Origin of the sequence: Devosia sp., assembly GCF_965229025.1 — a bacterium.
In the GTDB taxonomy this organism is placed as follows: Bacteria; Pseudomonadota; Alphaproteobacteria; order Rhizobiales; family Devosiaceae; genus Devosia_A.
The window spans coordinates 3,680,346-3,737,570 of the sequence record NZ_OZ245853.1 but is presented as its reverse complement, the minus strand read 5'-3'; the positions used below and the strand labels follow the sequence as shown (position 1 = coordinate 3,737,570).

The 57,225-nt window shown below is 63.0% G+C and carries 54 protein-coding genes and 1 tRNA gene (1 of these 55 cut by a window edge); 22 read left to right on the top strand and 33 right to left on the bottom strand.

What is annotated here, in order from left to right; all coding sequences use genetic code 11:
* Positions 1–428 precede the first annotated feature (428 nt).
* From ACO06J_RS18155 to ACO06J_RS18140, 4 genes are all read right to left on the bottom strand, one after another.
* Positions 429–1,961 (bottom strand): winged helix-turn-helix domain-containing tetratricopeptide repeat protein, encoded by a 1,533-nt coding sequence (locus ACO06J_RS18155; protein ID WP_421762119.1) that lies wholly within the window; start codon positions 1,959–1,961, stop codon positions 429–431.
* Between the two features lie 66 nt (positions 1,962–2,027).
* The gene (locus tag ACO06J_RS18150; protein WP_421762118.1) at positions 2,028–2,840 is read right to left on the bottom strand and encodes a type II CAAX prenyl endopeptidase Rce1 family protein; all 813 of its coding nucleotides are present in this window, start codon (positions 2,838–2,840) and stop codon (positions 2,028–2,030) included.
* A 22-nt stretch (positions 2,841–2,862) separates the two neighbouring features.
* Positions 2,863–3,447 (bottom strand): GIN domain-containing protein, encoded by a 585-nt coding sequence (locus ACO06J_RS18145; RefSeq protein ID WP_421762117.1) that lies wholly within the window; start codon positions 3,445–3,447, stop codon positions 2,863–2,865.
* The gene (locus ACO06J_RS18140) at positions 3,444–3,584 is read right to left on the bottom strand and encodes a hypothetical protein (RefSeq protein ID WP_421762116.1); all 141 of its coding nucleotides are present in this window, start codon (positions 3,582–3,584) and stop codon (positions 3,444–3,446) included. The genes ACO06J_RS18145 and ACO06J_RS18140 overlap by 4 nt, the downstream gene beginning before the upstream one ends.
* A gap of 192 nt (positions 3,585–3,776) precedes the next feature.
* Between ACO06J_RS18140 and ACO06J_RS18135 the strand changes: the two genes are divergently transcribed.
* Positions 3,777–5,150 (top strand): MATE family efflux transporter, encoded by a 1,374-nt coding sequence (locus ACO06J_RS18135; protein WP_421762115.1) that lies wholly within the window; start codon positions 3,777–3,779, stop codon positions 5,148–5,150.
* A gap of 45 nt (positions 5,151–5,195) precedes the next feature.
* Positions 5,196–5,558 (top strand): GIY-YIG nuclease family protein, encoded by a 363-nt coding sequence (locus ACO06J_RS18130; RefSeq protein ID WP_421762114.1) that lies wholly within the window; start codon positions 5,196–5,198, stop codon positions 5,556–5,558.
* Between the two features lie 666 nt (positions 5,559–6,224).
* Here ACO06J_RS18130 and ACO06J_RS18125 read toward each other — a convergent pair.
* The 6 genes from ACO06J_RS18125 to ACO06J_RS18100 all read right to left on the bottom strand — a co-directional run bounded on the left by ACO06J_RS18125 (position 6,225) and on the right by ACO06J_RS18100 (position 12,052).
* Positions 6,225–7,556, bottom strand: a complete 1,332-nt coding sequence (locus ACO06J_RS18125; protein ID WP_421762113.1) for a cation diffusion facilitator family transporter — start codon at positions 7,554–7,556, stop codon at positions 6,225–6,227.
* Positions 7,557–7,564: 8 nt separating this feature from the next.
* Complete coding sequence (locus ACO06J_RS18120; RefSeq protein WP_421762112.1) at positions 7,565–7,831, bottom strand: metal-sensing transcriptional repressor; 267 nt, start codon at positions 7,829–7,831, stop codon at positions 7,565–7,567.
* Positions 7,832–7,967: 136 nt separating this feature from the next.
* Positions 7,968–9,380, bottom strand: a complete 1,413-nt coding sequence (locus ACO06J_RS18115; protein ID WP_421762111.1) for a multicopper oxidase family protein — start codon at positions 9,378–9,380, stop codon at positions 7,968–7,970.
* Between the two features lie 535 nt (positions 9,381–9,915).
* Positions 9,916–10,113 carry a hypothetical protein gene (locus ACO06J_RS18110; protein WP_421762110.1) on the bottom strand — a complete coding sequence of 66 codons (198 nt, stop codon included), beginning with the start codon at positions 10,111–10,113 and terminating at the stop codon, positions 9,916–9,918.
* Positions 10,114–10,182: 69 nt separating this feature from the next.
* Complete coding sequence (locus ACO06J_RS18105) at positions 10,183–11,340, bottom strand: sugar ABC transporter substrate-binding protein (RefSeq protein ID WP_421762109.1); 1,158 nt, start codon at positions 11,338–11,340, stop codon at positions 10,183–10,185.
* Positions 11,341–11,962: 622 nt separating this feature from the next.
* Positions 11,963–12,052 (bottom strand) — tRNA-Ser (locus tag ACO06J_RS18100).
* A gap of 96 nt (positions 12,053–12,148) precedes the next feature.
* On the opposite strand from ACO06J_RS18100, the gene ACO06J_RS18095 reads away from it, so the two are divergent.
* From ACO06J_RS18095 to ACO06J_RS18015, 17 genes are all read left to right on the top strand, one after another.
* Complete coding sequence (locus ACO06J_RS18095) at positions 12,149–12,613, top strand: gamma-glutamylcyclotransferase family protein (RefSeq protein WP_421762108.1); 465 nt, start codon at positions 12,149–12,151, stop codon at positions 12,611–12,613.
* 230 nt (positions 12,614–12,843) lie between these two features.
* On the top strand, positions 12,844–13,482 hold the full coding sequence (rplU, locus tag ACO06J_RS18090) for a 50S ribosomal protein L21 (protein ID WP_421762107.1): 639 nt from the start codon (positions 12,844–12,846) through the stop codon (positions 13,480–13,482).
* Positions 13,483–13,494: 12 nt separating this feature from the next.
* The gene (gene rpmA, locus ACO06J_RS18085; protein WP_421762106.1) at positions 13,495–13,764 is read left to right on the top strand and encodes a 50S ribosomal protein L27; all 270 of its coding nucleotides are present in this window, start codon (positions 13,495–13,497) and stop codon (positions 13,762–13,764) included.
* A 153-nt stretch (positions 13,765–13,917) separates the two neighbouring features.
* Complete coding sequence (locus tag ACO06J_RS18080) at positions 13,918–14,586, top strand: Type 1 glutamine amidotransferase-like domain-containing protein (protein WP_421762105.1); 669 nt, start codon at positions 13,918–13,920, stop codon at positions 14,584–14,586.
* A complete protein-coding gene (locus ACO06J_RS18075; RefSeq protein WP_421762104.1) occupies positions 14,586–15,227 on the top strand; it encodes a GNAT family N-acetyltransferase in 642 nt (213 codons plus the stop codon). Before ACO06J_RS18080 ends, ACO06J_RS18075 begins: the two co-directional genes overlap by 1 nt.
* Positions 15,218–15,751 carry a GNAT family N-acetyltransferase gene (locus tag ACO06J_RS18070; RefSeq protein WP_421762103.1) on the top strand — a complete coding sequence of 178 codons (534 nt, stop codon included), beginning with the start codon at positions 15,218–15,220 and terminating at the stop codon, positions 15,749–15,751. Before ACO06J_RS18075 ends, ACO06J_RS18070 begins: the two co-directional genes overlap by 10 nt.
* An 11-nt stretch (positions 15,752–15,762) precedes the next feature.
* Positions 15,763–16,806, top strand: coding sequence for a GTPase ObgE (gene obgE, locus ACO06J_RS18065; RefSeq protein ID WP_421762102.1), 1,044 nt, complete (start codon positions 15,763–15,765; stop codon positions 16,804–16,806).
* A 139-nt stretch (positions 16,807–16,945) separates the two neighbouring features.
* Positions 16,946–18,082 carry a glutamate 5-kinase gene (gene proB, locus ACO06J_RS18060; RefSeq protein WP_421762101.1) on the top strand — a complete coding sequence of 379 codons (1,137 nt, stop codon included), beginning with the start codon at positions 16,946–16,948 and terminating at the stop codon, positions 18,080–18,082.
* A complete protein-coding gene (locus ACO06J_RS18055) occupies positions 18,079–19,362 on the top strand; it encodes a glutamate-5-semialdehyde dehydrogenase (protein WP_421762100.1) in 1,284 nt (427 codons plus the stop codon). Before proB ends, ACO06J_RS18055 begins: the two co-directional genes overlap by 4 nt.
* An 88-nt stretch (positions 19,363–19,450) precedes the next feature.
* Positions 19,451–20,065, top strand: coding sequence for a nicotinate-nucleotide adenylyltransferase (locus ACO06J_RS18050; RefSeq protein WP_421762099.1), 615 nt, complete (start codon positions 19,451–19,453; stop codon positions 20,063–20,065).
* Between the two features lie 184 nt (positions 20,066–20,249).
* Positions 20,250–20,633: a ribosome silencing factor gene (gene rsfS / locus ACO06J_RS18045; protein ID WP_421762098.1), complete on the top strand. Its 384-nt coding sequence runs from the start codon at positions 20,250–20,252 to the stop codon at positions 20,631–20,633.
* A gap of 21 nt (positions 20,634–20,654) precedes the next feature.
* A complete protein-coding gene (gene rlmH, locus ACO06J_RS18040; protein WP_421762097.1) occupies positions 20,655–21,134 on the top strand; it encodes a 23S rRNA (pseudouridine(1915)-N(3))-methyltransferase RlmH in 480 nt (159 codons plus the stop codon).
* Between the two features lie 229 nt (positions 21,135–21,363).
* Entirely contained in the window at positions 21,364–22,755 is a 1,392-nt protein-coding gene (locus tag ACO06J_RS18035) for a murein hydrolase activator EnvC family protein (RefSeq protein WP_421762096.1), read from the top strand.
* Positions 22,756–22,761: 6 nt separating this feature from the next.
* Complete coding sequence (locus ACO06J_RS18030; RefSeq protein ID WP_421762095.1) at positions 22,762–24,189, top strand: S41 family peptidase; 1,428 nt, start codon at positions 22,762–22,764, stop codon at positions 24,187–24,189.
* Positions 24,190–24,295: 106 nt separating this feature from the next.
* Positions 24,296–25,441 carry a divergent polysaccharide deacetylase family protein gene (locus ACO06J_RS18025; protein WP_421762094.1) on the top strand — a complete coding sequence of 382 codons (1,146 nt, stop codon included), beginning with the start codon at positions 24,296–24,298 and terminating at the stop codon, positions 25,439–25,441.
* A 17-nt stretch (positions 25,442–25,458) separates the two neighbouring features.
* Positions 25,459–25,965, top strand: a complete 507-nt coding sequence (locus ACO06J_RS18020) for an RNA pyrophosphohydrolase (RefSeq protein ID WP_421762542.1) — start codon at positions 25,459–25,461, stop codon at positions 25,963–25,965.
* Between the two features lie 108 nt (positions 25,966–26,073).
* Entirely contained in the window at positions 26,074–26,760 is a 687-nt protein-coding gene (locus tag ACO06J_RS18015) for an aspartate/glutamate racemase family protein (protein ID WP_421762093.1), read from the top strand.
* Between the two features lie 7 nt (positions 26,761–26,767).
* Here the strand turns inward: ACO06J_RS18015 and ACO06J_RS18010 are convergent, their stop codons facing one another.
* From ACO06J_RS18010 to ACO06J_RS17930, 17 genes are all read right to left on the bottom strand, one after another.
* Positions 26,768–29,155: a methyl-accepting chemotaxis protein gene (locus ACO06J_RS18010; RefSeq protein WP_421762092.1), complete on the bottom strand. Its 2,388-nt coding sequence runs from the start codon at positions 29,153–29,155 to the stop codon at positions 26,768–26,770.
* A 137-nt stretch (positions 29,156–29,292) separates the two neighbouring features.
* Positions 29,293–30,987 carry a methyl-accepting chemotaxis protein gene (locus ACO06J_RS18005; protein ID WP_421762091.1) on the bottom strand — a complete coding sequence of 565 codons (1,695 nt, stop codon included), beginning with the start codon at positions 30,985–30,987 and terminating at the stop codon, positions 29,293–29,295.
* Entirely contained in the window at positions 30,987–31,340 is a 354-nt protein-coding gene (locus ACO06J_RS18000; protein ID WP_421762090.1) for a hypothetical protein, read from the bottom strand. The genes ACO06J_RS18005 and ACO06J_RS18000 overlap by 1 nt, the downstream gene beginning before the upstream one ends.
* 1 nt (position 31,341) lies before the next feature.
* Positions 31,342–33,375, bottom strand: coding sequence for a methyl-accepting chemotaxis protein (locus ACO06J_RS17995; protein WP_421762089.1), 2,034 nt, complete (start codon positions 33,373–33,375; stop codon positions 31,342–31,344).
* 130 nt (positions 33,376–33,505) lie between these two features.
* The gene (locus tag ACO06J_RS17990) at positions 33,506–35,488 is read right to left on the bottom strand and encodes a methyl-accepting chemotaxis protein (protein WP_421762088.1); all 1,983 of its coding nucleotides are present in this window, start codon (positions 35,486–35,488) and stop codon (positions 33,506–33,508) included.
* 124 nt (positions 35,489–35,612) lie between these two features.
* On the bottom strand, positions 35,613–36,197 hold the full coding sequence (locus ACO06J_RS17985; RefSeq protein WP_421762087.1) for a hypothetical protein: 585 nt from the start codon (positions 36,195–36,197) through the stop codon (positions 35,613–35,615).
* Positions 36,198–36,256: 59 nt separating this feature from the next.
* Positions 36,257–38,287 (bottom strand): methyl-accepting chemotaxis protein, encoded by a 2,031-nt coding sequence (locus ACO06J_RS17980; protein ID WP_421762086.1) that lies wholly within the window; start codon positions 38,285–38,287, stop codon positions 36,257–36,259.
* A 304-nt stretch (positions 38,288–38,591) separates the two neighbouring features.
* Complete coding sequence (locus ACO06J_RS17975) at positions 38,592–39,014, bottom strand: F0F1 ATP synthase subunit epsilon (RefSeq protein ID WP_421762085.1); 423 nt, start codon at positions 39,012–39,014, stop codon at positions 38,592–38,594.
* Between the two features lie 60 nt (positions 39,015–39,074).
* On the bottom strand, positions 39,075–40,613 hold the full coding sequence (gene atpD / locus ACO06J_RS17970; RefSeq protein WP_421762084.1) for a F0F1 ATP synthase subunit beta: 1,539 nt from the start codon (positions 40,611–40,613) through the stop codon (positions 39,075–39,077).
* A gap of 17 nt (positions 40,614–40,630) precedes the next feature.
* Positions 40,631–41,506 (bottom strand): F0F1 ATP synthase subunit gamma, encoded by an 876-nt coding sequence (locus tag ACO06J_RS17965; RefSeq protein WP_421762083.1) that lies wholly within the window; start codon positions 41,504–41,506, stop codon positions 40,631–40,633.
* 58 nt (positions 41,507–41,564) lie between these two features.
* Positions 41,565–43,097, bottom strand: a complete 1,533-nt coding sequence (gene atpA, locus ACO06J_RS17960; RefSeq protein ID WP_421762082.1) for a F0F1 ATP synthase subunit alpha — start codon at positions 43,095–43,097, stop codon at positions 41,565–41,567.
* Entirely contained in the window at positions 43,097–43,657 is a 561-nt protein-coding gene (locus ACO06J_RS17955) for a F0F1 ATP synthase subunit delta (protein ID WP_421762081.1), read from the bottom strand. Before ACO06J_RS17955 ends, atpA begins: the two co-directional genes overlap by 1 nt.
* Before the next feature lie 264 nt (positions 43,658–43,921).
* Positions 43,922–44,389: a hypothetical protein gene (locus tag ACO06J_RS17950; protein WP_421762080.1), complete on the bottom strand. Its 468-nt coding sequence runs from the start codon at positions 44,387–44,389 to the stop codon at positions 43,922–43,924.
* A 91-nt stretch (positions 44,390–44,480) separates the two neighbouring features.
* Positions 44,481–46,661: a primosomal protein N' gene (locus ACO06J_RS17945; protein WP_421762079.1), complete on the bottom strand. Its 2,181-nt coding sequence runs from the start codon at positions 46,659–46,661 to the stop codon at positions 44,481–44,483.
* Positions 46,662–46,856: 195 nt separating this feature from the next.
* Complete coding sequence (locus tag ACO06J_RS17940) at positions 46,857–47,519, bottom strand: L,D-transpeptidase (protein WP_421762078.1); 663 nt, start codon at positions 47,517–47,519, stop codon at positions 46,857–46,859.
* Positions 47,520–47,584: 65 nt separating this feature from the next.
* On the bottom strand, positions 47,585–47,908 hold the full coding sequence (locus tag ACO06J_RS17935) for a hypothetical protein (protein WP_421762077.1): 324 nt from the start codon (positions 47,906–47,908) through the stop codon (positions 47,585–47,587).
* A gap of 146 nt (positions 47,909–48,054) precedes the next feature.
* Positions 48,055–49,038 carry an omptin family outer membrane protease gene (locus ACO06J_RS17930; RefSeq protein ID WP_421762076.1) on the bottom strand — a complete coding sequence of 328 codons (984 nt, stop codon included), beginning with the start codon at positions 49,036–49,038 and terminating at the stop codon, positions 48,055–48,057.
* 239 nt (positions 49,039–49,277) lie between these two features.
* On the opposite strand from ACO06J_RS17930, the gene ACO06J_RS17925 reads away from it, so the two are divergent.
* Positions 49,278–50,201, top strand: coding sequence for a tyrosine recombinase XerC (locus ACO06J_RS17925; RefSeq protein WP_421762075.1), 924 nt, complete (start codon positions 49,278–49,280; stop codon positions 50,199–50,201).
* Between the two features lie 225 nt (positions 50,202–50,426).
* Positions 50,427–51,401, top strand: coding sequence for a DMT family transporter (locus ACO06J_RS17920; protein ID WP_421762074.1), 975 nt, complete (start codon positions 50,427–50,429; stop codon positions 51,399–51,401).
* A 260-nt stretch (positions 51,402–51,661) separates the two neighbouring features.
* Here ACO06J_RS17920 and lpdA read toward each other — a convergent pair whose 3' ends face one another.
* The 5 genes from lpdA to ACO06J_RS17895 form a co-directional block, all read right to left on the bottom strand.
* Complete coding sequence (gene lpdA, locus ACO06J_RS17915; RefSeq protein WP_421762073.1) at positions 51,662–53,068, bottom strand: dihydrolipoyl dehydrogenase; 1,407 nt, start codon at positions 53,066–53,068, stop codon at positions 51,662–51,664.
* A gap of 143 nt (positions 53,069–53,211) precedes the next feature.
* The gene (locus tag ACO06J_RS17910) at positions 53,212–54,009 is read right to left on the bottom strand and encodes a phosphodiesterase (protein ID WP_421762072.1); all 798 of its coding nucleotides are present in this window, start codon (positions 54,007–54,009) and stop codon (positions 53,212–53,214) included.
* Between the two features lie 18 nt (positions 54,010–54,027).
* Complete coding sequence (locus ACO06J_RS17905) at positions 54,028–54,417, bottom strand: MAPEG family protein (protein WP_421762071.1); 390 nt, start codon at positions 54,415–54,417, stop codon at positions 54,028–54,030.
* 54 nt (positions 54,418–54,471) lie between these two features.
* On the bottom strand, positions 54,472–54,957 hold the full coding sequence (locus tag ACO06J_RS17900; protein WP_421762070.1) for a hypothetical protein: 486 nt from the start codon (positions 54,955–54,957) through the stop codon (positions 54,472–54,474).
* A 65-nt stretch (positions 54,958–55,022) separates the two neighbouring features.
* Positions 55,023–55,781, bottom strand: coding sequence for an SDR family oxidoreductase (locus ACO06J_RS17895; protein ID WP_421762069.1), 759 nt, complete (start codon positions 55,779–55,781; stop codon positions 55,023–55,025).
* Between the two features lie 159 nt (positions 55,782–55,940).
* Here ACO06J_RS17895 and ACO06J_RS17890 point away from each other — a divergent pair, with 159 nt between their 5' ends.
* Positions 55,941–56,168 carry a hypothetical protein gene (locus tag ACO06J_RS17890; protein WP_421762068.1) on the top strand — a complete coding sequence of 76 codons (228 nt, stop codon included), beginning with the start codon at positions 55,941–55,943 and terminating at the stop codon, positions 56,166–56,168.
* A gap of 143 nt (positions 56,169–56,311) precedes the next feature.
* Here ACO06J_RS17890 and odhB read toward each other — a convergent pair whose 3' ends face one another.
* Positions 56,312–57,225, bottom strand: the 3' portion of a protein-coding gene (gene odhB / locus ACO06J_RS17885; RefSeq protein WP_421762067.1) for a 2-oxoglutarate dehydrogenase complex dihydrolipoyllysine-residue succinyltransferase. It continues 436 nt past the right edge of the window; only the last 914 of its 1,350 coding nucleotides appear in the window; its start codon lies beyond the right edge, outside the window; the stop codon is at positions 56,312–56,314.

The following is a 57,225-nucleotide window of genomic DNA, read 5'->3' as shown; positions in this document are numbered from 1 at the left end:
GCCCTAATGCCAAGTGCCAATTGGCCCATTAGAGAATTGCCCAAATGCATCGCGAACTCGGCCTCCGAATTGGCCGTCTCCAGTTGGGTTCGCGTTACAGCCACGGCGAATAGACGCGACCTTCCCGAGGGTTAGCTGCGGCACCCTCGAAAGACCAAAAAGACCTGTAATATCACTGAGTTAGTGGCGGAGAGAGATGGACTCGAACTGGCGATGGAGTTGAGCTTCCTAACCCTCGGAAATATCTAACGAATTTCCGGTCAGGTCAGTCTCTAACTTATTGATCTCGTTGGCTTATCGGTCTATGACGCGTCCACGGGGCGGCCCTACTCCACCACCAGTTTGCGACCGGTCCCTCCCTCTAGGCGGTCGGTTCTTGGGTCCGCTTCGCGCCAAAACCTGACATTGGCCTGTGTGGTCGTCGACGCTCAGTGTTCTCGTCCAAGCGGGCGGCCTGCCAATCCCAACGCCTTGGTGAACCCTTCAACCAGGTGGTCGATGTCTTCGGGTCTCTCGTAGGGCATTTGCTCTCTGGCAATCCACACGAGCGGGTAGTTTGGAAATGCCTCAAAGACCGCCTCGAGCTCGCGCGAGCAACGCTCATGGTCATTGAGCTGAGCGTAGCACGCCGCCAGTCGCGCGCGATGCCAGAGCTGCCGCCTCGGGGGCAATTGCAACGCCTCGGCCGCTGCCTGATACTCGCCCAGACCATAGAGTGCGAGCGCCCGGTCGAAATGATACCAGGGCGGAACAATCGGATTGAGGCGGGCGGCGCGATCGATCCAAGCAAGGGCATCCAGTGGCCGACCGCGCATCGCCATGAGGTAGCCCATTTGCTCGATGGAGTCCGCATCATAGCGGTTGAGCGACAAGGCCGACCTAAGGTCACCTTCAGCCGCTGCGTGGTTGCGTAGATAAAGCCGAACGACCGCCATCACCCTTGGTGGAACCGCTGAGCCCGGCGCGAGTGTAGCGGCACGGATGGCGATCAGCAGAATATCTTCGAGGGCCTTATGGTCGACCTCGTCGTAACGGCGCATCGAGAATTTGCAGTAGGCAAGATGGGCATAGGCGACACCGTAACTCGGGTCTCGGGCAATCGCCATTTCGAGCAGCGGCAGGGCCTTTTCGGGCTCAACATGCTCCTGGCCGCGCAGGATCGCCAGCGCCCGCGTCACCAGCTCGTAGGCCTCCAGACTTTGCGCGGGCCTCAAGGCGGCGCGCTGTAGCGTTGCCTCATCGAGGCGCGAGACCAGCCGGTTGACGATCTGCTCGCCGATTTCTCGCTGCACTGAAAACAGCTCGACGTCGTGAGCCTCGTATCGCTGTCCCCAGAGCTGCTGCAGTTTCCTACCATCGACGAGCGTGACACTAACGAGAGCATCTTCCCCCGACCAACGTACCGATCCCTCAACCAAAAAGTCTGCGCCGATGCGAGAGGCGGCGTCAGCCCATGCCGACGGCTCCTGCGAAGGAAACTGAAAGCTGGAATTTCTTGCGAGGACCGTAACCGATCCAGAATGGCCAAGCCCGGTGATGATGTCCTCAGCGAATCCGTCAACGATCGGTTCGCGCTGAGGGTCGCCACTCTCATTGCGGAATCTAAGTACAGCGACGATCGGCCGGCCATTGGGTTCCTCGGCCACGCGTGGCGAGCCGACGAGCATGTAGCCACGGCGTGAGACGGTCCGGATCTGCTCCTGGTCATCCAGTTCCTTGCGGATCTCGCGGATCGATTGGGTCAGGGAATCTTCTGTGACATAGACGCCGGGCCAGACCACGTCCATCAGCTCCGCCTTTGGCACGATCCGGCCCATGTTGCGGGCCAGATAAACCAGGAGTGCATGGGCCTTGGGACGCAGAAAAACCGGGGTCGAGCCCTTGACCAGGGTGCCTCTGTGCAGGTCGAGCACAAAGGGTCCGAAGTGGAAAACGTCTTGCGCAGCAGCCGTATCGGACAAGGACCTGAACCCCGCGGGAAATCGGACGAGAATTGCCCTCCTTCCCGCAGGTTGTGTCAAGACCATCTAGGTGGCGGCAGGTATCGATCCCTGCGGCCGTTCCAGCCTGCGGATGAGCACCCACGCTGAAAACGCGACGGCGACGAGGGTGATCACGCCACTTTCACCTGCCAGGTACTCGAAGGCCAGTGGCGAAGCCGCGACGGTGAAGGCACCAAACAGCGTCCAATACGTGTTGAACACAGAGTGGGCGATAACTGCCGGCCAAGTGCTTTTTGAGGCAAGACGGAGGTACCCGAAAAGGATGCCAGCGATCGTCATGGTCGCGAGGAACAGGGGAACGATGATCCACTGGTTGCCGTCGCCGTGGTAGACCGTTGTGAAGACGATGAACGGCAGATGCCAGACCGCTTGCATCAGCCCGCTCAGAAGGAGCGCGGTTCGCTGACCGAGTGGAAGAAGCCGGGGCAGGAGGTAGCCACGCCAACCGGCTTCCTCACCGAGGCAGACGACGAGCCCAACTCCGAAGTTCAACGCTGCATTGAGGGCAATGTCGCTCGGGTTGCCGGGGACGCCAAACTGCGCGACACCAAACAGCCACACGACGCCGTAGGCGACGAGGAGGACGCCGAAGGGCATCCCGAAGGCGACCGGCCACAGCCTCAGCCCCAACCGGGCCAGTCCAAGGTCGGACCACCCGGATCTAGTGTATCCTTCACGGTTGAAGATGAGCTTCATGACGAGCACCGAGAGCAGCGGCGTCATCATGACGACGAGGGTCGCGTACTCTCCGATGACAGGTGTAGCGAGCAGGGCAAGCGCCAACGAGGCGCCTAGGGCCATTGCATAGAACACGAGCACGTTTGCAAGCTTGGTCATTTGTCGATTCCTTCTCTTGGGGTCATCGCTGGACGTCGACATCGCCGTCGCTCTGCTCTTGTTCATCCACCGACGTGGGATGTCCGAATAGTTCAATGTGTGCGCCGCTCGAGGCGTCAGCCACCGCGGCCCGGCTCGCGAAAAGAATGGCGTGGCTTCCGCTTGAGGCCACGACCCTGACATCGACACAGGCTAAGCCCTGGCCCGAAATGGACGCGGCACTCGAGATCTGGACGTAGTTGCGCTCGCATGCGCCGTCGACTGTCAGGGATGCACCGCTTGACGCATCGATCTGGACGGTTCGGGCCTTGATACCCCTTACCGCAAGGTTGGACTGACTGCCGACTGTGAGGGAAACGACATCGCCAGACATTGCCGAAGCAATGACTGCCGACTCGGCATCGACAGCCAGGGCGGTCAATTGAGGCACCGTGATCACGATCGCAAAAGCGGGTTTCACGGGTGCGAAGTAGTCGAGGAAGTCGCGGTCCATCCAGGCACGCAGGGTGCCGTCGACGACCTCAAGGCGCAGCCTTTCCAGCTCGCGATCGCTGGCGCCCTCCACGTGAAGTTCCTGTTTGCCGCCGACCGCTATTCTGGCGGTCAAGGAGGAAAGATATCGATTTTCGAGAAGCTCGGAAGTTCACGAAGAGCGGGCGCTGCGTCCGCAGCGTAAGCTGGGAGGATGAGGGCGCCGGTGATCGCCGCGAGTGCGAGGCGCTTGAGAATGACAATGGGGGACATGTTCGGGGTTCCTGGGCTTCAGCACCGCCTTAGCGCAGCGCCGAGCCTCGGTATCTGAACACCCGATCCAACTCCTGAGCCGCTTCTGAGAGTTTTCTGATTTCGGGTCGCGACTTCAGAAAAGTTTCAGGAAGCGCTCAGGACGTCCGATGCGATCTTGGCGAAGCTCACTTTGCAACCGAGGAGCATCCCATGTCGAACCGTCTTCCAGCCAACCCCTACACCAGTGGTTCCATTCCGCGCATGTTCGTTCGAACGGCCATCCCGATCATTGCTCTGACTAGCATCAGCGGCCTCTTGAGTGTGGTCGATGCGATCTTTCTAGGGGCCTTCGTCGGCCCCAACGCGCTCGAAGCCGTGACGCTGATGTTTCCTTTCACCATGCTGCTGGTCGCGCTGGTGACCATGGTCTCGACTGGGATGTCGAGCGTCCTCGGCCGTCTGATTGGAGGCGGCAAGCTGGATGAGGCCCGTCGGGTCTTCGCCGGTGCGCACGGCCTATCACTGACAATCAGCCTCGCCCTGATCGCGCTGTTCGTGGCGGTGGGTGGGCCCGTCGCCGGACTGATCGCGGGCGGATCAACAGAGACCGCGGGAATGGGACAGGTTTTTATCGGCATCTGGATATTCTTCTCCCCCGCTGTGTTCCTGCTGGCGGTTCATTCGGACGCGCTGCGGGTCGAGGGACGGGTGGGCTTCATGGCGGCGACGGGCCTTGCCGTCTCGATCGCCAATGTGGCGTTCAACTACGCTCTGATCGTGTGGTTCGGGCTCGGAGTGGCGGGCTCCGCCCTCGGCACTGGCCTCGCACAGCTGCTGGCCCTCCTGGCAATCCTTTTGTACCGTCGCTCCGGGAAGGCTGTCCTTTCAACCCCGTTTATCGCCCTGCTCGCATGGCGCGCGCAGTGGCGTGAAATTCTTGAGCTTGGATTGCCCCGGAGCCTCAGCTTCCTCGGCATCTCACTTGGAGCGGCCGCGATCATAGCGGCCCTGAGAGTCTTCGGTGGGCAGGACACCGACGCCTCGATTGCCGCCTACGGCGTCCTGACCCGCATCCTGTCCTTCGCCTATTTTCCACTCCTCGGCATCAGCCTCGCGCTGCAGGCGATGGTGGGAAACAACTACGGCGCCGGGCTGTGGGCCCGCTCCAATGCAAGCCTCAAGCTCGCATTGCTCCTGAGCTTTGGTTACGCCTGCGCCATCGAGATCATCCTCGTGGCCTTCAGCGGCAGTCTCGGATGGCTATTCGTTGCCGACCCGGTGGTGGTTGCCGCCATCGCCCGCATCCTGCCCCCCTACGTCGCGCTCTATGTCACCTTCGGCCCGGCGATGATCATCACGGGGTATCTGCAGAGCATCGGCGACGCCAAGGGGTCGGCCATTCTCGCCTTGTCCCGCACCTATCTCTTCGCCGTTCCCCTGACGTTTCTGCTGCCTATTCTCTTTGGCGAAAACGGAATCTGGTTCGCGGCGCCGATCGCAGACTGCCTCGTGGTCATGGTCATGGCCGCACTCCTGGCGAGGCAACCGCGTGACATGGAATGGGGGCTCTTTAAGGTCGCGTGATGCCCCCCGCCTTCGACCTCAGAACCGCAAACAAAGGACCGAGCAATGAATGCCGAGGATCGAAAACTGGCAGTCCGGACTTACAAGGAGCGGAAGCAGGCGATGGGTATCTACGCCGTTCGTTGCCTTGCCACTGGCGAGGTCTGGCTTGGGAAAACCCGCAGCCTCGACAAGCAGCGAAACCACATCTGGTTCGCACTACAGCTCGGAACGCATTTGGACAAGCAGATGCAGACGTCCTGGGAGGCGCATGGATCGGGGCAGTTCGAGTACGTGGTGCTGCAGGAGCTCGAAGAGGCCGAAACTGCTTTCCCTGACGCTCGGCTCAAGGAGCTCCTAACGCTTTGGCAGAGGCGCGCAGCCAGCATGGTCGTCCAGGACAAAGCCTTGCGGCCATGCCCTCGTTGAGGGGCTGCTTGGGGCCAGAAGCAGCCCCTCAAGCCGACTGCAGCCTAGCATGTAGTCCGCCAGCGAACCGGTGGTGGAATGAAGCACCCCAATGCCAAGTGCCAACTGGCCCATTAGAGAACACCCCGAGTGCATCGCGAATTGTGGGGGTGTATTAGCGGTCTCCAGTTGGGTTCGCGTGACAGCCACGGCGAATAGACGCGACCTTCCCGAGGGTTAGCTGCGGCACCCTCGAAAGACCAAAAAGACCTGTAATATCAATGAGTTAGTGGCGGAGAGAGATAGACTCGAACTGGCGATGGAGTTGAGCTTCCTAACCCTCGGAAATGTCTAGCGAATTTCCGGCCCGATCAGTCTCTAACTTATTGATCTCGTTGGCTTATCGGTCCATGTCGCGTCCACCGAGCGGCCCTACTCCACCGCCAGTTTGCGACCGAACCCTTCCTCTAGGCGGTCGGTTCTTGGGTCCGCTTCGCGCCCAGAACCGGACTCTAGAGGGGACTTTCGCACACAGGCGATAACCTGATTGCTGATATGGATCGCAGAAATGACCTCGGCGCTTGTCGGCCAGTTGAGCCGTACCATTTGGCCCTCTGCCTCGACGACCAGACGCCAGCACTGGCCTTGCAAGGCGGCACTTTACACCGACCAAGTACCCGAAAATTGCTAGTGGTGATGCCCTGCAGGTTCGGTCATAGCGAAGGCAATTTCCTCACGCTCGGCGCCAGCGGCGAGCCGAAGCCGTGCGCTAAACTCATGCGGCTCTTCAGGGGCGATCCGGCTCTGCAGCAGGTGGTGGTCGTCGCCGACCGGATGCAGGTCCAGTATCTCGGTCCGACCGCCCGAACGCTCGATGTTCACGCTGGCGATGAGCCCTTCGGCATGGCGTGACACGCGCAGCCGCATCCGCTCACCATCAGGAGTGTCGACAATTTGCAACAGGCCGTTGGCGAGCTTAGTCGAGACCGGCACAGGATCGGGGGCATGGTGATGGCCGCTGCCTTCGACCGAGGATGCGAACAAAATGCTAGCCTCGGCCAGTGCCGGGAGGTGGTCCTGAAGCTCGTGCCGAAGTTGGTCGGCAATCGTGTTGGCGGTCGCAAGGAAGATGCCCTCGTCGAGCGCGATCGTCACTTGGACATGTAGTTTGTGGCCGATCCAGCGTGCCTTCGCGTCGACCACCCTATCGATACCCTTTACGTGGGCTGCAGCTTGCTGGATTTCGTCCAACGTCCCTGGCTCGATCCCATCGAGCAGGCGCGTCACCACGGAGCGCGCCGACTGCCAGACGATTCCGAAGATGGCCACTGTGATGAGAAGGCCGATGATGGGATCGGCAAGCGGAAAACCCATCCAGACGCCGATTGCGCCCACGACGACTGCGAGGCTGGTCAACCCGTCGGTGCGGGCATGATAGCCGTCAGCGATCAGCGCTGCAGAGTTGATGCGCCGGCCAGTGCGGATGCGTAGTACGGCGACGATTTCGTTGCCCACAAAGCCGACAACGCCAGCGCCGATCAGCCAGCCGAGGTGCGCCACCGGGCGCGGATTGACGAGATGATCGATCGACTCGTAGCCGGCGACGATCGCACTGAACAGAATGATGAGTACGATTGCGATACCGGCAAGGTCCTCTACCCGGCCGAGGCCGTAGTTGAAGACTTTGGTTGCAGGGCGGCGGGCCAACACGAACGCGATCCAGAGCGGGATGGCGGTCGTGGCATCCCCTAGGTTGTGAATGGTGTCGGCAAGGAGCGCGACACTTGCGGACAAGTAGACGACGACGAGCTGCATAATCGCCGTTGCGGCAAGGATGACGAACGACCATTTGATGGCGTTGATGCCCTCGGCCGTCGTTGCAATCGTTGCGTCAATGACGCCGTGAGTGTGGCCATGGTCCCCGTCGTCGCGACCGTGTTTGTGGCCATGTCCGCCCGGTCCTTGGGTACTGTGCCCATCGGGGCCAAAACCGAACCAGTCCAGAATGGTACGCAGCACATTTGGTCTCATAGGAACTTGGCCAAGGTCTTAAACTCGGCCAAGGCGGCCTCGGATGTCATCTCACCGGCACCGATGCCATCGCCGAGGCAGTGCTCCATATGGTCGTGGATTAACTCCCGCTTAGCGTTGGTGATCGCGCTTTCGACGGCGAAGAGCTGCTGCGCAAGATCGATACATGGCCGCCCCGTATCGATCATCTCGATAACCGAGGCAAGGTGCCCATGAGCTCGCTTTAGGCGCTTGGAAATGTCGGGATGGGAGTGATGTTTCATGTCGTCTCTTATCCCCCCGGGGAGGATACAGCAAGCTAGTGGCTAGTGCGCCAATTCATCGGTCTAGCGTATGCCGAGTGTGTGGCCCATCGGGGGCAGCAAGCCCAAGGATTTGTAAGTCCAGACTTTCGACACGCTATGCCCTATAGGCAAACGTCGTCATCATGCCAGATACCATGTGGTAGAGGTGGTGGCAGTGGAATGCCCATTGACCTGGGTTCATTGCGTCAACCGCTATAGTCACGGACCGCATCGGGGGCACCAGCACTGTGTCACGCAGCGCACCAGGAAAGCGCTGCCCATCGATTGCGACGACCTGAAAGTGATGCCCGTGCAGGTGCATAGGGTGCGCCATCATGGACATGTTCTGCATCGTAATCTCTACACGGTCACCCAAGTCGACCAAGATCGGCTCATCCGATGACAGCGCCCAGCGGTAGGCCGCCATGTCACCATTCAGCATCAGCCCGAACTTCCTTGTCGCCGCGCTTGCATGAAGCGGCGAGGCCGCACGCAGCTGACTTTCGAGCAGCAAATCGAGGACGGGTCCATCGGCGTTTGCAGTGCCCGATAGCTTTGCTAAGGACGCATCACCTGACTTAAGCACGATGCCAGTCCTCTGCGGCCCGCCTTCGCGTAGCGCCAGGATAGGGAAGACGGCAGCATCTCGCAGCAGCTGAACCCGAATATCCAAACGCTGGCCCATGGTGATTGGGAACGTGGTACCGGCGATCGGAATGATCGGCTGTCCATCGACAGCGACAAGGCTGCCGGTGAGTAATCCCAGATCGATGGTGAACGCCGTTGCAGCAGCGCCGTTTATGATCCGCAGGCGCACGCGGCCGCCAATTTCGGTCGTCACAACCTCCGGATCGTCGAGCGTCCGGTCGTTGGCAAGATAGGCATCATATTCGATGTCGTTTAGGTCCATCACCATGCCGCCACCGGACATGTCTATACCCTTCGTTGAGCCCCCCGACATGTCCATCCCTCCCATGGCTTTGCCACCGTTCAGTTGAGCCAGTAGCTCGTCTGCGGACTGGAACGAGAAGTCATGCAGCAGGACCACAACCTCCTGTTCGTCGAGTCCCGCGTCTGCCGGATCCTCAACAATCAACGGCGCCGCCAATAACGCCTGCTCTTGAAGGGTGTGGGCATGCATCCAGTGAGTGCCGGGTCGGTCGAGCGGGAATCTGAATGCGCGATTCTCGCGCGCATCGATCAAAGGCAGAGGGGCAGCGGCGACTCCATCGCTGGGCCAAGGCGGCGTCAGGCCGTGCCAGTGGATAATGCTCGGCTCTGAGGTCTGGTTTTGGAGCAGGACATTGAAATCGGTTCCGGCCATCAAGCGCAGGCCGGGCGCCTGATTTGGTCCCACCAAACCGAACACCTTGGCTGACTTGCCATTCACTTCAATCGAACGGCTCAGAATTGAAAGAGACTTCTGGCCAACTAGTTCTGTCGCGGCAGCTGCCTGCGATTGCAACGGTCCAAACGGAAGAGCAGCGACACCAGCGGCTACACCCTTTAGCAAATCGCGACGTTTCATAGTTTTGTACCGTTCCATAAATGACAGCGATGGGCGCGCCGGAGTAGCTCGCCTGTGCCCTCCCCGCCTGCTAGTCGCGCGAACTGACGGTGCGCTGAACGCCTTTGGGCACGGCATTTGGTCATTCATCGAAATGTGCGGCTTTGATCTGCCGCAAACCACCTGTTTGGCTCACTCGGTCTCGGGAGCGTCAACAGGAACCGAGGTTTCAGCTTGGAAACCCCTTGACGCTAATCCCATAGCAACTGCGGAGGACCAGCACGCGCTGATGATCGGCACCAGGCTCATGGTGCCGACAGTGGTCGAGGATCCGATACAAGCCGCCTTACCGACACAATAGATATTCCCTGGACCGCATTCCCAGACTTTGGAAAGACCCAACGGGAGCTTTTGGATGCGGACTAGCTTTCATTCCTGCGACTGAAGAGCGTCAACCGGACGACGCAGTAGGGCAAACAGTGCGATCTTTAAGGTCTCACGCAGTGGCAAACGAAACGGCAGACAAGTCCATATTCTGCCCGTTTCAGTCGCCCCTCTAGCTGCTGCGTTTTCTGAACGTATCCTGCTCTGCGAATAGCTTCTCAAGGCCGTTCCGAGCGCCATTGGCAAAGGATTCCGAGGCGTAGGGGCCCCATTCCTTCTGGAGCCCACCAACATAGGCAAACAGCCACCACTTGCCCTCCCGCTCTTCGGGCCCAAACACTCGTTGTTTTCCGGTAGCTTCATTCGCCATAACCCATTCCCCGTTGGGTTTAGGAACGGCCGACTACGCACGAAGGTTGCTAGCCCGAACTCCGGCCAGTTAGTGTCCTGCTTCGGAAGACCAAGGGAAGTTCACGTACTGGTCTCGGGTATCGTAGCAGATGTTTCCGTACATCCGCAGATAGGAGGCGCGGCGCACCGGATCGTGGAACACGGCGGCAGGATCTGCCAGGTCCGCTTCATAGGACGCCAGGTTGTCCTTCGTGAGTGCAATCGGCAGGATATCCATGGCCTGCGGCACGCTGCGCCCTAGCAGCCAGTCCGCCCCGTATTGCCCCATCGCGTAGCCAAAGACCGGCGAGGAAAGCGCGATGCTTGCCTTATATGGGCTGTCGCCCTTTTTGATCTCAGCGACCGCTTGCGGTTCACCATCAATCCCGCCCAAAAACTGGTTGGGACGGTCTTTGCCGGCATCGCGCAATGCTCTCAATGCACCCAGCACAACGGCATCGCCGCCTAGGACGACATCGACGTCGGGGAACGCCAGCAGCACCGTATTCATCGTGTCGTAGCCGCCTTGCTCGTCAACCGGCTGGGGAGCGATGTCGGCAACAATGGTCACGCCGGGTAAGGCGCTAAGCTCGTCCCGCATCGCTGAAAAACGAGGTGCCAGATACTGCATGCTGTCCTGGGTCAAAAGTACGACCTTGGCGTGCCCTCCAAGCGTGCTCTGGATATAGGCAATAGCCGCATCCGCCAGCACCTTGCCGGTTTCATATTGTGGTGCGTTCAGCAAAAGTGTCGCGGGCGGCGGAACGATGGTGCCAACAAACGCCCCGGACCAGATCACACTCTGAAGATCCTTGCTCACTATCGCAGGGTTGGACGACGTGGCGATCAGCGCTCCTACCTTGTCTTCGAGCAAGGATCGTATTTCGGCAGCCGCCTTGGGAGCATCGCTTTCGGCCAACACCCGCCGGTATTCAAGGCCACGATCGGAAGCCGCCAATGACAGCCCATAATTTACACCCTCAAGAAACTGCCGGTCGTTTTCCTGAACATAGGCGAGCAGTTGTTTGAGACCGACCGGCGGGCTGCACGGCGGAGCACCCGGGTCAAAGGCAGGGAAGGTGACTGGCTCGGTGATCCCCGCTGACCCTTCTTGGGCCGATACGAAGGAGGGAAGCGCCGCTGGCACAAGTGCAGCAGCAGTTGCCATGCTTATTGCAGTCCGCCGCAGCGCTTCGAAAGCTGTCATTTTTGTGCAGAGCGCCCCCTAGATACGTCCAGACTCCCAAGCTTCACCCGCGCGAAACCGTTTCGGACTCAAGATCGCATCACCTCCGCGAATTGATATCCGCCAAAGACAGCCCTTGATACTAAATATCATGTAGCTGCGAGTGTAAAAATCAACCTGGCGCTCGGGCCTAGACGTCTGTCGAGCTACTCAATATCGCCAGATATGGACTGTGCCATCGCCTTTACGATGCGACTTCCCAAACCGGTCCCCGTTGCAACCCCGGTGCCCCGACCGACGCCGTCGTCCTCCACGGTCAGCACGGCATTTCTGGCTGAGTCAAAGCAAAGCGACATTCTAGCTAGGTTCGCTTCGGGCCAACAGCGGACCTTTGGAGAATGACTACGAACCGACTGCTCACCGGTCGTCACTCAGCGCAAACCGGTGGTGGAGTGAAGCGCCCTAATGCCAAGTGCGAAATAGGCCATTAGAGAATGGCCCGACTGTATCACGATTTTGGGCTCCGAATTGGCCGTCTTCAGTTGGGTTCGTGTGAACACCACGACGAATAGACGCGACCTTTCCGAGGGTTAGCTGAAGCTCCCTACGGAGACCAAAAACACCATTGATATCAAGGGTTTAGTGGCGGAGAGGGAGGGATTCGAACCCCCGGTGGAGTTGCCCCCACGCCGCATTTCGAGTGCGGTGCATTCGACCACTCTGCCACCTCTCCGCGAGATCGGGCCGTTGCTTAGCGGCTGGTCGAGACGGGGCGGTGTATGGCATAGCAACAGGCAAGCTGCAACTGTCTTTGCCGGGCCCCGCTGCAATGAGTTCCACTTCCCCCGCCCTGCCGCTGTTTGCCTATGGCACCCTGCGCGATCCGGACCTGCTTTCGGCGGTGCTGAACCGGCCGCTCAGGCCCGATGGTGCGCTCCATGCCCGCGCCCCAGGCTTTCGCGCCGTGCACTATCCCAACCGGGTCTACCCCGCATTGATCCGCGCGCCGGGCGCCGCCGCCGAAGGGCTGCTACTGACCGATTTAAGCCCATTCGAGCGCGATCTGCTCGATGCCTTTGAGGGCGAGGAGTATCGCCGTGAGGTCATCGCCGCGATGATCGACGTCGAGCTGCATGAAGCCTACGCCTACCTGCCGACGATCACCGTTGCGGCCACGAGCCCAGAATGGTCACTGGCCGCCTGGCAGACCTCGCACAAGCCCCAGGTCCTCGCCGCCGAGGCCGCCAGCGCCGCCGATATCCGCACCCGCCTGATCGCCGTGCGGCCACATTGAACGCGACGCGCCCGAACCATCGCTTCGACCTTGACTCTGTTCCCGTTTGCCACGATAAGGCCGCTCGACCTGCGTGCCGCATCTGTGGCGCGCATTTTTGGTTTGTTTCAACCGCTGTCCGAGGCCGCCGCTGATCACTCCGATCAGCACCTCTTTTGAAGCCGCAGGATCAGGCATCGCCTGCGGCGCCACAGGGCGCGATAACAAGGGGTCCGGGAGTTCCCGGAACAATGATGACGTTTGCAGTGATCAAGACCGGTGGCAAGCAATACAAGGTTGCCGCCAATGACGTGGTGAAGATTGAAAAGCTCGACGCCCAGCCCGGCGACGTGGTCACCTTTGACCAGGTGCTGATGGTGGGTGATGGCGACAGCGTGACCATCGGTGCGCCGCTGGTTGCTGGCGCTCTGGTCGCTGGCCAGTTCATCGCCACCGAAAAAGAGCGTACCGTCATCATCCTGAAGAAGGAACGCCGTCAGCACTACGATCGCCGTAACGGCCATCGTCAGCGCCTGTCGACCGTTCGCATCACCGAGATCCTGACCGGTGGCGCCGCAGTGACCACCCAGGTCGACGAGATTGCCAAGGCCCGTGGCGAAAAGCGCGCTGCTGCCGCAGCCCTGCTGGCCATGCCCTATGTGCAGACCCCCAAGGGCACTGCTGCCGCTCCCAAGGCTGCCGCTGCCCCGGCTGCCCCCAAGAAGGCCGCTGTCAAGAAGACTTCTGCCGTGACCGAGGCTCCGGCTGCCGAAAAGGCGCCCGCCAAGGCCAAGGCTGCAACCAAGAAGACCGCAGAGGCAGCGGCTGAAAAGCCCGCCGCCAAGAAGCCGGCTGCCAAGAAGGCAGCCTCCAAGTCTGACGCCGAATAAGGAGCGACAACCATGGCACACAAGAAAGCAGGCGGTTCCTCCCGCAACGGTCGTGATACCGCTGGCCGACGCCTTGGCGTCAAGAAGTTCGGCGGCGAAGCTGCAATTCCGGGCAACATCATCATCCGCCAACGCGGCACCAAATGGCATCCCGGCACCGGTGTCGGTATGGGCATCGACCATACCATCTTCGCAGTTGTCGAAGGCAAAGTGACCTTCAAAACCCGCGCCAATTCCAAAGTCTACGTGTCGGTCGTACCGGCAGCAGAAGCAGCAGAATAACCCGGTGTGGCCTAGCAACCCCTGCCGGAGACCAGCTCCCCGGCAAGGTGTTGACAGGATCGGCGACTAGCAACAGCGCCGCACAGTCAAACTGACAAGGGGAGCCGGAATCCGGTTCCCCTTTTGTCTTTTTCACTGTGAGGGCAGCTGAAAATGAGACTGTACCTGAGTTCCTACCGGATCGGCGATCGCGCCGGCACGCTGCTCGCAATGTTAGGCGACGGCAAGCGCGCCGCGATCATCGAGAACGCGCTCGATAACGTTTCCGCCACGGCGCGCGATCTCTACCGAACCGACGTCTATGACCCCGCAGCGGAGCTTGCCTCGCTCGGGATCAGCGCCGAACTGCTCGATCTCCGCCACTATTTCGGCCGCGCCGCAGCCTTGCGCACCCATCTGAGCCAGTTCGACCTTGTCTGGGTCACCGGTGGCAACGCCTTCGTTCTCCGCCGCGCCATGCAGCTTTCGGGCTTTGACGACATCATTGTCGATTTGCTCGATGCCGATGCCATCGTCTATGGCGGTTTTTCCGCCGGCGCGGTGGTGGCGGCCCCCTCGCTCGAGGGCATTCACCTGATTGATGATCCGGCCGAACTGCCATCCGGCTACTCGGGCGAGGTCGTCTGGGACGGGCTGGGTCTGATCGACCACGCCATCGTTCCGCACTATCGCTCGCCGCACCCGGAGACGCACGCCGCCGAGCGGGCCGCGCGTCATCTTTCTGCCCGCGGCCTCCGCTATCGCGCGCTCCGCGATGGCGAAGTGATCGTCTGGACCGAAGAGCGGCAGCTGACACCGGAAACCCAGCGAAGGATTGCGTGATGGACAAGGATCGCGACACGGAGATCAGCTTGCGGCGGCGTCCCAAGGTCATGGGCCCGGCCGCGCAGGCCAAAGCCCTCGCCGAAGCCACCGCCAAGCTCGCCGCCCGTCGCCAGCGAGACGCCCTGCCGCTCCGCATCGAGACGGCACGGCTCGCCTTACGCGCCCCGATCCGCGGCGACGTGCCCGACCTGGTCAAGCTCGCCGACAACAAGCGGATTTATGAGGTGCTGGCCCGCCTGCCCAACCCCTATACCCGGGCGGACGGCATCGCCTTTGTAGAGATTTTCGCCCAGCGTCCGGACGAACGGCCCTATGCCATCACCCTCAACGACCAGCTCATCGGCGTGGTCGGCTTCACCTTCCGGCCCGGTGCATCGCCCGAACTCGGCTACTGGCTGGGCGAACCGCATTGGGGCAAGGGCTATATGAGCGAGGCGGTCAAGGCGCTGATCGATGCGGCCTTCGCCACCCGGCTCTTCCCCCGCATCGGGGCGCGGGCGCTTGCCAGCAATTCGGGCTCCCTGAGCGTCCTCGAAAAGGCGGGCTTCCAGCGCACTGGCGAAGCCATCGAGACGCTGGGCAATTGCGCCGGCAAGCCCACCTTGTACCTGACGTTGGAGCAGCCCAAGTGGACGTGACGCTGAAGACCGCTCGCCTCACCCTGCGCCAGCCAGTCATGAGCGATGCCGCGCGCCTCGCCCGGTTCCTCGACAATTTCGCCGTCTCGGGCAATCTGAGCCGCGTGCCCTACCCCTATCGTCTCGCTGACGCCAAGGCCTGGCTGCGCACCTGGAGCCCTGGTTTTCCTGCCGGAGAAACCGGCTTCACCATTGATCTCGATGGCGAGGGGCTGATCGGCCATGTCGGCTTCCACGACGATGCGCAGGGCACCGTCATCGGCTACTGGCTGGCTCAGCCGTTCTGGAACCGCGGGCTGATGAGCGAGGCGGTGCGCTCAGCGCTCGACTGGTATTTCGAGACCACCGGCGCCGCCAGGCTCGATTCCGGGGTCTTCCACTTCAACAAGGCCTCGCTCGCCATCCAGAAAAAGCTCGGATTCATCGAGATTGGCAGCTCTTATCGCCTTTGCCTTGCGCGCGGAGAGGAGGTGCGCCATATCGACACTCAACTGTCACGAGCCGCCTGGGCGGAGCACCGCTAGGAGCCAATGCGATGAAATTTCTTGATCAGGCGAAAGTCTTCGTCCGCTCCGGCAACGGCGGCGCCGGTTCGGTGTCGTTCCTGCGCGAAAAATTCGTCGAGTTCGGCGGTCCCAATGGCGGCAATGGCGGGCGCGGCGGCGATGTCATCATCCGCTGCGTCGATGGGCTGAACACGCTGATCGACTACCGCTACCAGCAGCACCACAAGGCGGCCACCGGCACCCACGGTATGGGCAAGGACCGCCACGGCGCCAAGGGCGACGACGTCATCCTCAAGGTCCCCGTCGGCACCCAGGTGTTCGAAGAAGACAACGAGACCCTGATCGCTGACTTTACTGAAGTCGGCCAGGAGATCGTGCTGCTCTCGGGTGGCAATGGCGGCTTCGGCAATGCCCATTTCCGCACTTCGTCCAACCAGGCGCCGCGTCGCGCCAACCCGGGCCTCGAAGGAACGGAAAAGTGGATCTGGCTGCGGCTCAAGCTCATCGCTGATGCCGGGCTGGTGGGCCTCCCCAATGCCGGCAAATCGACCTTCCTCGCCGCCGTCTCCGCCGCCAAACCCAAGATCGCCGCTTACCCCTTCACCACGCTCCACCCCAATCTGGGCGTCGTCTCGATTGGTGAGCGGGACTTTGTGCTGGCCGATATTCCGGGCCTCATCGAAGGCGCCAGCGAAGGCGCCGGCATCGGCGACCGTTTCCTCGGCCACGTCGAGCGCTGCGCCGTGCTGATCCACCTGATCGATGGTACCCAGGACGACATCAAGCTCGCCTACAAGACCATCCGCGGCGAGCTCGCCGCCTATGACGACGGCCTTGTCGAAAAGCCGGAAATCCTGGTGCTCAACAAGATCGACGCCATCGATCCCGCCGACCTCAAGGAAAAGGTCAAGGTGCTGAAAAAGATCAGCAAGGCCGAGGTGTTGACCACATCAGGCGTCACCGGGCAAAACGTCGATCAGGTGCTCTACAAGGTGCTGGCCTACATGGATGCCGAAAAGGCCGCCATCGCCGAAGCCGAGCGCCGCAAACTCGAGCCCCACTGGGTGCCCTGATGCAGCAACGCGTCCAGAACACCGGCAGATGTGTCCCCTCCCAACCTCTCCCTTCGGGGGAGAGGTCGGCCGAAGGCCGGGTGAGGGGGCCTTTCTTTCACGCGCACGGTGAGGGGTCGTCCCCCGAAAGTTCTCTCAAGTGAATGCCCTCGCGCCCTATCGGCGCCTGACCATCAAGATCGGCTCCGCCCTCCTTGTCGACGGCAAGACCGGCAAGCTCCGCGCCGAATGGCTGCGCTCGCTCGCCGCTGACCTTGCGGCGCTGAAGGCCCAGGGGTGCTCCCTGGTGATCGTCTCCTCGGGCGCCATTGCGCTCGGACGGCGGCTGCTCAATCTCGATGCGAGGACTCTGCCGCTCGACCAGAGCCAGGCCGCAGCCAGCGCCGGGCAGATCGCCCTCAGCCAGGCCTGGGCGGAATCGCTCGCCGAGCATGGCATCGTCACCGGCCAGATTCTTTTGACCCCCAACATCACCGAGGAACGCCGCTACTTCCTCAACGCCCGCACTACCATCTCGACGCTGCTGGGGCTCGGCGCCATCCCGATCATCAACGAGAACGACTCCGTCGCCACCACCGAGATTCGCTATGGCGACAATGACCGCCTCTCGGCCCGCGTCGCCACCATGATCGAGGCCGATTGCCTGATCCTCCTCTCCGATGTCGACGGGCTCTACACCGCCCCGCCGGCGCGCGACCCCGATGCCCGCCACCTGCCGCACGTCGCCGCCATCACCCCCGAGATCGAGGCCATGGCCGGTGGCGCCGCGAGCCATCTGAGCCGCGGCGGCATGACCACCAAGGTCGAGGCCGGCAAGATCGCCACCCAGGCCGGCACCGCCCTGATCATCGCCAAGGGCACCGAGACCCATCCCCTGCGCGCCCTGACCGAAGGTGCACGTCACACTCTCTTCGCTCCTGCCGAAAGCCGGGCCCAGGCGCGCAAGCGCTGGATCATGGGCACGCTGGAGCTGTCCGGCAACCTTCACGTCGATGCCGGCGCCGCCCGTGCCCTGCTCTCGGGCAAGAGCCTGTTGCCGATCGGCGTTACCCGTATTTCGGGCGAATTCGAGCGCGGCGACGCCGTCGCTATCCTTGACCCCGATGGCCGCGAGATCGCCCGCGGACTTGCTGGCCTCGGCCGCGAGGAAGCCGATATCGTCAAGGGCAAGAACTCCACTTTGGTCACCGAACTGCTGGGGCTCGGCACGCGCTCCGAACTAGTGCATCGTGACAACATGGTGGTGCTGATGGGGATGGAGGCGAAGGTTTCATGAGCGCCGTACAAGCACTGAGCAACGACCTCGCCGCCATCATGGCCGATATCGGGCGCCGCGCCCGCGCCGCCGCCAACATCCTCGCCTTCGCCTCGCCCGAGGCCAAGACGACCGCCCTGCTCGCCGCTGCCGACGCCGTCGACACCCGCCGCGACGACATCCTCTCCGCCAACGCCCTCGATATGCGCGCTGCCGAGCATAAGGGCATCTCGAAAGCCTTCCTCGACCGCCTGCAACTCACCGACAAGCGCATCGACGGCATCATCGAAGGGCTGCGCACTATCGCCGCCCTGCCCGATCCGGTCGGCACCGTGATGGCCGAATGGACCCGCCCCAACGGCATGACCATTTCGCGCGTCCGCACCCCATTGGGCGTCATCGGCGTCATCTTCGAAAGCCGCCCCAATGTGACCGCCGATGCCGGCGCCCTGACGCTCAAATCCGGTAATGCGGTGATCCTTCGCGGCGGCTCGGACAGCGTCAACTCGACCCGCGCCATCCATGCCTGCCTCGTCGAAGGCCTCAACGCCGCAGGCCTTCCCGCCGACGCCATCCAGATTGTTCCCACCACCGACCGCGCCGCCGTTGGCGAAATGCTGCGCGGCCTTGATGGCACCATCGACGTCATCGTACCGCGCGGCGGCAAGACCCTCGTCGCCCGCGTCCAGGATGAAGCCCGCGTCCCGGTCTTTGCCCACCTCGAAGGCATCTGCCACACCTATATCGACGCCTCAGCCGAGTTGCAGATGGCGATCGACGTCACCCTCAACGCCAAGATGCGCCGCACCGGCGTCTGCGGCGCTACCGAGACGCTGCTGGTCCACCGCGACGTCGTCGCCACGCACCTGAAACCGGTCATCGCCGCCCTGATCGCCAAGGGCTGCGAGATCCGCGGCGACGCCACCGTCCTGTCCCTGATCCCTGACGCCATCGCCGCGACCGAGGAGGACTGGCACACCGAATACGAGGACGCGATCATCTCGGTGAAGGTCGTTGCCGATGTCGGCGAGGCCATCGCCCATATCGGCACCTACTCGTCCCACCACACCGAGGCGATCATCACCGAGGACGCCGCCTCCGTCACCCGCTTCTTCAACGAGATCGACAGCGCCATCCTCCTCCACAACGCCTCGACCCAGTTCGCCGATGGCGGCGAGTTCGGCTTCGGCGGCGAAATCGGCATTGCCACCGGCAAATTCCACGCTCGTGGTCCGGTGGGGGTCGAACAGCTCTGCTCGTTCAAATACCTCGTCCGCGGCGACGGGCAGACGCGGCCTTGATGGACAATGCACCCAGCCCCCTTATCCTCCCCCGTAAAACGGGGGAGGGGGACCGCCGAAGGCGGTGGAGGGGGCCGGCCCCGACCCCATGACCTCCATCACCGATATCCCGCCCCACGCCCCCGGCCTCCGCATCGGGCTGTTCGGCGGCAGCTTCAATCCCGCCCATGAAGGTCACCGGCTGGTGGCGCTGCAGTGCCTCACCCGCCTGCAGCTTGACGCCGTCTGGCTGCTAGTCTCTCCCGGCAACCCATTGAAAAGCCACTCAGAACTTGCCCCACTCGAAACCCGCGTGAACACCACACGCGCCCTGATGGATCACCCGCGTATCGCCGTCACCGGGCTTGAAGCGCAGCACAATTACCACTTCACCATCGATACGCTGGAGTGGCTGAAGGCCTCCTGCCCCGGCACCCGCTTCGTCTGGATCATGGGCGCCGACAACCTGTTGCAATTCGACCGCTGGGAGCGCTGGCAGGATATCGTCAACCTCATGCCGCTAGCCGTCTACGCCCGGCCCGGCTCAACCCTCCGCGCCACCTCGTCAAAGGCCGCCGTCGCGCTGAAGCTCAATCGCATCCCCGAGCGCGATGCCGAAACGCTCGCCGATCGCGATCCACCGGCCTGGGTGTACCTCCACGGCATCACGTCTCAGCAGTCTTCAAGCGCCATCCGGGCTGCTCGAAAAGCTCCCTCAAATTGAGCGCCGCCGTTGATCTTGCAGAAATCGCCTCGAAGCGTCATATTGGGGGTGTAATAATTCCTGGTCACTCAGGATGGGACAACGGCAATAGCTACGCTTGTGCGAGCATTTGTACCGATCAACCAAGGACAGCTGAAACACGCATGACCCGTGCTACGTTTGCATGGGCTGAGGCCATTTACTGATGGCCGCAGCCAAAAAGAAGACCGAACCCGCACCGGCCGCTGTGCCGGAACCCTCCATGATCGATGTGGTCCTCGCCAACCTTGAAGACGCCAAGGCTGAGCAGACTGTTGCCATCGACATCACCGGCAAGTCCTCGCTCACCGACCATATGGTGGTGACGTCCGGCCGGTCGAACCGTCACGTCAGCGCCATTGCCGATCAGCTGATCAAGGTGCTGCGCGAGCACGGCTTTTCGAAGCCGCGCATCGAAGGCCTGCCGCACGCCGATTGGGTGCTGGTCGATGCCGGCGACGTCATCGTCCATATCTTCCGGCCCGAAGTGCGCGAGTTCTACAACATCGAAAAGATGTGGGCCGTCGATTTCGCGGCCGACGCGCACTGATCGGATAAGCCGGAGAGCGCGATGCGCGTTGCCATCGCTGCGATCGGCCGCATGAAGCAGGGCCCCGAGCGCGAGCTCGTGGCGCGCTACCTCGATCGCGCCAAAGCCTCCGGCAGGCCGCTGGCGCTCACCGGCTTCGACATCCTCGAATTCGCTGAATCGCGGGCCTCTTCAGCGGACGCCCGCAAGGACGAGGAAGCGCGCGTCCTCCGCGCTGCCCTGCCCGAAGGCATTGTCGTGGCGCTCGACGAGCACGGCAAATCCATGCCCTCCGCCGCCTTCGCCACCCAACTCTCCCGCTGGCGCGATGACGGCCGGCCTGCGGTCAGCTTCGTCATCGGCGGCGCCGACGGCCTCGATCCCGCCTTCGCGAAAGCCGCCGACCTCACCCTCAGCTTCTCCCCCCTCACCTGGCCGCATCAGCTCGTCCGCATCATGCTGGCCGAACAACTCTACCGCACCACCACCATCCTCTCAGGCCACCCGTACCACCGGGAATGATCTCCGTCTGACGCTCGAGCCCCTAGGGTCCCCTCGCCCCTTGGGGGAGAGGGCTAGCAAAGCTCGGCGCGCCAGCGCCTAGCGACGCTGGGTGAGGGGGCCTTTCTTCCCTTGCCTTGCCATCATGCGAAAGCCCAAACCCCCGCCACGCAAAAGACAAAGCCCTGCGGTCCTTCTGCCCAGCCTTTGCTATGGTCAAAACGATGATTCGGGTGCTCCGGGGAGCTTGATGCCGCGGCAGAAACGCTGGTGGGGATGGACGCTTGCAAGCGGCGCGACAATAGCGCTGTCGATTTCGCTCGCGCTCGGCCAGGCGATCACCTCTACCGCCGACCCCGCAACCGACCTGAACCTACGCCCCTCCGTCGACCTGACCCCGGCAACCACAGCGCCGGTCACCCCTACCGCAGTTGACGACCCGCAAAAGGCTCTCGCCGACGTCGAAGCCTCGATTTCCCTCTCCAAGGAGAAGGCGGACGCGCTGAAGCGCGAGATCGAGGACATGAAGGGCGATCGCGCCAAGCAGAATGCCGCGCTGATCGCCGCCGCCGAGCGGGTTAAGCTTGCCGAAACCGATATCGCTGGCCTTGAAGACAAGCTCGGCGACCTGATCGTCCAGGAACTCGAAGTGCGTGGCCGGCTCGATGGCGCCGACACCACCATTTCAAACGTCCTCGCCGCCCTCGAGCGCATCTCGCGCAATCCGCCCCCAGCGCTGATCGTCAACCCCTCAGACGCGCTCGGTTCCGCCCGCTCCGCCATCCTGATGTCGGCCATCCTGCCCGAGTTGCAGAAAAAGGCAGACGCCGTGATGGGCGATCTGCAGCACCTCAGCGAAATCAAGGCCGAAGCCCTGGCCCAGCAGGATAAGCTCGAAGCCAACCTCCAGATCCTTGAAGAAGAGCAGTTGCGCATCGGCACCCTGATCGCAGCCCGCAAGCAAACCGAAAGCCTCGCCAACGCCAGCCTCGCCGCCGAGGAAGAGGAAGCCCAGGCGCTGGCCGACAAGGCCTCGTCGCTGAAGCAACTGATCGACGAGTTGACCCGCAGGGCTACGGCAGTGGCGACCGCCGCCGATGCTACTGCCAAGGCCAATTCCGGCGCCGACGCCCCGGCACTCGACCAGCAGACCATCAAGCTCGCGCTCGCCAACTCGAGCCGCACCGAACCGGCGGTACCTTTCGCTCAGGCCAAGGGTTACCTCGAACTGCCCTCAAGCGGGGTCACCGTTGTCGACTATGGCGCAGGTGACGGCTTTGGCGGCATCTCGCGTGGGCTCTCGATCGTCACCCGCGCCGAAGCGCAGGTTGTCGCACCTGCCGACGGCTGGGTGCTTTTCGCCGGTAACTACCTCAATTATGGCCAAATCGTCATTCTCAATGCGGGTCAGGACTACACGATCCTCCTTGCCGGTCTCGACAAGGTCGACGTCAACCTCGGGCAGTTCGTGATGATGGGTGAGCCGGTGGGCTCCATGGGATCACAGACAATTGGCCGGACGGTCGCGACCAGCGCTGGTGTCTCACGGCCGACGCTCTATATTGAGATGCGAAAGAATAACGAGCCTGTCGACCCCACCGGATGGTGGTCAGCGTCGGCCAACCCAACCCAGAGTGGATAGAACTTGATGCGCCTGACGCCCCTCCGCCTCGCCGCTTCTGCGGCCGTCGTGCTCGCTTTCGGGCTGGCCTTCGTTCCCTCCATCATCGCTCAGCAACAGCCCGCAGCTCCCGCGACAGAACCGGCGCCCGCCACCGAGCCGGCACCGGCCGCTGATCCGGCGGCGTCTGCCGCAGCGCCCGATAAGGGCAAGCCGCGCACTACGGACGAGATCTATTCAGACCTGACGCTGTTCGGCGAAGTGTTCGACCGCATCCGTGCCGAATATGTCGAGGCCCCGGACGAGAAGAAACTCATCCACGCCGCGCTCCAGGGAATGCTGACCTCGCTCGACCCGCATTCGAGCTATATGGAGCCCACCGACTACGCCGACGTCCAGGAAGATACCTCTGGCCAGTTCGGTGGCCTCGGCATCGAAGTGCAGATGGAAGACGGCGTCATTAAGGTGGTCTCGCCCATCGACGACACGCCCGCCGCCAAGGCCGGCATCCTCTCCAACGATTTCATCATCAAGCTTGATGGCGTCGATATCCAGGGCATGGCCCTCGATGATGCCGTGGCCAAGATGCGCGGTCCGATCGGCTCCAAGATAAAGGTCACGGTCGTCCGCGATGGTGTTACCGACCCGATCGAGTTCGAGCTGACGCGCGACGTCATCGCCACCCGTGCCGCCCGCCTCACCATGGAAGGCGATATCGCCGTCATCCGTCTCGCCCGCTTCTCGGAACAGGCCTTTGTCGGCATCCAGAAATCGATCGACGACGCCTTCAAGCAGCTCGATGGCAAGGCCCCCAAGGGCATCATCCTCGATCTGCGCAACAATCCCGGCGGGCTGGTCGATCAGGCCGTGTTCGTCTCCGACGCCTTCCTAAAGCAGGGGGCCGTGGTTCTGACCCGTGGCCGTGTCGATAGCGAAAGCTCGCGTTATGATGCCAAGCCCGACGAACTCGATGCCAAGATTGCCGATGTGCCGCTGGTGGTTCTGATCAATGGCGGCTCCGCTTCTGCGGCCGAAATCGTTGCCGGCGCTCTGCAGGATCATCGCCGTGCCACCGTCATCGGCACGCGCTCGTTCGGCAAGGGCTCAGTCCAGTCGATCATCCCGCTCGGCGCTGATGGCGCCATGCGCCTCACCACTGCCCGCTATTACACCCCGAACAATCGCTCGATCCAGGCCGCCGGCATTCAGCCCGATATCCTGATCACCGAAGATGTGCCCGCAGAGTTCAAGGGCAAGGACGAAATCCTTGGCGAAGTCGCGCTGCCGGGCCAGATCGGTGGCGGCACTGAACAGCAGGCAACCGTGGGCTCATCGGTTTACGTTCCGGCGGACAAGGAGAAGGACAACCAGCTCCAGTACGCCATCAAGCTGATCAACGGCGTCGAAACCAACGCCGCCTACCCGCCCAAGACCGACACCGCCAACGCCGGTTAACGCTTCGTTACCCATTGGCGGACACACACTCGATTTGAGGCGGGGCAGCTGATTCGCTGCCCCGTATGACTCTCAGGGGCCTCCGTCCCAATGCAGGTGCAGTGTCATGAGTGAGGTGAGCAGTGAGCTGAGCGCCCCGCTCAGCCGTCGGCAGAAGCGGCAACAGGCCGTCGCAGCCGCGCGCCGCATCGCGTGGCGCTTCCCCATTGCCCGCGCCGCCGCTGGCGTGATCGTGGTGATCGCCTTGGGTATCGTCGCACGCGTCCTTCTGGTTCATGATCCTGACGGCGGCCGCCCCGTTGCCTCGGTTGAAATCTCCAACGCCAAACCCGCCAACTCCGTTGCTGGTGCCGTATCCGGCGGGGACCTCGCGACCATCACGGCCGATCCCGAGAGCACCCCCGTCCCTGACGCGTCGCCCGCTGCCGATGAACCCGCTGGCGCCGGGCTCGCCAGCATCAACCCCGATCTCGTCGAAACCACCGCAGTCGGCCCGATTCCGAAAATCTCGGCCTCGGGCGAAACCCCGTTCGCTACCTATTCTCGCCCGCTTGATGACGCAGCCGCCGATACGGGCAAGCCCCGCATCGCCATCATCGTTTCCGGCCTCGGGATCAACCAGGATGGTACGCTGAACGCCATCACCAAGCTGCCCGATGCCGTCACCCTCGCCTTTGCCCCCTATGGCAAGACCCTTGTCCGCACCGTGGCGGCGGCCCGTGACGGCGGCCACGAGATCTTCCTCGAAGTGCCGCTCGAACCCTTCGACTATCCTGACAATGACCCTGGCCCCGATACCCTCCTCACCGGCCAGGCCCCGCGCGACAATCTCAACAAGCTGTTCCACGTCATGAGCCGTTTCGAAGGCTATGCTGGGCTGATCAACAACATGGGTGCCCGTTTCACCTCATCGGGCGCCGATTTCGGCCCGATGATGGAAGAGTTGGGGTCTCGTGGCCTCGGCTATGTCGATGATGGCTCCTCCAACCGCTCCCTGGCCCCGCAACTGGCCGACGCCAACCGCGTCCCGTTCGGCAAAGTCGACCAGACCCTCGACGCCAACCCGTCCCGCGGTGCTATCCTCACCCAGCTCAAAAAGCTCATGGACACCGCCCGCAGCAACGGCTCGGCCATCGGCATCATCTCCGCCCTGCCGGTCTCCATCGATACAATCGCCGAATGGGCCAGCAGCCCCGATGCCGAAGGCGTCGAACTGGTGCCTGCCAGCGCCCTGATGAAGGAAGCCTCGTGAAGCCTGTCCGTGAGAAAATGCCCTACCGCGATTGCGTCGGCACCGCCGTGTTCAATGCCGAGGGTCTGGTGCTGATCGGCCGCCGCAAACCAGAGGACGACCCGGAAGACACCTCCGAGACCAACGCCCCCTGGCAAATGCCGCAGGGCGGCATCGATAAGGGCGAAGCCCCGATCGACACCGCCTACCGCGAGCTCTTCGAGGAAACATCCATCCGCTCGGTGGAGCTGATCGGCGAGGCCCCCGACTGGATCCACTACGATCTGCCCGACGAGGCGCTCGGCATCGCGCTCAAGGGCAAGTATCGCGGCCAGCGCCAGCGCTGGTTCGCCTTTCGCTTCACCGGCGCCGACAGCGAGATCAACGTCACCAGCCCCGGCGGCGGCAAGCACCCCGCCGAGTTCGACCGCTGGCGCTGGGAAAAGCTCGAAAACCTCCCCGACCTCATCGTCCCCTTCAAACGCGACGCCTATCTCGAGATCGTCAAGGCATTCAAGGATATCCCGGCCAAGATCACGGGCTGAGCCACAGCTGATCCTCCCCCGCGCGGCGGGGGAGGGGGACCAGCGAAGCTGGTGGAGGGGGCCACTGGCCGCCTTGAGTCAAACGCCCACCTGCGCCATGACTAGACCATGAAAACCATCGGCCTCATCGGCGGCATGAGCTGGGAATCCACCGCTCACTACTACGCCGTGCTCAACCGCGAGACCGCCCGCCTGCGCGGCGGCCTTCACTCCGCCGCGGTCATTGTCCATTCGGTGGATTTTGCGCCCATTGAGGCCATGCAACGCGCCGGCAATTGGGAAGGTGCGGGCGAGGTCCTGGCTTCCATCGCGCGAAGCCTTGAGGCCCAGGGCTGCGGTGTCGTCGGCCTCGCCACCAACACCATGCACATCTGCGCCCCGCAGATCGTCGCCGCCCTGACCGTCCCCTTTGTCCACATCGCCGCGCCGACCGCCGAAGCCCTGCTCGCCGACGGCATCGGCAAGGTCGGCCTCCTCGGCACGCGCTTCACCATGGAAAAGCGCTTCTATATCGATGTGCTGGAGGCTCAGGGGCTTGATGTGTTGGTGCCCGATGTCGGGATCACCAACCTCAACGGCATCATCTACGAAGAGCTCTGCCTCGGCATCGTCCGCGAGCCATCACGGCAGATCTACGTCGAGGCCATCGGTCGCCTGCAGGCGCGCGGCGCCGAGGCGGTGATCCTCGGCTGCACCGAGATCAACATGCTGATCGACGACTCGGTCAGCCCGCTCCCCACTTACGACACCACGGATCTCCACGCCAAGGCATTGGTAGCCGCAGCGCTCGCCTGAGGGCGCATCAGGCGGCCCGGCGCTCCTGCTTGGCGCCATCCGCGAGGCGGAACACGTCGACAATGCTGTCGAGCTCCACCGCCTGCGCCTCAGTCTGCTCTATCGCCGCATTGGTCTCTTCCACCAGCGCAGCATTGTGCTGCGTCATCTCATCCATCTGCCGCACCGCCGAGCTGAGCTGCTCAATGGCGCTCGCCTGATCTCGGCTCTCCCGCGCGATCTTTTCCATCAGTTCGTTCGACAGCCGGGCCGCACCGAGCATGTCGACCAGCTTGTCGGCGGCTTCCGCCACCAGCCGTGAACCGGATTTCACCTCGCTGCCCGAAGCCTCGATCAGCCCCTTGATCTCGGCAGAGGCCTGCGCCGCGCTCTGCGCCAGCCGCCGCACTTCGATCGCGACCACCGCAAAGCCCTTGCCCGCCTCGCCCGCCCGCGCCGCTTCCACCGACGCATTCAGCGCCAAGAGGTTAGTCTGGAAGGCGATGTCGTCGATCAGCCCGATGATGTTCGAGATCTTGCTCGATGAGTTGGTGATCCGCTCCATGGCCTCATTGGCCTGGTGCATCACCTTTCCGCCCTCTTCCGCCGTCCGCGTCACGTTGCCCGCCGCCTTGCTGGCATCCTGCGCGTTGCCGGCGTTAGCCAGCACAGTCGAAGCCAGGTGCTCCATCGCCGCCGATGTCTCTTCGATCGTCGCCGCCTGCCGCGTCGTCCGCTCGCTCAGGTCGTTGGCGCCCGAGAGAATCTCCCCGGTCGCCGTCTTCAGCGCCCGCGAGGTCTGCCGCAACTGCCCCACGATCCCCGAGAGCTTTTCAGCGACCGCGTTGGTATCGTCCTTCAGCCGCTTGAACAGCCCGTCATAGCTGCCCTCGACACGCTGCGTCAGGTCGGTATGCGCGAGCGCCGCCAGCACCTGGCTGGTCTCGCCCATGCCGCGATCCACAGTTTCGACAAGCGTATTGACGCTTGCTGCCAGGGTGTTCAGCTCGCGGTCGGCAAAGCTCGCCTCAACGCGCCGCGAAAAGTCGCCGGCAATCGCCGCATCCACCACTTCACCGAACGCCCGCTGCAGCTGGTGCATCATTCGCTGACGATCCGTCCGCCGCTGCTCCGAAGCCGCCCGTTCGCCATCGGTCATCTCGTTGACCTTGAGCGCATTGTCCTTGAACACTTCCACGGCCTTGGCCATGGCACCCAGCTCGTCGCGCCGCGCCGTCCCGACCACCTCGGCATCGAGGTTACCCTGCGACAGTTGCTCCATCGTCTGGGTCAGCCGGGTGATCGGTTTGGTGATGGTCCGCGCGAACACAAAACCTGCCGCCGCCACTGCTGCCAGCAGCACCCCGGCAATGATCATCATCATGTTGCGCATGGTCACGACCGGCGCAAACACCTCGTCCTGGCTCATCACCGTCGCAAGCGCCCATTGCACCCCTGGCGCAGCCACCGGTGCCGCCGCAATCAGCGACTGCCCGCCGCGATAATCGATGCTGCCCTCGGCTGCGGTGCCCCCCACTGCAGCCTGTACCACCGGACTGTCGAGGTTCGACGCAAGCACATCATTGCCTTCGGTAAAGCTCGAATCCGAGCGTACCACCCCGTCGGCCCCGACAATCACCGTCTCGCCCGAGGCACCGAGCCCGGTGCGGTTGTCAATCACCGGCGCCAACCGGCTCGCCGGCAATTCAAACGCCAGCGCCCCGATCTTCCGTCCCGTCGCGTTGAACACCGGCTTTGCAAAAAACGCCACCGGCCCCAAGGCGCTCGCGGGGTAAGCGGAGAAATCCGCGAACACCGTGTCATCGTTGTTCTCGATCGCCAGCGCCGCGGTCACCGCCTGCCCAAGCGCCGTCTTGGCATAGGGTCCGTCGGCAAAGCTCGTCGCAAAGTCATCCTGCTTCGCCGCCGAATAGACCAGCATACCCTTGGTATCGAACAGATAGATGTCGCCATATCCCGTGGCGACGATCTGCTGGCGGTATTGCGGCTGCACTGTCGCATGCGGCGTCGCATAGGTCAGCGTCGTCTCAGCCGTGTCGAGCAATAGCCGTTTGTCGGCCGCATTGGGATTGTTGGTGACATAGATCTGCTTCAGCGCCGCCGCCGGGTCCGGCTCCTTGATCTGCAGCCAGGCGCCGGCAAAGTCGCGCAATGCCTGCACCGTCAGCGCCGAATTGCCGGTCGCCACCAGATCATGCTGCACCGAGCGGATATAGAGCCCCAGCTGGTTGGCCCGCTCGAATGCCAGCGTCGTAAGGTTCTGCCGCGCCTGCGTCTCAAGCGCATTGGAGCCAATCAGATAACTCGCAGTTCCCACCCCCGCACCGACCAGCAACGCGGACACGAACAGCGCCAGCGGCAGCTTTTTGGCAATGGTGAGAGCACTCGGCATCATCAATTTTCCTTGTCTTCAGCACCAGCGGCCCGCACGCCGCTCAGTTCCCAAGCAAGGTAATATCCCGCACTTAAGCCAGCATTAAACAGGCGGCAGTTTTGTCCGGGGAGACGCCGGTGCGACTTCGGCCAACGCGCTCAGGCAGCGATCTTCTCCTGTCCGCCCTGCCGTGCATCGACAGTGAAAACGGCGACAACCCGGTCCAGCTCACTTGCCTGGCCCTCAGTCTGCTCGATAACAGCATTGGTTTGCTCTACCAGCGCCGCATTGTGCTGCGTCATCTCATCGAGCTGCCGCACGGCCGTGTTGACCTCGTGGATCGAGGACGCTTGCTGCCGGCTCGCAGCTGCAATGCTGCTCAGCGACGCACTGCTCTCCTTGACCATGCCCAGCATGCTGGAGAGCTTCTCGGATGCTTCAGCCACCAGCTTGGAGCCGTTGCTCACTTCAGAAGCGCTTTGCTGGATCAACGCCTTGATCTCCGAGGACGCCTGGGCCGAACTCTGCGCCAGACGCCTGACCTCAACCGCCACCACAGCAAATCCGGCCCCAGCCTCACCGGCGCGAGCCGCTTCAACCGAAGCGTTGAGCGCCAGCAGGTTGGTCTGGAATGCGATATCGTCGATCATGCCGATAATATTGGAGATCTTGGCCGAGGACTGTGTGATGCTTTGCATGGCGGCATTGGCCTTCGCCATCACTTCACCACCCTCTTCGGCGGTCCGGGTGACACCGGCCGCCTTCACCGTAGCATCCTGCGCCTTGTTGGCGTTCTCCGTAACAATGGCCGCAAGCTGCTCAACGGCCGCCGAGGTTTCCTCGATAGTCGCCGCCTGCTTGGTCGTGCGCTCGCTGAGATCGTTGGTGCCCGAGAGAATCTCGCTGGTCGCCGTCTTCAACGAGCGCGACGTATTGCGCAGCCGCACCACCACCTCGGTCAGCTTGTCGCCGACCGCATTGGTATTGGCCTTGAGAGCGGCAAAGGCCCCCCGGTAGGCGCCGCTCATCCGCTTGGTCAGGTCAGCGTCGGCCAGCGCTGACAACACGGCTCCGGTCTCCGTGAGGCCCTGATCGACAGTCCCTACGAGCGTATTGACGCTTGTTGCGAGCGCATTGAGTTCCTTGTCGGCAAAGCTCGTGTCGACCCGCTTGCTGAAATCGCCGGCAATCGCCGCATCGACCACCTCGCCGAACGAGTGCTGCAGCCGCGACATCATCTCGGCATGGGTCGCATTGCGCTCGGAACGTTCCAGCTCGGCAGCCTTCGATTGTGCGCTGACTTGTGCGGCCATATCGTGAGCAACCTTGGATTCACTGTCCACGGTCATCATCAGCTTCTGCGTCGTCACGGTCAGCCAGATTAGCGCGGCCGCTTCGCCAAGCAGGATAACCGCGTGCATGATGACGCGTACGAGGCTGCCGCCGCCGTAAAACACCAGGTCTTCCATCATCAGGCCAAGGCCGAGATGATGCACAGCCACCAGTACGGTACCAAGAAGGATAGCGCGCACGTCGTACATCAGCGCGCACAAGGCCAGCGCCGCAAAGAACATCATATGGACATCAACTTGCAGCGGGTTACCGCGCAGGGCCACAAGCAGCGCCATCACCTCACCCATCAGCACGGTAACGGCGACATAGCGAAAACTCTGTGAGTTGCGGGCGAGGAGATAAGTCACCACCAGCGCCGCAGCGCTGCCAAGCCCCGCCACTGAAGCCAGCCCGAGTGATCCCTGGACCAGCCACTCGGCCCCCACGGCCAATATGCCCAGTACCACCCCAACCAGGCCAATGGCATTTGTCGACTGGATGCGAAGCGATTGGATATTCATCAGGTATGACTTTCAGTCGGGTTGGCAGGCTCGCAAAGACCATGCGCTGCAAGGGTAAATAGACCGCCAAGACTTCGTATGCGGTCGCCAAATCTCTCGTCTTCGGCATAGGCCACAGCGATATTGTCGAGACGGGTTGGAGCAACAAATCGTCCGCCCGCCGCAAGAATAGCGAGATAGGCAGTCTTGGCGCTGGTGCCCGGTGCAAAGACGACGGCCATCTCACCGCGAGGTGGCGGAGCGTAGAACGCATAGGCCGCAATCCCCATGCCGAACAGCGCCACAGCAATGGCGGGCCATAGGCTATTCGCCGATCCGGTGGCGTTTGCTGATCGGCCGTCTGCGGTACTCAATCTAGAACTCGTTCCAGTCCGTGCTTACCGCTGCATTGCCGCTGCTCAGATAGGCTCTGGCGGCGCTCTTGACGCGTGGCGCGCTCGCCGCGGGTGTACGCGCCACCGGCCGCTCCGCGACGGTAAACGTCGCCACGACCCGATCGAGTTCGTTCGCCTGCGCCTCGGTCTGCTCGATCGCCGCATTGGTCTGTTCGACCAGCGCTGCGTTGTGCTGGGTCATCTCGTCCATCTGCCGCACCGCAACATTGACCTCCTCGATCGAGGACGCCTGCGAACGGCTCTCGCTGGCAATGCTCTTGAGCAGTTGCAGGTTGGTGCGTGCACCCTCGAGCATGGCGCCCAGCTTGCTCGCCGCCGATGCGACCAGTCGCGAACCGCCCGCCACCTCGACCCCGCTCTGCTCGATCAGGGCCTTCACTTCACTCGAAGCGCTCGCTGCCGATTGCGCCAGGCGCCGCACTTCTACCGCCACCACGGCAAAGCCCTTGCCTGCATCCCCGGCCCGCGCCGCTTCCACCGAAGCGTTCAGCGCGAGCAGGTTGGTCTGGAAGGCGATGTCGTCGATCAGCCCGATGATGTTCGAAATCTTGCCCGATGACTGGGTAATCCGCTCCATCGCCTGGGTCGCCTGCTGCATCACATCGCCACCCTCTTCGGCCGTCTGTGAGACCTGTGCGGCATTGGTGCTGGCCTCTTCGGCCCGCTTGGCGTTCTCGATCACTGTCGCCGCCAGTTGCTCCATGGTCGCCGAGGTTTCCTCGATCGTCGCGGCCTGCTTGGTGGTCCGTTCACTCAGGTCATTGGCGCCCGACAGGATCTCCCCGGTCGCCGTCTTCAGCGACCGTGACGTGCCGCGCAGGCTCGTCACCACTTCGGTGAGCTTGTCGCCAACTGCGTTGGTGTCGTCTTTCAGCCTGCCCAGCGCCCCTTGGTAGTCGCCCGCCATCCGGTGCGTCAGATCGGCGCGCGCCAGCGCCGCCAGGGCTTCACCGGTTTCATTGATGCTGCGGTCCACGGTTGCCATCAGATTGTTGACGCTGTTGGCCAACGCCACCAGTTCGGGGTCAGAGAACTTATCAGAGACCCGGCGTGAGAAGTCTCCCGCAAGCGCAGCATCGACCGCCTGTGCGATTTCCTGATTGAGCCCTGCAGCCGCATTGGCCCGCTTCAGGTTGTGCTCGGCCCCCGCCTCTGCCTCATGGGCAAGGCTGGCCCGCGCCTTGAGCGCTTCACGGAAAACGTCGAGAACCTCAGCCAGCTGCCCAAGTTCGCGCAGCGCCTGCTTGCGATTGACCTTGACCTCAAGATCGCCCTCCGACAGCTTCTTGAAGCCATCGGTCAGCGCCGTAACCGGCTTGGTCGCGAGCCTGTCCCCGAACACCACCATGGCCCCGGCAAGCAGCGCGAGAAGCGCAAATCCACCCCAGCTCACGACGTCTGAAAGCACCGCGTTGCCATCGGCGGCACCATGCTGCGCAACGTCTGCGGCCTGAATGGCATCGGACACCGAAGACATCTGCCCTTCAAGCACCGAGAAAGCGGCCTCGAAATCGGCCAGCCCCGCCTGGGCTCCGGCAACATCGCCCTTGGTCACCTTGGTGACCAACTCCTGCGCCGACGCGATATAGGCGTCCAGCGGCTGCGTGACCGCATCCAAAGCCTGACGCACCGCAGGCTCGAGCACCAGCGCATCCTGTCCGGCGATAGCATCGCGGAACGCACCGCCATACTCATCGACCTCCTTGAGCGCATCAGCGGCCATGGCGGCGTCGCCGTTCACTCCGGCGTAGAGCGCGCGGAATACGATGCCGCGCATACTGTCGTGATACATGTCAGCTGTCATGTGGAAGCGCATCGACGACATCATCGTCTCGGAGCTCTTGCCGCTCTGCTTGAAGCTCGCCGCGACATAGAGATTGGCCGCCGACACCACACCACCGATCAGCAGCAGCGTCGCGCAGACCGCGAGAACCAGGGTGCGAAAGGGAGTTCCCGAGGCGCGTAATTCGGGAGCAGATGAACTACTGGTCATACTGAAAGCTCCAAGTCGTTTGATGACGACGCGCCGTTCCGATCCGGCGGGTCCGCCCTTCTGGGTGGACCAATAGTTTTCAACATAGAGAGCAATGGTTAACCACGCCTGTATTCTGGCGGACTTTTGACTAAAACTCCGCCCAATCTTCGGATTTCACAGCAGTATTCCCACGTGACAGGTAACTTTTTGCCGCCTGCTTGACCTTTTGCTGCAACCCTTTGATTCCGTTGGCATCAGCAACTGCACCTGAGCGTCTTGCCTCTGCAGGGGCCGTACGGCTATCGACGGTAAACACCGCGACGATCCGGTCGAGCTCGACGGCCTGGCCCTCGGTCTGCTCGATCGCCGCATTGGTCTCCTCCACCAGCGCCGCATTGTGCTGGGTCATCTCGTCCATCTGCCGAACGGCAGTATTGACCTCCTCGATCGAGCCCGCCTGCTCGCGGCTGTCCCGGGCAATGCCCTCCAGCAGTTCGCGGTTGCCGCGCACCGCCTGCAGCATGGCGTCGAGCTTGCTCGCCGCTTCCGCCACGAGCTTCGAGCCGCTGCCCACTTCCTGCGCCGATTTCTCGATCAGCACTTTGACTTCCGCCGATGCCGCTGCAGCACTCTGCGCCAGGCGCCGCACTTCCACCGCCACCACCGCAAAGCCCTTGCCCGCGTCCCCTGCCCGCGCCGCTTCCACCGAGGCGTTCAGCGCCAACAGGTTAGTCTGGAAGGCAATGTCATCGATTAGCCCGATGATGTTGGAAATCTTCGACGACGACTCGGTGATCCGCCCCATCGCATCATTGGCGCGCAGCATCACCGCCCCGCCCTCTTCCGCAGCCGCGGTCACCGCACCGGCATTGCGCGACGCCCCAGACGCCCGCTCGGCATTGGCGAGCACCGTTGCCGCCAGCTGTTCCATCGTCGCCGACGTCTCTTCGATCGTTGCCGCCTGCTTGGTCGTCCGCTCGCTGAGATCGTTGGCGCCAGACAGGATTTCTCCCGTCGCCGTCTTCAGATCGGTCGAGGTCTTCTTGAGCTGACCGACAATATCCGACAGCTTTTCCGCCACCGTATTGGTGTTGTCCTTGAGGCGCGCGAACGCCCCCTGGTACTCACCCTCCATCCGATGCGTGAGGTCCGCTCGCGCGAGCGCGGCGAGTACGGTTTCAGTCTCCGTCACCGACCGGTCGATGGTCTCCAGCAACGTATTGACCGTCCCCGCCAGTCCATTGAGCTCGGCGTCGGCGAAGCTGGCGTTCACGCGGGCGGAAAAGTCGCCGGCAACGGCCGATCCGACGACATCGCCAAAAGCCTGCTGCAGTTCCCGCATCATGACGCGGCGGCGCTCTTCATCCGCCACCAGCCGAAGCGCATCCGCCTCCGTCATGTTCCGCACTTTCAGCGAATTGGCCCGGAACACTTCAATCGCGTTCGCAAGGTCGCCCAGCTCATCCCTGCGCTTGCCCATGTCAACCGCGGCATCGAGATTGCCGGCCGCCAGTTCAGTGGCCGTGCGCGTCAGCCGCGTCATCGGCCGCGTCACATAACCCAGCAACAGCACAGCGAGGCCAACCAGCGCCACTGCCGCAATACCGAGACCGATCAGGCCATTCTGCAATTGCACGGCGATGATCTCGCCGCGGTGGATGCTGAGGTCCCATGCCATCCCGAAGGCGCCGACAGTCGCCGCATCCTTGCCGAAGATCGCAGGAACCGCCGCATAGTGGATATTCCCCTCAACCCTCGACACCCGCGAACCACTGGCTTGCGCTTCCGCAGCAACTGCCGCCGCTGTGTCCGAGACACTCGTGTCCGCACCAAAGGCGAGGATCGATTTGCCCTGCGCATCGAGCACATTGGCCCCGGCAAGCCCGAATGTCGGGTCCACCTGATACTTGCCGAGGTCCGTGTTGATGGCATCGGTCTTGCCGAACTTGATGCTGCCCGCATATTGGAGGCCCAGCACGTTGATCAACTCATTCTGTTGATCCGCGATCGTGGTCTCCACACTGCGAATGCTGCTCATCGAGGAGAGCAGCATCGTCAGGGCCACCACCGCCATCAGGGTGACTGCGGTCGGGATCAGGATTGCCGAGGCCAGCTTGGGGCGAAATGCCATTCTCTAGAACCTTCTTGTCTGTTTCCGAACCGCGCGGGGCGCTCCTGCGTCCCTTGACGCGCCGATCCGGAGAGTTGGGAGCGCCGTCAGGCGCTCCCGCAATCGCGTTCTGTCTCGTTAGGCGTCAGAGCTTGGAAAGATCGACGCCTGCCGTGATCGAGCCGATCGGCTGGCCGCTGGCAGGGTCGGTGATGGTGATGCTCACCTGGCTCTGGAACGTCTGCGTGCTCTCGTCCTGTTCGACTTCACCGAGGAACACGCCGGCAGCGCCAGCACCGAAGCTCTTGGTGAACTTGTCTTCGTCACCCTGCCAATAGTCCGACGTCACCGAGGACTGGGCGACGTTGAGGCCAACCGCGTCCGTCGCGAAGATTTCGGTGAACAGGCCGGCGCTGTCCGCCTGCGCCTTGGCAAGGAACTGCGAAGCCTCGTTGGCCAGCGTTGCGTTGATCAGCGGCTTGTCGGCCGCATCAACCTCGGCACGCCACTGCTTGTCGAGTTCGTCGATCTTGGCAGCATCGTACCCGGCGGTCTGCTGGTTCTGGGCGACGATGGCGCTGATCAGGGCAGGGTTCTGGGCAATTTCACGTAGCTTGCCATTGGCGAGTTCCGTCAGCGGCGCGGTGTAGTCATCCTGGGCAAAACTCGGCAGAGCCACCCCGATAGCCGCAACAAGCGTCGCGGCCAGCATCACGAACTTACGATTCACTTCTTACTTCTCCTCAGTTCCATCCCGCGTTCTGCGGGAGGTCTTGGTTGGGGCGGAGTTCAGAACTCCGCCCAGTCATCCGATTTGACTGCCGCGTTGCCGTGGCTGAGATAGGCCTTTGCCGCCTGCTTGACCTTCTGCTGCAAGCCCCGGGCGCCAGCCGGAGCCCGCTCGGCCACCTGCACTTCGGGAGCACGCATCGGCGCGCGCGCGTGACCGTCGACGGTAAACACCGCAACGATCCGGTCGAGATCGACCGCCTGGCTCTCGGTCTGCTCGATCGCCGCGTTGGTTTCTTCCACGAGGGCTGCATTGTGCTGGGTCATCTCGTCCATCTGCCGGACCGCCGTGTTGACCTCTTCGATCGAAGCGGCCTGTTCACGGCTGTCGCGGGCGATGCCCTCGAGCAACTCACGGTTGCCACGCACGGCCTGCAGCATCGCTTCAAGCTTGCTCGCGGCTTCCGCCACGAGCTTCGAACCGCTGCCCACTTCCTGCGCCGACTGTTCGATCAGCACTTTGACTTCTGCCGAAGCGGCCGCGGCGCTCTGCGCCAGGCGCCGCACTTCCACGGCAACCACCGCAAAACCCTTGCCGGCATCGCCAGCCCGCGCCGCTTCCACCGAGGCGTTCAGCGCCAGGAGATTGGTCTGGAAGGCGATGTCATCGATCAGCCCGATAATGTTGGAGATCTTCGACGAGGATTCGGTGATCCGGCCCATCGCGTCATTGGCGCGCAGCATCACTGCGCCACCTTCTTCGGCAGCTTCCGTCACCGCACCGGCATTGCGTGAGGCACCAGCCGCACGCTCTGCGTTCGCCAGCACTGTTGCCGCCAGCTGTTCCATCGTCGCCGATGTCTCTTCAATCGTTGCGGCCTGCTTGGTCGTCCGCTCGCTCAGATCGTTGGCGCCCGACAGGATTTCGCCCGTCGCGGTCTTCAGGTCCATCGAGGTTTTCTTCAGCTGCCCAACGATATCGGAGAGCTTTTCGGCGACCGTATTGGTGTTGTCGCGCAACCGGGCAAACTCGCCCTCGTAATTGCCGCGCATACGGTGCGTAAGGTCGGCTTCTGCCAGCGCTGCCAGCACGTCACCAGCTTCAGCTAGCCCGCTCGCCACGGTTTCCATCAAGGCGTTGAAGTTCGTCGAGATCCGGTCGATGTCGGCATCATTGAAGCGTTCGTCGATACGCTTGGAGAAGTCGCCCTGCAGCGTCGCCGCCACCACGCCATCAAAGGCGTTCTGGAACGTCTCCATCATCTTGGCGCGCTGGGCGGCCTTTTCATGCCGGGTGCGCTCGTCCTCGTTCATTTCGGCGACACGGATGGCATTGTCCTTGAACACCTGCACCGCGGCAGCCATCTGCCCGATTTCGTTCTTCTCGCCAGCGTAGGGCACCTCAACCGTGAGATCGCCCTCGGCCAGCCGGCCCATGATGCCGGTCACGTTGCTCAGCGGCCGCGTCACATAGCGCGTCGCCACATAGAGCGCCGTAGCAACGCCAGCCAGAAGACCAATCAGCGTGGTGCCAAGGATCAGCGGCAGCACACCGGCCTGGAACGCCTTGAGGTCAGCACTCAGGGCATCGAAGCGGGCCTGGTCAGCCTGCACCACACCGTCGATTTCGCCCTGGTAGGCTTTGCGGTTGGCGCGATTTTCGTCCGTATTGCCCTGTGCGTTTGCCTGCGCGGGATCGATCAGACCCAGCCGCGCGGTCTCGGCACGGAAGGTGCGGAACTCGGCGGCACGCGCCACCATGTTGTCAAACGCGGGGAGATCGGCCTCGGGCAGCAGCGTCCGCCACGCCGTCAGGTGCGCATCGATGTCATCGAGCGACTTGACGATGCCTTCTGCGTATGGCTTCGCCTTTTCCGGGGTGGCGGCTGCGTAGATTCCGCGCGAGTCCATCACGACTGCCGTGACCAGCCGATTGAGATGTTCGCCATTAAAGGCGCGAGTCGAGGCGTTATTGAGCTGCTCGACCCGCTGGGTAAATGACACCGACAGGTACACAGCAATGCCGCCAACAGTGGCGACCACGAGGCCAAGTACGGCAACAATAACGAGAATTCGGCTACGGATTTTCAATTTTATGGTCCACGATTTAGGGTTTGAGCAGCGGCGCAGTGGGTGGCAATGCGGAAAGTGCTCCGCATGTTGCACAGGGGGTAGTCACTAGCGATGACCTCACAAGCAGTTCCTCAATGACAACAGCCGTCCGCGCTGTCGCACTTTTGAATCTTCGGTAACTGCATTCCCATTCCGAGAATTACGCGGAACGCCTTAAGCTTCGGTGAATTGCTTCTCTCAGTAGAGAAAATCCGGGAGCACCCCAAAAGCAAAACGGGCGCCCCTGAGGACGCCCGTTTAAAAACGCTATGGTGCGTAAGGTTTAGTGCGCAGTCGCAGTCCCGACCGACGCATCCAGCAGCAGGTTACGCCAGCCATCGATCTCGGCCTGCAGGCGCTGCTCGTCATCGGCGGTCGATGCGGCCTGCTGGGCGGTGAGCCCCGCAGCGATCAATGCCTCGATATGCGCACGATCGAACTCGGCGATCGGCTTGGCCTCTTCAGCGAGAATGGTCAGGCCCTCAGGCGACACATCCGCAAACCCGCCACGCACATAGTAGACATGGCTGATCCCGGCGGTGTCGACCACGGTCACGAACCCGGCCTTCAGTGTCGTCATCAGCGGCGCATGGTCGCCCAGCACCGTGAAATAGCCATCGGCGCCCGGCACGGTCACCGACTTCACGGTCTCCGAGAGCAACAGACGCTCGGGCGAGACGATTTCGAGTTTTGTGCCTTCAGCCATGGCCCTGCCTTTTACGGAGTAGGGTCCGCCACGTGGCGAACCCGATTGACGTCAACCCGATCAGGCTGCCTGGGCAGCGAGTTTCTGGGCCTTCTTGACGGCGTCCTCGATGGTACCAACCATGTAGAACGCTGCCTCGGGCAGATGGTCATACTGACCAGCGACCAGGCCGGCAAAGCCCTTGATGGTGTCCTCGAGCGCCACGAAGATGCCCGGAGTGCCGGTGAAGGCCTCAGCCACGTGGAACGGCTGGCTCATGAAGCGCTCGATCTTGCGGGCGCGGGCCACGGTCAGCTTGTCCTCTTCGGAAAGCTCGTCCATGCCCAGGATCGCGATGATGTCCTGGAGCGCCTTGTACCGCTGCAGGATCTGCTGCACTTCGCGGGCCGTGTTGTAGTGCTCTTCGCCAACGATGTTGGCCGAAAGCATGCGCGACGAGGAGTCGAGCGGGTCCACTGCCGGGTAGATGCCCTTTTCCGAGATGGCGCGGTTCAGCGTCGTCGTCGAGTCAAGGTGCGCGAACGAAGTCGCCGGCGCCGGGTCGGTCAAGTCGTCGGCGGGCACGTAAATCGCCTGCACCGAAGTGATCGAGCCCTTGTTGGTCGTGGTGATGCGTTCCTGCAGCGCGCCCATGTCGGTGGCGAGCGTCGGCTGGTAACCCACGGCGGAAGGAATACGGCCGAGCAGCGCCGACATCTCGGCACCAGCCTGCGTAAACCGGAAGATGTTGTCGACGAAGAACAGCACGTCCTGACCCTGGTCGCGGAAGTGCTCGGCAACGGTCAGGCCCGAGAGCGCCACGCGGGCACGGGCACCCGGCGGCTCGTTCATCTGGCCGAACACCAGGGCGCACTTCGAACCGGCGGTCGAGCCGTTGTTCTCATGCGGGTCCTTGTTCACGCCCGATTCGATCATTTCGTGGTAAAGGTCGTTGCCTTCACGAGTGCGCTCGCCAACACCGGCGAACACCGAGTAACCACCGTGGGCCTTGGCGACGTTGTTGATCAGTTCCTGGATCAGCACCGTCTTGCCCACACCGGCGCCACCGAACAGACCAATCTTGCCGCCACGTGCGTAGGGCGCAATCAGATCCACCACCTTGATGCCGGTGACGAGAATCTGGGCTTCCGAGGACTGCTCGGTAAAGCTCGGGGCTTCCTGGTGGATACCGCGCTTGCTAGCCGTCTTGATCGGGCCGGCTTCGTCAACGGGCTCGCCGATGACGTTCATGATACGGCCCAGCGTCTCGTCGCCCACCGGCACCGAGATCGATTCGCCCGTGTCGGTCACGGCAGCGCCGCGGACCAGACCTTCGGTCGTGTCCATGGCAATGGTGCGCACGGCATTTTCGCCCAGGTGCTGCGCCACTTCGAGAACCAGCCGGTTGCCGTTATTGTCGACTTCCAGCGCGTTCAGGATCGCGGGCAGATCACCCTCGAAGGTGACGTCCACCACGGCGCCGATGACCTGCGAAACGCGGCCCATCGCCTTGCCGGCGACGGCGGCCTTGGTCGTTGCAGCAGCCTTGGCGGCTGCGGGTTTCCGGGCCGGGGTCTTGGCTTCCACCGGGGCTTTGGCTGCAGTTGCTGCGCGGGCCATGTTCTACCTCGTTCCTGCTAGAGCGCTTCCGCGCCCGAAATGATTTCGATCAGTTCTTTGGTGATCTGCGCCTGACGCTGGCGGTTATAGACGAGCGTCAGCTTCTTGATCATGTCACCGGCATTGCGCGTCGCGTTGTCCATGGCGCTCATCTGCGCGCCAAAGAACGATGCATTGTTCTCAAGCAGCGCCCGGAACACCTGCACCGAGATATTGCGCGGCAGCAAATCGGCGAGAATCGCCTCTTCGTCCGGCTCATACTCGTAGTTCGGCGCGTCAGCACCGGTTGTCGGCGCATCGAACTTCGCCGGGATCAGCTGCTGCGCCGTCGGGATCTGCGAGATCACCGACTTGAAGCGCGAGTAAAACAGCGTCGCGACGTCGAATTCACCCGCTGCATACATCGCCAGGAGCTTCTCGCCGACGCTTGCCGCATTGGTATAGCCCAGCGTCCGCACGTCACGGAACGAAATCGCCTCGACGATCTTGTCACCCATGGTGCGCTTCAGGATATCGTTGCCCTTGCGGCCCACGGTCAGGATCTTGACCGTCTTGCCTTCACCCAGCAGCTTAAGCGCCGTGTCACGCGCCAGACGCGCAATCGACGAATTGAAGCCGCCGGCAAGCCCACGCTCACCGGTCGCAACGACCAGCAGATGCACCTGGTCCTTGCCATTGCCGGCCAGCAATGCCGGCGCATCGGCGCGACCGGCATAGGCACTGCCCAGCGCAGCCAGCACGTTTCCCATGCGCTCGGCATAGGGACGCGCCTGCTCTGCGGCTTCCTGCGCCCGGCGCAGCTTTGCAGCCGCCACCATCTGCATGGCCTTGGTGATCTTCTGGGTCGATTTGACCGAGGCGATCCGGTTTTTGAGGTCCTTTAGCGAAGCCATCGGGCCGTCTTACTCCTGTTGCGCGACCCTCGTCGGGTCACGCGTCAACGGGAAGGTGTTACGAGAACGTCTTCTTGAACGCTTCGATCGCCGCTTTGAGCTTGCCGCGCAGGTCGTCGGAGAGCGCCTTTTCCTTGGCGATCGCCGACAGCACGTCAGCATTCTTGCTGCGCAGCGCGCCGAGCAGGCCCGCTTCGAACGCACCAACCTTGTTCACCGGCAGATCGTCGAGATAGCCCTGCCCACCGGCAAAGATCACCGCCACTTCTTCTTCCGGCTTCAGCGGCGAAAACTGCGGCTGCTTGAGCAGTTCAGTCAGGCGCGCACCGCGGTTCAGCAGACGCTGCGTTGCCGCATCGAGATCCGAACCGAACTGGGCGAAGGCCGCCATTTCGCGATACTGCGAAAGTTCGCCCTTCAGCGAGCCGGCAACCTGCTTCATCGCCTTGATCTGGGCGTTACCACCCACGCGGGACACCGAGATACCGACGTTCACCGCCGGGCGGATACCCTGGAAGAACAGATTGGTTTCAAGGAAGATCTGGCCGTCGGTGATCGAAATCACGTTGGTCGGAATATAGGCCGACACGTCGTTGGCCTGCGTCTCGATCACGGGGAGCGCGGTGAGCGAACCAAGACCGTGGTCTTCGTTCAGCTTGGCAGCGCGTTCCAGCAGACGCGAGTGGAGATAGAACACGTCGCCCGGATAGGCTTCGCGGCCCGGCGGACGGCGCAGCAGCAGCGACATCTGGCGATACGCAACGGCCTGCTTGGTCAGATCGTCATAGGCGATCACGGCGTGCATGCCGTTGTCGCGGAAATACTCGCCGATCGCCGCACCGGTCATCGGCGCGAGGAACTGCATCGGCGCCGGGTCCGAAGCGGTAGCGGCGATAACGATGGAGTACTCCATCGCGCCGGCATCTTCGAGCACCTTGACGAACTGCGCCACGGTCGAGCGCTTCTGGCCGACGGCGACGTAGATGCAATAGAGCTTGTCGGTCTCGGAAGCGTTGGCGGCATGCGCCGGCTTCTGGTTGAGGAAGGTGTCGAGAATAACGGCGGTCTTGCCGGTCTGACGGTCGCCAATGATCAGCTCGCGCTGGCCGCGGCCGATCGGGATCAGCGCATCGATCGCCTTGATGCCGGTCGACATCGGCTCGTGCACGGACTTGCGCGGCAGAATGCCCGGCGCCTTCACGTCGACGCGGCGGCGTTCCTTGGCCTTGAGCGGGCCCTTGCCGTCGATCGGGTTACCGAGCGCGTCAACCACGCGGCCGAGCAGTTCCTTGCCCACCGGGGTGTCCACGATCGAACCGGTACGCTTGACGGTGTCGCCTTCCTTGATGCCGCGGTCGGCGCCGAAGATAACCACGCCGACATTGTCGGTTTCGAGGTTGAGCGCCATGCCCTTGATACCGCCCGGGAACTCGACGAGCTCACCGGCCTGCACGTTGTCGAGGCCGTAGACGCGGGCAATACCGTCACCGACGGAAAGCACCTGGCCGACTTCGGAAACTTCGGCTTCCTGACCGAAATTCTTGATCTGGTCCTTGAGGATCGCAGAAATTTCCGCGGCTTTGATGTCCATTATCCGACCTCTTTCATCGCGATCTTCATCGCCGTGAGCTTGGTTTTGAGTGAGCTGTCGATCATCTGGCTGCCGACCTTGACCACAAGGCCACCGATCAGCGACGCATCGACGTGTTCTTCGAGAGTAACGGCCTTGCCGATCTTGGCCTTCAGCGTCGCGGCAAGCGTCGCGAGCTGGGCTTTGGTCAACGGCACGGCCGAAGTGACTTCAGCACTGACTTCACCGCGCGCTGCCGCTGCCATGGCGCGGAAGGCGGCAATGATGGCGGGCAGCGCAAACAGCCGGCCGTTACGCGCCACGACCTTGACCAGATTGGCCACAGTCGGATGCGCCTTGGCCTCAACCAGGATCGCATCGATCGCGGTAGCCTTCTGTTCGGCATTAATTACCGGGGAGCGCAGGAAGCGCGAAAAATCGGCGCTTTCACTGCTGAGGGCGGAAATGGCCACAAGGCCCGATTCCACCGCTTCGACGGACTTGTCGGCCGCCGCAATGTCAAACAACGCTGCCGCATAAGGGCGCGCGATCTGGGTTAGCACTGAATCCTGCGCTGCCAATGCCCCTCAACCCTCATACTTCGCAACCCAGAACCCGGAACAGGCGTTCCCCGGATGGTTGCTCGAGCTCATGATTATCCCCCGATGGACCACCAGTCCCCGGAATTCGCGCCCCCTCTAACATGCGTTCTTGCCGCAACGCAAGGCAGGCAGACTGAGTCTTTAAGGGCAGATTTGTCGCACACGCACCAATGCACCAGCCGAGGGACAATTCTCCCGGCCGGTGCAGGTGGTCTTCGCTGCTCAGGATCTGCTTTTTGCGGCTCAGTTCTGCTTGAAGGCGGACGTCAGCTTGTTCGCCGCATAGGGCGCAAACAGCGCCGCCCCGGCGAGAAAGAAACTGCCGACATGCTGCATGATGTCACCAACCTGGCCGACATCACCAAAGCACTTGTAGAGGATGATGTTGCCCAGCGCCCACAGGAACACCGCCATCACGACAGCGCCAATCATCCCGGCGATCCGGCTGTAGCTCGAATCTTCGCTGGCCGGCTGCGCCTCGGTCGTCTCTTCGGTCTGTAGCGTCTTTTCCCCCACCGGCGCCCCGTCCTGGGTCACGTTGGTGGTCACCGTCGTTGTAGTAGGCGGTCCCTGAGGGGATTTCTCCTTGAGGGCAGTATTGAGATCCGCATCGCGCAGCGTCACCTGCAGCAACTTGATGATCCCAACATTGAAAACGATGAGCGTCCCCCACATGATAAAAGGCGCGCTGTCTTCGATCAGAGTTGTCATGGAATTCCCCCTTGCCAGAACGGGGACATCTGGAACCTGCGGGGCCAGCCTCACAATCCGTAACCCCACGGATCAGTAGAACCCTCAATCCCTAGAGGAAACTCTGCGGGTCGATATCCACCTGCACCCTCAAATTCCCCGTCGCCTTCGGCGCCTGTTCCAGCCAGAACCGTACATAGCCCGAGAGGTCAAAATCCTTGCCTGATTGTGCCAGGAGCCGCACCCGGTGCCGGCCGCGCACCATCGAGATCGGCGCGTCCGCCGGCCCGAACAGCCGCAACCCCTCCGCCATCGGCGCCGCCGCAAGGATCGCCTTGGCATAGGCGAAGGCCGGGTCATGCTCATTGGCCGAAACGATCAGCGCCGCCAGCCGTCCGAACGGCGGCAATTGGCCCGCCTCCCGCGCCAGCAACTCGTGCCTGTAGAAAGCCTCGCGATCGCCCTTGATCATCGCCTGCATCACCGGATGCGTCGGATGATAGGTCTGGAGGAACGCCTTGCCGGTCCGGCTCGCCCGCCCCGCCCGCCCCGTCACCTGCGTCAGGATCTGGAACGTCCGCTCCGCCGCCCGCGGGTCGCCTCGGTCGAGCCCCAGGTCCGCATCGAGCACCCCCACCAGGGTGAGCTTTTCAAAATGATGCCCCTTGGCCACCAGTTGCGTGCCGATCACGAGGTCATATTCCCCCCGCTCGATCTCGGTGAACCGGTCCTTGAGCTGGCTGTTCGAACCCATGTCGGACGAGAGGATCACCGTCCGTGCGCCCGGAAACCGCGCCACCGCCTCCTCCGCCACCCGCTCGATTCCCGGACCCACCGCCGTCAGCGATTCGACCGCCCCACAGGCGCCGCAACTCGTCGGTGTCTTCTGCTCATGCCCGCAATGGTGGCACATCAAGACGCCGCGAAACCGGTGCTCCACCAGCCAGGCCGAGCAATCGGGACACTGATACTGGTGCCCGCACGCCTTGCACAGCGTCAGTGGCGCATAGCCCCGCCGGTTCAAAAACAGCAGCGCCTGTTCCCCTCGGTCGAGCGTCGCAAACACCTCGCGCGCCAGTCGTGGCGCGATCCACTGCCCCTTCTCTGGTGGCTCCTCGCGCATATCGATCGCCGAAATATCCGGCATCGCCGCCTCGGCAAACCGCGCTTCGAGCAGCACATGCGCATAGCGGCCGAGGTTGGCATTGTTGCGGCTCTCAACCGATGGCGTCGCCGAACTGAGGATGACCCGCGCCTCGGCAAACCGCGCCCGCACCACTGCCATGTCGCGGGCGTGATAGTTCACCCCCTCATACTGCTTGAACGCCCCGTCATGCTCCTCGTCGAGGACGATCAGCCCCAGTTCCCGGAACGGCAAAAACAGCGCCGAACGCGCCCCCAGCACCACCCGCACCTCACCATTCAGCACGCCGCGCCAGGTCCGCGCCCGCTGCGCCGGCGTCATATCCGAATGCCACTCGCCGGGCTTGGTGCCGAAGCGCTTGGCAAAGCGCGTCAAAAACGTGTTGGTCAGCGCGATTTCCGGCAACAGGATCAGCGCCTGCCGCCCGGCCCTCAGCGTATCGGCCACCGCCTCGAAAAACACCTCGGTCTTGCCGCCGCCCGTAACCCCATCGAGCAGTGCCACGCCGTAACTGGTGACATCCAGCGCCCGGATCGCCTCAAGCGCCCGCCCCTGTTCCGGGCTCAACACTGGCGGCGCGGCCTCCGGGTCCGGTGGCAGAACGATCGGCGGCGGCGCCATCTCGATCCGCTCGATCGCACCCACCTTCTCCAGCCCCTCGATCACCGAAGCTGAAACCCCTGCCGCCCCGATGAGCGCCGCCTTGGCCCAGGCGCCGCCATCCATCAGCACATCCAGTACCCGCTCGCGCGCCGGCGTCAGCTTTGTCGGCTCATGCGCGGTCTTCCGGAACGCCGTCAGCGGCCGCTCGGGCTCCAGCGCCTCGGTCGACCGCAGCACCGAGCGTAGCACCAGCCCCGGCGGCGCCAGCGTATAGCGGCTCACCCAGTCGACCGTCTTCAGCAGCTCTTCCGAGAGCGCCGGCACATCGTAAACCTGGGCGATATCCTTGAGCCGGTTATGCGCGAAATTGTCCTTGGGGAGGCCCCACACCACCCCCAGCGTCAACCGCCCCACCAGCGGCACCGAGACGATCGAACCGCGCTGCACCGTCATGCCAAAGGGCACGCGATAGGTGTACGGCCCATCGACCGACACACTCACCATCACCGCCACAATATCAGGAAGCTCGCCCGCCAGATCGCCCATGGTACCCGCTTTGTTCACGGACAATGTAGTAAGCGCAACCTGATTCTGCGACCGCCCCACCGACACGAAAACAAATCCCCCCTTTCTTCCCCCCTCCCCCTTGAGGGGAGGGGGTGGGGGTCCATCGGCAATAACCACAAGACCACAGGAGCAACGTTCCGCGTTGCCCGATCCAAGCAACGCGAGGAGCGCCCCCTACATCACCACGATCGGCGTCCCCGCCGGCACCCGCTCGTAGAGGTCGATCACATCCTGATTGAGCAAGCGCACGCAGCCCGACGATACCGCCTTGCCGATCGAGCGCTCATCGGGGTTGCCGTGCAGCCGGTACAGCGTGTCCTTGCCGTCCTTGAAGATATAGAGCGCCCGCGCTCCCAGCGGATTGCCGATCCCCGGCGGCATGCCGTTGCGATAGGGCTCGAGCTCCGGCTGCCGGTCGATCATTTCGGACGGCGGCGTCCAGGTCGGCCATTCTTTCTTGTAGGCAATGCTGGCGCGCCCCGACCACGCAAAGCCGTCGCGCCCGATGCCCACACCATATCGGATGGCTTGCCCATCATCGCGAACGAGGTAGAGGAACCGGCTCGCCGTATCCACCACCACCGTACCCGGCCGTTCGCCCGTCCGATCGGGAACGACCTGCCGCCAGAACTGCGGCTCCACCAGGTCGATCCGGGCCGCCGGCACCGGAAACTGTTCATTGGGCAGCGCCGCATAGGTGGCGAGAACATCTGCCGGGATACGGGGCGTCTCGGCCTCAAGCCGCTGGCCGGATACCGCACATCCGGCCAAGGCCAGCGTGGCAAGGCTCGCCGATCCGGACAACAGGTGCCGGCGGCTAATCATCATTTCAGTCATGGATATAAATCTCGTTTGGCGGCTCAACGGCCGCAAAGGGGTCTGGGTTGCATGAACGCTGAACCTCAGCCGAGCCGCGGCGGCCGCAGCTCGGTGCCCGGCACCGCCCCATAGCGCATCGGCTGGTCCATCAGGCCCAGAGCCCATTGCGCATCGGTTGCCTTGGGCAACTCGAATCGCCGCGCCGCCACCATCCCGGCCTCCGCCGGAAGCACCCGCTTGCCACCCAGCACTTCGCAGGGCGACGGCAAGCGCAGATCGTCGCTCGCCCCGACAGCCGTCTGCATCACCGACTGAGCCGGGCCCACACCACACCCAGCCGCCAGACTGGGTGCCGCAAGGCCTACCAGCGCGATCCAGATCGTCAAAAGTCCCAGCAAACGGTGCATGAAACGCTCTTAGTCCGCGCCGCCCCAAAACAGAAGTCCGCTCACGCCCTTGTGCGCTCAATTGCCGCCAGCGAGTCAAAAGATACAAAAACGCCGCCTCCCTTCCGGAAGGCGGCATGCACATGTGGCAGACGCAACGTGGCGGCTCAGAACGAACCCTTGATGCCGACGGAAATGCTCGCAGCACCGAAGTCACCACCAGCGACATCAAGCTCTGTGTCACTATCGTCAGTGACCGTATCGGTTGCCGTCGTGTCGCCGCGTCCGGTGAAAATCTTGTCGTATGTGCCCGTCACGAACAGGCTGGTCTTCTCGTCGAGCGCATAGCCCGCATTGGCTTCGAGCGCCACCATCGGCGCAGAACCAAGGGTGTCATCGAACACCAGGTCGCGCATCCAGTGGTTGTCGATATCGCTGGCCCCGAACGTCAGCCCGGCCTGAAGTGATCCTCCGAACGTCCACTGGTCCTGCTTGATCTCGCCGTCGAGCCCGAGGAACGCCGCCGGGAACTTCTGGCGGAAGGTGATCCCCGGCTCCCCATCCGGGAACGAGCCGACGTCGTCACGAAACCCCGAGTCGCTGTAGACGTAGGTGCCGCCCTTGGCCGCCCACTGCACATCCACATACTTGAAGCCTGCATTGACGTTCAACGTCGCCGTATCGTCCTTGATCACGTCATAGCCGAGCGCGACGCTGCCGTTGAAATACCAGTCGAGATTGGTGTCGTCGTGCTGCGAGCGGTCGGTCCAGTCGTCGGCGCCATAGCCCTGGAACCACGGCGCGTCGATCCAGTCATAGTCTTCCATGTAGCTGTCGCCACTCATGCCGACCTGTGCCTTGCCCGACAGCGTCCAGCCCTTGGGCATGGCGACATCGAAACCGGCGGTCAGCATCGGCGCGGTGCTCTGCCAGATCAGGCGGCTCAGCACGCTGTCGCTGCCTGCGCCCAGATAGACAATCTCGTTGGATTCGATCTTCACCAGACCGATAGCGGTGTAGATGGAAAACGCCGAATCGGAACGCGCCGGAGCGTCCTCGATCACCAGCGGTTCGATGGCATCTGCTGCCCAGATGCTCGGCGCACTCGCCATCACAATGGCAGCGGCCCACAACGTGCTCCTAAAATTCACTTTAACCCCCATGCAATCAGCAACATCACTGCTCGATACTTTTATTACTTATACTTAATGCACGGTAAATTTATGACAGCCAACGACCAGAAGTATCGTTTTGCGACCCATCTTTTCGGCTATTGCTCCAGGCACGGTCCCGGAGGCCGCAAACCGAGCAAGTATCAATCATGTGCAAGCAACGTGGCATCAGTCATAACCTCTGCGTTTTGTTAACAGCGGCGCGGTAGCATCCCCCCATGACCGCGCTTCTCACCGATCCGACAACCCAGTCGCACATCTCTGCCTGGCAGCGTGACCTCGGCGCTGTGCGCCGGCTCGCGCCCAAAACGCTCGAAGCCTACCTGCGCGACCTCGGCCAGTTCATCGCCTTCCTGTCGCGTCACACCGGCGGGCTGGTCACCGAGGCCACTCTCCGCGATCTCCGCCCCGCCGATATCCGCGCCTTCCTTGCGGCGCGCCGCAGCGACGATCTCGGCTCCCGCTCGCTCGCCCGCGCGCTGTCCTCGCTGAAGAGTTTCTTCGGCTTCCTCGAGCGCGAGGGTGTCCTCACCACCGAGGCGCTCAACACCGTGCGCACCCCGAAGGTCTCCCGCTCCCTGCCCAAGGCCCTCACGGTGCTCGAAGCCAAGGCAACCATCACTGCCGTCAGCGAGCTCGAGGAAACGCCCTGGATTGCAGCTCGCGACATGGCGGTGCTCTCCCTTTGCTACGGCGCGGGGCTGCGTATCTCCGAAGCCCTCGCCATCACCCGCGCCGACCTCGAAGCCGAGACGCTCCGGGTCACCGGCAAGGGCGGCAAGACGCGCCTAGTGCCGCTGATCGCGCCGGTGCGCCAATCCATCGCCACCTACCTCGAAGCCGCCCCCTTCAAGCTCGGCGCCGACGAACCGCTGTTCCGTGGCGCCAAAGGCGGCCCGCTCTCCCCCCGCATCATCCAGTTGCGCGTCGCCCAGTTACGCGGCGCCCTCGGCCTTCCGCCATCCGCCACCCCTCATGCGCTACGCCATTCGTTCGCCACCCACCTTCTCGGCCGTGGCGGCGACCTCCGCGCCATCCAGGAACTGCTCGGCCACGCCTCGCTCTCCACCACCCAGATCTACACCGCCGTCGATACCGACCGCCTGCTCGAAAGCTACCGCGCCGCCCACCCGCGAGCCTGAACGCGGCGAACGCACTGTTCACACCTTGACGCTCTTTACAGCGCGTCAGGCGCGTCGTACCTATCCGCTCATGACCGCTTGCATCCTAATTATTTGCAAAACTACTCTTGGCCCCTCCGGGGACCGGGACGCTCGCGGCTATTGACCCTCGATGCTTCACCGGCCCCGCCATCAGGCGCGGGTAACCGGTGATCTGATGGCAGGGCCAGAACCGGACCCGCCAGAATGACCACCGCTCCCTCCTCTTCCCTCCCCGCTGCCCGCACCTATGCCTGGGCCGGCGTTGCGCTCGCGCTCCTCGGCGCCGCCTTCTTTGCCACCAAGGGTATCGTCATCAAGCTGGCGCTACACGAGGGCATCGATACCGTCACCACGCTCACCTGGCGCATGATCGTCGCCGTGCCGATCTTCGTCACCGTCGGTATCATCGGTTATCGCAAGAAGCTGAGCCAGCGCGCCGCCGGTGCCCCGCCGGTACTCGATCGCACCACGCTGCTGCAGGTCTTCGGCGTCGGCCTCATCGGCTACTACCTCTCGAGCTTTCTCGATTTCGCCGCGCTCGAATATATCTCCGCCCAGTTCGACCGGCTGATCCTTCTGACCTATCCGTTCTTCGTGGTGCTGTTCGGCGCCATCTTCTTCAAGCGCCGCATCACCGTCCCGATGGTCGCAGCTCTTGTCGTCAGCTATGTCGGCATCGCCATCATCTTCTGGCACGATCTGGGTGTCGAAGGCGACGGCGTGCTCATCGGCGCCTCGCTGGTCTTTGCCGCCTCGATTTTCTACGCGACCTACCAGATCCTCGCCAAGCCGCTCATCGACAAGCTCGGCCCGCAGCTCTTCACCTCACTGGCAATGAGCGCCGCCGGCCCGGCGGTGATCGTGCACTTCCTCGTCACCCACCCCTTTGGCGATCTCGCGGTCACCGGCAATGGCTTCCTGCTGATGCTGGCCATCGGCACCATTTCCACGGTGCTCCCGGCCTACTGCATCTCGGCCGCCATCGGGTTGATCGGGCCTGAACGCACCGCCATCATCGGCAATGTCTCCCCCATCGTCACGGTGACCCTCGCCATCGCCGTTCTGGGTGAGGCCTTCACCATCTACCACGCCATCGGCACCGTGCTGGTCCTCGGCGGCGTCTATCTCTTCGCCCGCAAGGGCAAGCCCAAGATCGCCGACCAGGAAGTCGAGCCCTGACCGGCTGATCCGCTGCTAAAGCTGCCTCGTAGAACAATTGTGCGGATGCATGGAACCGACCCCTCATCGGTTCTGCCGAAGGGAGGAACGGCAACGTTCCTCCCGAGCCGCTAAGTCAGGAGGAACGGCAACGTTCCTCCTCAACGCGTTTCGAGCGATGACAACTCCCCCGAGCGAAGCGAGCCGGCCGTCGGCCGCCCCGCCGGAGCGCCAGCGAGGAGTGGCCACAGGCCACCCCGCAGCGAAACGGCGCGTGAGGCCTAAATGTGTATCGCGCCGTCCCCACACATCAGCGCCGCTTCCTTCACCGCTTCGCTCATCGTCGGGTGCGCATGGGTGATGCGGCCGAGATCTTCGGCCGAGCCCGAGAACTCCATCAGCACCGCAATCTCGTGCAGCATCTCGCCCGCGCCCTTGGCGATGATCTGCGCGCCCAGCACGCGATCGGTCGCGACGTCCGCGAGGATCTTCACATAGCCCTGCGTCGCCAGCATCGCCTTGGCCCGGCCATTGGCAGTGAACGGGAATTTCCCGGCCTTGTACTCGATGCCGGCTGACTTCAGCTCATCTTCCGATTTGCCGATCCAGGCCAGTTCCGGGCTGGTGTACATCACCGAGGGGATGGTCGCGTAGTTCACATGCGGCTTCTGCCCGGCGATGATCTCGGCCACCGCATGGCCCTCGTCCATCGCCTTGTGCGCCAGCATCGGGCCCACCACCACGTCGCCAATGGCATAAATCCCCGGCACGTTGGTCTTGAACTCATGGTCGATCCGCACCCGGCCGCGCTCGTCCACGGCAACGCCCGCCACCTCGAGCCCCAGCCCGGTCGTATAGGGCTTCCGCCCCACCGCCACGAGCACCGCGTCGGCTTCGACCAGCACCGCTTCGCCGCCCGCCGCCGGCTCAAGCCGCGCGCTCAGCGACCCGTCAGCGCGCTTTTCAACCGCCGTCACCTTGGTCCCCAGCTTGAACTCAAGGCCCTGCTTCTGGAGGATGCGCTGCATCTGCCGCGCCGCCTCGCTGTCAAGCCCGGGGAGGATCCGGTCGAGGAACTCGACCACCGTCACCTTCGATCCAAGCCGCGCCCACACCGAGCCCAGTTCCAGCCCGATAATCCCGCCGCCGATCACCAGGAGCCGCTTCGGTACCGATTTGAACGACAGGGCCCCGGTGGAGCTCACCACCTTGTCCTCGTCCACAGTGATCCCCGGCAGGCCAGAAGGCTCCGAGCCCGAGGCGATGATGATATTCTTGGTCTCGATCGTCTGGCCCAGCCCGCTCTCCGGCGTCACCAGCACCTTGCCCGGCGCCGCAATCGAGCCAGTGCCGCGGAACGTCGTGATCTTGTTCTTTTTGAACAGAAACTCGATGCCGGAGACGTTCGCCGTCACCGTATCGTCCTTGTGCGCCAGCATCTGGCTGAGGTTGAGGCTCGGCGTCACGTCGATACCGAACTGCTTGAACTGGTGCCCGGCCTCTTCATAAAGCTCCGATGCATGCAGCAGCGCCTTCGATGGAATGCACCCGATATTGAGGCAGGTGCCCCCGAAGGTCGGCCACTTCTCGACCACCGCCACCTTCATGCCGAGCTGCGCTGCGCGGATCGCGGCGACATAACCGCCCGGCCCCGAACCGATTACCGTGAGGTCGAAACTGTCCGCCATGATCTCTCCGAGCCGCTGGATAAGGCGCCAGGGGAGCGGCGCCGCACTGCCGATATAAGCTTCCCCAAGGGGTTAAACCACCCGCCTTTCGGATGAAACCCCCGAGACGCCGGCACAAGGAGAATTCTGCGGAAATCGCCCTGTCAGAAGAAAGCCATCTCCGGCCCAAAGTTTCCGATCGGCACCAGGTGCGTCACCAGCCCCTGCGCCTCGCGCCAGTGATGCAACAGCAACCCCGGCGGCTCCAGCAGCGACGCCGGCGCCGCACCCGGCTCCAGCTTGAGCGCAATCGCACTCGCCGTACTTGGCGCGGTCATCGCCACCGTCCCGCCAAACCGAACCTGCATCAGCCGGTGCACATGCCCGCACAGCACTGCCTCGACCGCCCGATAGCGCGACACCATCGCCGCCAGCCGCTCTCCGCCAAAGCACCGGTAGGGGTCCAGAAACCCGATCCCGCTCTCGAACAGCGGCTGGTGCATCACGATCAGGGTCGGCCGCTCGGGCGCGCTGGCCAGCACAGCCTCCAGCCACGCCTCCGCAGCGGCGTCGAAATCACCGTGATGCGATCCCGGCACCGTCACATCGAGCCCGACAATCCGCACCGGACCATATCCATCGGCCGCAAAGTGCAGGGGACCTGCCTTGGCGACGAACGGCCAATCGCCGAACTCCGCCCGAAACGCCTCGCGCTCGTCGTGATTGCCAGCAATGATCAGCAGCGGCTGCTCAATGGCCCCGAGCATCTGCCGCACCAGCCGGTATTCCTCCGCCGTGCCGCCATCCACCAGGTCCCCGCTGATCACCACCAGATCCGGCGCCGGACGCAGCGCCTTGAGCTGCGCGATCGCCGCCCGGAACATCCCGTTGCTGTCGACAAGCCCATGGTACAGTTCGCCCTCGGGCACCACGTGGGGGTCCGAAAGCTGCGCAATCAACATGGCTTGTCCTCGTATTGGCTAAAACAGTATGCCGACAAACATCAGCATCAGCCCAAGCGCCGAGACGCACCAGACCAAGCTGCGGACAAACTGTACGCCAGACAGGTAGAGCGGCAGATAGACAATCCGCGCCCAGAAGTAGAGCTGCGCACCCCAAACGGTCAGCGCATCGGACCGGCCGCTGATTTCGATCGCCACCGCCAGTGCCACGAACACACCGTAGGTTTCGATCAGGTTGCGCAGCGCCCGCTCCGCCCGCCCGGTCATCACGTTCGGCGGGGCTTCACTGTCGCGCGCCGTCGCGGCGTGCAAAACGCCATGCTGCATCCGGTACAGCGTCGCCTGGGCGCCGACATAAAGCCCAAACAACGCCGTGCTCCAAACGAGGAGCGTCAATTCAATCGACATTGGGAATCCTGAAAATACTCTGCGCTAACACAACGCTGCCAGAACCTGCCCGGTTCACTCCGGCCGGCACGTCTCGAGCGTGAACACGTCCAGCAGCCCGGGTTCGATCGCAAATGCCGCCTCGCGATAGGGCGAATACCACACCCCGCCCGCGAAACCGGGCAGCAAGATCTGCTGCGGCGCCATCATCGGCTGCTCAAAACTATAGGGGAACACCTCGATCCCGCCGGGCATCAGCGCGTAGATCACATCGTCATAGCCCACGCACTCGGTCGCGCCACCCTCCACACATGCCGGTGCGAGGCTCGCCATCGGCTGGCCAAACCCATTGGGCACGAACAAGCCGCCCTCATAGGGCGGAAAGTCCTTAGGGCCGATCAGCCTGATCGCGGCAAACTGGTTGCTCGCCCCATCCTCTGGGCGAGGCGACACCACCACCTGCCACACGCCACCCGGTTGGGCGTAGGTCGCCCGCCCAAGCGGGCACTCCTCCGCCTGCACCACCGAACCCATCGCGAATACCGCCGCTAGTGCAGCCATTGAGAGTTTCATCTGCCGGTCCCCCGTTACGCCCATAAGACGCCGCAGCCTGCCAACTCCTTGGGTCAGGGTGTAATCGCCCGCCCGCCGGTCACCGCCACCGTAGTACCGGTGACGTAAGCCGCCTCTTCCGAAAGCAACCACAGGATCGCCAGCGCCACTTCCTCCGCCGTTCCGGCGCGTTGCATGGGGAGGCTCGGCGCCAGCCTCTCGACGCGGCCGGGGTCGCCACTGGCCGCATGAAACTCCGTCTCGATGATCCCCGGCCTGACGCCGTTGACCCTGATCCCCTCGGCCGCCACTTCCAGCGCCAGCCCAACGGTCAAGGTGTCGATCGCGCCCTTGCTCGCGGCATAATCGACCGAAGTCCCCGGTGCGCCCAGTTTCGCAGCAGCCGACGACAGGTTGACGATCCCGCCACCCCGTCCGCCATGCCTGCTCGACATTCGCCGGATCGCTGCGCCCGCACAGAGCATCGAGCCCGTCACATTGACGGCCAGGACCTTGGCAATCGAGTCCGCCGTCATCGCGTCGACCCGGCCAGCGGGAGCAATGATCCCAGCATTGTTCACCAGCGCCGCAAGGCGCCCCATCCGGTCGGCGGCCCGGAAGATGTGCTCAACATCCTCCGCGAGGCTCACATCCCCGCGCACCGCCACCGCCTCGCCGCCCATGTGGTGGATCCGCGCGCACACCGCCTCAGCCGCCGCAACATTGCCGGCATAGTTCACCACCACGCCATAGCCGCGCTCAGCCGCCAGCAGGCATGTCGCCGCCCCGATCCCTCGGCTGCCGCCCGTCACCACCATAACTTTGTCGTGCATTTTTCCCCTCCTCGATCACGCATGGCTCGCTGAACGTTTTCTGAATACGCGGTTCGGAAGCCGTTCAAAACGCCCCCTCTAAAAGCGCGACATCCGTTGCCAAGGCAACACCAAACAGCACCGGCCAAAACCGGCCGGCCATCAAATGAGGGCATAAAAATGAAGACCATTATCGCACTGGCACTCGCCACCACCATCATCGCCGGCGCCCCGCTCGTCGCCACCCAGGCTTTCGCTGTCGATACCTCGATCAGCAAGCTCTGCGGCCCCGACGCCCCGGAAGCCTACAAGCGTGCCGGCGGCTATTGCGAGCAGATCGGCTCCAACGAATCGCAGGGCACCGAAAAGAGCAAGGGCGGCCTGCCGTGGTGGTTGTTCCTGGTGTAATCCACTAGCATCTCCCGCGCCCCGAGCGCACGGACCTCGACCAACACGGGCCCATCGCAAGATGGGCCCGTTGCCGTTACTCACCCACAAAAGCAAAGGGCCCGCCGAAGCGAGCCCTTGAATTCTATCGCGATGCCGCCCGACTAGAGATCGAGCACCAGCCGCTCCGGCGCCTCGAGGCTCTCCTTCACGCGCACGAGGAACGTCACCGCTTCCTTGCCGTCCACGATGCGGTGGTCGTAGCTCAGCGCCAGGTACATCATCGGGCGGATAACAATCTGCCCGCCAACCACCACCGGCCGCTCCTGGATCTTGTGCATGCCGAGGATGCCCGACTGCGGGGCATTGAGGATCGGCGTCGACATCAGCGAGCCATAGACGCCGCCATTGGTGATCGTGAAGGTACCGCCCTGCATGTCGGCCATCGAGAGGCCTCCGTCACGGGCAAGCTTGCCGAGCCGGCCGATTTCCTTCTCGATCTCGGCGATCGACATCTGGTCGGCGTCGCGCACGACCGGCACGACGAGGCCCTTTTCGGTGCCGACGGCGATGCCCATATGGGCGTAGTTCTTGTAGACGAGGTCATCGCCATCGATCTCGGCATTTACCGACGGGATTTCCTTGAGCGCGTGTGTCACGGCCTTGGTGAAAAAGCCCATGAAGCCAAGCTTCACGCCGTGCTTTTTCTCGAACAGGTCCTTGTAGGACGTCCGCAAGTCCATCACCGGCTTCATGTCCACCTCGTTGAAGGTGGTCAGCATCGCCGCCGTGTTCTGCGCGTCCTTCAGCCGGCGCGCGATGGTCTGGCGCAGCCGTGTCATCTTCACCCGCTCTTCGCGGCCATCGTCCGCTGCATTGACCGGACCGCGCGGCATGGCGGGTACAGGAGCCGGAGCTGGTGCTGCTGCGACCGGAGCTGGTGCAGGAGCAGGCTTCGGAGCTTCGGCCTTAGGCGCCTCGACCTTGACCGGGATCGGCGCTGCCGCCGAACCGGTCATCGCTGACGGCATCGCCGTCGCCAGTGCCGGCTTGATGATCGCCGCCAGCACATCTTCCT

Excerpts from the sequence above, each read along its gene's own strand:
- ACO06J_RS18105 (WP_421762109.1), bottom strand. The coding sequence starts at position 11,340 with ATGACAGCTTTCGAAGCGCTGCGGCGGACTGCAATAAGCATGGCAACT.
- ACO06J_RS18075 (WP_421762104.1), top strand. The coding sequence starts at position 14,586 with ATGGACAAGGATCGCGACACGGAGATCAGCTTGCGGCGGCGTCCCAAG.
- lpdA (WP_421762073.1), bottom strand. The coding sequence starts at position 53,068 with ATGGCGGACAGTTTCGACCTCACGGTAATCGGTTCGGGGCCGGGCGGT.
- ACO06J_RS17900 (WP_421762070.1), bottom strand. The coding sequence starts at position 54,957 with ATGGCTGCACTAGCGGCGGTATTCGCGATGGGTTCGGTGGTGCAGGCG.
- ACO06J_RS18015 (WP_421762093.1), top strand. The coding sequence starts at position 26,074 with ATGAAAACCATCGGCCTCATCGGCGGCATGAGCTGGGAATCCACCGCT.
- ACO06J_RS18050 (WP_421762099.1), top strand. The coding sequence starts at position 19,451 with ATGACCTCCATCACCGATATCCCGCCCCACGCCCCCGGCCTCCGCATC.
- atpD (WP_421762084.1), bottom strand. The coding sequence starts at position 40,613 with ATGGCCCGCGCAGCAACTGCAGCCAAAGCCCCGGTGGAAGCCAAGACC.
- ACO06J_RS18055 (WP_421762100.1), top strand. The coding sequence starts at position 18,079 with ATGAGCGCCGTACAAGCACTGAGCAACGACCTCGCCGCCATCATGGCC.
- obgE (WP_421762102.1), top strand. The coding sequence starts at position 15,763 with ATGAAATTTCTTGATCAGGCGAAAGTCTTCGTCCGCTCCGGCAACGGC.
- ACO06J_RS18130 (WP_421762114.1), top strand. The coding sequence starts at position 5,196 with ATGAATGCCGAGGATCGAAAACTGGCAGTCCGGACTTACAAGGAGCGG.
- ACO06J_RS18030 (WP_421762095.1), top strand. The coding sequence starts at position 22,762 with ATGCGCCTGACGCCCCTCCGCCTCGCCGCTTCTGCGGCCGTCGTGCTC.
- ACO06J_RS17910 (WP_421762072.1), bottom strand. The coding sequence starts at position 54,009 with ATGTTGATTGCGCAGCTTTCGGACCCCCACGTGGTGCCCGAGGGCGAA.
- ACO06J_RS18080 (WP_421762105.1), top strand. The coding sequence starts at position 13,918 with ATGAGACTGTACCTGAGTTCCTACCGGATCGGCGATCGCGCCGGCACG.
- ACO06J_RS18010 (WP_421762092.1), bottom strand. The coding sequence starts at position 29,155 with ATGATGCCGAGTGCTCTCACCATTGCCAAAAAGCTGCCGCTGGCGCTG.
- ACO06J_RS17950 (WP_421762080.1), bottom strand. The coding sequence starts at position 44,389 with ATGACAACTCTGATCGAAGACAGCGCGCCTTTTATCATGTGGGGGACG.
- ACO06J_RS17890 (WP_421762068.1), top strand. The coding sequence starts at position 55,941 with ATGAAGACCATTATCGCACTGGCACTCGCCACCACCATCATCGCCGGC.
- ACO06J_RS17935 (WP_421762077.1), bottom strand. The coding sequence starts at position 47,908 with ATGCACCGTTTGCTGGGACTTTTGACGATCTGGATCGCGCTGGTAGGC.
- ACO06J_RS17945 (WP_421762079.1), bottom strand. The coding sequence starts at position 46,661 with ATGGGCGATCTGGCGGGCGAGCTTCCTGATATTGTGGCGGTGATGGTG.
- ACO06J_RS17975 (WP_421762085.1), bottom strand. The coding sequence starts at position 39,014 with ATGGCTGAAGGCACAAAACTCGAAATCGTCTCGCCCGAGCGTCTGTTG.
- ACO06J_RS17940 (WP_421762078.1), bottom strand. The coding sequence starts at position 47,519 with ATGACTGAAATGATGATTAGCCGCCGGCACCTGTTGTCCGGATCGGCG.
- ACO06J_RS18140 (WP_421762116.1), bottom strand. The coding sequence starts at position 3,584 with ATGTCCCCCATTGTCATTCTCAAGCGCCTCGCACTCGCGGCGATCACC.
- ACO06J_RS17920 (WP_421762074.1), top strand. The coding sequence starts at position 50,427 with ATGACCACCGCTCCCTCCTCTTCCCTCCCCGCTGCCCGCACCTATGCC.
- rplU (WP_421762107.1), top strand. The coding sequence starts at position 12,844 with ATGATGACGTTTGCAGTGATCAAGACCGGTGGCAAGCAATACAAGGTT.
- ACO06J_RS18135 (WP_421762115.1), top strand. The coding sequence starts at position 3,777 with ATGTCGAACCGTCTTCCAGCCAACCCCTACACCAGTGGTTCCATTCCG.
- ACO06J_RS18150 (WP_421762118.1), bottom strand. The coding sequence starts at position 2,840 with ATGACCAAGCTTGCAAACGTGCTCGTGTTCTATGCAATGGCCCTAGGC.
- ACO06J_RS17905 (WP_421762071.1), bottom strand. The coding sequence starts at position 54,417 with ATGTCGATTGAATTGACGCTCCTCGTTTGGAGCACGGCGTTGTTTGGG.
- ACO06J_RS18005 (WP_421762091.1), bottom strand. The coding sequence starts at position 30,987 with ATGAATATCCAATCGCTTCGCATCCAGTCGACAAATGCCATTGGCCTG.
- ACO06J_RS17990 (WP_421762088.1), bottom strand. The coding sequence starts at position 35,488 with ATGGCATTTCGCCCCAAGCTGGCCTCGGCAATCCTGATCCCGACCGCA.
- ACO06J_RS18115 (WP_421762111.1), bottom strand. The coding sequence starts at position 9,380 with ATGAAACGTCGCGATTTGCTAAAGGGTGTAGCCGCTGGTGTCGCTGCT.
- rlmH (WP_421762097.1), top strand. The coding sequence starts at position 20,655 with ATGCGCGTTGCCATCGCTGCGATCGGCCGCATGAAGCAGGGCCCCGAG.
- ACO06J_RS17995 (WP_421762089.1), bottom strand. The coding sequence starts at position 33,375 with ATGACCAGTAGTTCATCTGCTCCCGAATTACGCGCCTCGGGAACTCCC.
- ACO06J_RS18020 (WP_421762542.1), top strand. The coding sequence starts at position 25,459 with ATGCCCTACCGCGATTGCGTCGGCACCGCCGTGTTCAATGCCGAGGGT.
- atpA (WP_421762082.1), bottom strand. The coding sequence starts at position 43,097 with ATGGACATCAAAGCCGCGGAAATTTCTGCGATCCTCAAGGACCAGATC.
- ACO06J_RS18120 (WP_421762112.1), bottom strand. The coding sequence starts at position 7,831 with ATGAAACATCACTCCCATCCCGACATTTCCAAGCGCCTAAAGCGAGCT.
- ACO06J_RS17925 (WP_421762075.1), top strand. The coding sequence starts at position 49,278 with ATGACCGCGCTTCTCACCGATCCGACAACCCAGTCGCACATCTCTGCC.
- ACO06J_RS18025 (WP_421762094.1), top strand. The coding sequence starts at position 24,296 with ATGAGTGAGGTGAGCAGTGAGCTGAGCGCCCCGCTCAGCCGTCGGCAG.
- rpmA (WP_421762106.1), top strand. The coding sequence starts at position 13,495 with ATGGCACACAAGAAAGCAGGCGGTTCCTCCCGCAACGGTCGTGATACC.
- ACO06J_RS18110 (WP_421762110.1), bottom strand. The coding sequence starts at position 10,113 with ATGGCGAATGAAGCTACCGGAAAACAACGAGTGTTTGGGCCCGAAGAG.
- rsfS (WP_421762098.1), top strand. The coding sequence starts at position 20,250 with ATGGCCGCAGCCAAAAAGAAGACCGAACCCGCACCGGCCGCTGTGCCG.
- ACO06J_RS18095 (WP_421762108.1), top strand. The coding sequence starts at position 12,149 with ATGAGTTCCACTTCCCCCGCCCTGCCGCTGTTTGCCTATGGCACCCTG.
- ACO06J_RS18035 (WP_421762096.1), top strand. The coding sequence starts at position 21,364 with ATGCCGCGGCAGAAACGCTGGTGGGGATGGACGCTTGCAAGCGGCGCG.
- ACO06J_RS17965 (WP_421762083.1), bottom strand. The coding sequence starts at position 41,506 with ATGGCTTCGCTAAAGGACCTCAAAAACCGGATCGCCTCGGTCAAATCG.
- ACO06J_RS17895 (WP_421762069.1), bottom strand. The coding sequence starts at position 55,781 with ATGCACGACAAAGTTATGGTGGTGACGGGCGGCAGCCGAGGGATCGGG.